General features: G+C 66.5%; 54 protein-coding genes (1 of these 54 cut by a window edge). 37 read left to right on the top strand and 17 right to left on the bottom strand.

Features of this window, described 5'->3' with window-relative positions:
• A protein-coding gene (gene hemW, locus BEI_RS18810; RefSeq protein ID WP_097790936.1) for a radical SAM family heme chaperone HemW crosses the window boundary here: on the bottom strand, positions 1-461 show its beginning. It extends 712 nt beyond the left edge of the window; the window shows 461 of its 1,173 coding nt (coding positions 1-461); its start codon is at positions 459-461; the stop codon falls past the left edge of the window.
• Positions 458-1,066 carry an RdgB/HAM1 family non-canonical purine NTP pyrophosphatase gene (rdgB, locus tag BEI_RS18805; RefSeq protein WP_097791161.1) on the bottom strand — a complete coding sequence of 203 codons (609 nt, stop codon included), beginning with the start codon at positions 1,064-1,066 and terminating at the stop codon, positions 458-460. The genes hemW and rdgB overlap by 4 nt, the downstream gene beginning before the upstream one ends.
• Before the next feature lie 378 nt (positions 1,067-1,444).
• Here rdgB and BEI_RS18800 point away from each other — a divergent pair, with 378 nt between their 5' ends.
• From BEI_RS18800 to BEI_RS18790, 3 genes are all read left to right on the top strand, one after another.
• Entirely contained in the window at positions 1,445-2,119 is a 675-nt protein-coding gene (locus BEI_RS18800; RefSeq protein ID WP_097790935.1) for a LuxR C-terminal-related transcriptional regulator, read from the top strand.
• Between the two features lie 120 nt (positions 2,120-2,239).
• On the top strand, positions 2,240-3,676 hold the full coding sequence (locus BEI_RS18795; protein ID WP_097790934.1) for a sigma-54 dependent transcriptional regulator: 1,437 nt from the start codon (positions 2,240-2,242) through the stop codon (positions 3,674-3,676).
• Between the two features lie 208 nt (positions 3,677-3,884).
• Entirely contained in the window at positions 3,885-4,943 is a 1,059-nt protein-coding gene (locus BEI_RS18790; protein WP_097790933.1) for a transporter, read from the top strand.
• A 62-nt stretch (positions 4,944-5,005) separates the two neighbouring features.
• Here BEI_RS18790 and BEI_RS19085 read toward each other — a convergent pair whose 3' ends face one another.
• The 9 genes from BEI_RS19085 to BEI_RS18745 all read right to left on the bottom strand — a co-directional run bounded on the left by BEI_RS19085 (position 5,006) and on the right by BEI_RS18745 (position 14,612).
• Complete coding sequence (locus BEI_RS19085; RefSeq protein ID WP_153045814.1) at positions 5,006-5,653, bottom strand: hypothetical protein; 648 nt, start codon at positions 5,651-5,653, stop codon at positions 5,006-5,008.
• A gap of 21 nt (positions 5,654-5,674) precedes the next feature.
• Positions 5,675-6,388, bottom strand: a complete 714-nt coding sequence (locus tag BEI_RS18780) for a C39 family peptidase (RefSeq protein ID WP_227644525.1) — start codon at positions 6,386-6,388, stop codon at positions 5,675-5,677.
• 78 nt (positions 6,389-6,466) lie between these two features.
• Positions 6,467-6,952 carry a hypothetical protein gene (locus tag BEI_RS18775; RefSeq protein ID WP_153045813.1) on the bottom strand — a complete coding sequence of 162 codons (486 nt, stop codon included), beginning with the start codon at positions 6,950-6,952 and terminating at the stop codon, positions 6,467-6,469.
• Between the two features lie 30 nt (positions 6,953-6,982).
• A complete protein-coding gene (locus BEI_RS18770; RefSeq protein WP_153045812.1) occupies positions 6,983-8,191 on the bottom strand; it encodes a hypothetical protein in 1,209 nt (402 codons plus the stop codon).
• A gap of 590 nt (positions 8,192-8,781) precedes the next feature.
• On the bottom strand, positions 8,782-10,023 hold the full coding sequence (locus BEI_RS18765) for a P-loop nucleotide/nucleoside kinase family protein (RefSeq protein WP_097790929.1): 1,242 nt from the start codon (positions 10,021-10,023) through the stop codon (positions 8,782-8,784).
• A gap of 32 nt (positions 10,024-10,055) precedes the next feature.
• Positions 10,056-11,345 (bottom strand): glutamate-1-semialdehyde 2,1-aminomutase, encoded by a 1,290-nt coding sequence (hemL, locus tag BEI_RS18760; protein ID WP_097790928.1) that lies wholly within the window; start codon positions 11,343-11,345, stop codon positions 10,056-10,058.
• 202 nt (positions 11,346-11,547) lie between these two features.
• A complete protein-coding gene (gene thiD, locus BEI_RS18755; protein ID WP_097791159.1) occupies positions 11,548-12,384 on the bottom strand; it encodes a bifunctional hydroxymethylpyrimidine kinase/phosphomethylpyrimidine kinase in 837 nt (278 codons plus the stop codon).
• Positions 12,385-12,392: 8 nt separating this feature from the next.
• A complete protein-coding gene (gene hemJ / locus BEI_RS18750; protein ID WP_097790927.1) occupies positions 12,393-12,824 on the bottom strand; it encodes a protoporphyrinogen oxidase HemJ in 432 nt (143 codons plus the stop codon).
• A 9-nt stretch (positions 12,825-12,833) separates the two neighbouring features.
• Complete coding sequence (locus BEI_RS18745) at positions 12,834-14,612, bottom strand: chloride channel protein (RefSeq protein ID WP_227644524.1); 1,779 nt, start codon at positions 14,610-14,612, stop codon at positions 12,834-12,836.
• A gap of 176 nt (positions 14,613-14,788) precedes the next feature.
• Between BEI_RS18745 and argC the strand changes: the two genes are divergently transcribed.
• From argC to BEI_RS18620, 25 genes are all read left to right on the top strand, one after another.
• Entirely contained in the window at positions 14,789-15,823 is a 1,035-nt protein-coding gene (gene argC / locus BEI_RS18740) for an N-acetyl-gamma-glutamyl-phosphate reductase (protein ID WP_097790925.1), read from the top strand.
• Positions 15,824-16,176: 353 nt separating this feature from the next.
• Positions 16,177-16,530: an iron-sulfur cluster insertion protein ErpA gene (erpA, locus tag BEI_RS18735; protein ID WP_097790924.1), complete on the top strand. Its 354-nt coding sequence runs from the start codon at positions 16,177-16,179 to the stop codon at positions 16,528-16,530.
• A gap of 115 nt (positions 16,531-16,645) precedes the next feature.
• Positions 16,646-17,413 (top strand): transporter substrate-binding domain-containing protein, encoded by a 768-nt coding sequence (locus BEI_RS18730; protein ID WP_097790923.1) that lies wholly within the window; start codon positions 16,646-16,648, stop codon positions 17,411-17,413.
• Between the two features lie 94 nt (positions 17,414-17,507).
• Positions 17,508-18,179 (top strand): amino acid ABC transporter permease, encoded by a 672-nt coding sequence (locus BEI_RS18725; protein WP_097790922.1) that lies wholly within the window; start codon positions 17,508-17,510, stop codon positions 18,177-18,179.
• Positions 18,180-18,191: 12 nt separating this feature from the next.
• On the top strand, positions 18,192-18,965 hold the full coding sequence (locus BEI_RS18720) for an amino acid ABC transporter ATP-binding protein (RefSeq protein WP_097790921.1): 774 nt from the start codon (positions 18,192-18,194) through the stop codon (positions 18,963-18,965).
• Positions 18,966-19,489: 524 nt separating this feature from the next.
• Entirely contained in the window at positions 19,490-21,385 is a 1,896-nt protein-coding gene (mnmG, locus tag BEI_RS18715) for a tRNA uridine-5-carboxymethylaminomethyl(34) synthesis enzyme MnmG (RefSeq protein WP_097790920.1), read from the top strand.
• The gene (gene rsmG, locus BEI_RS18710) at positions 21,382-22,038 is read left to right on the top strand and encodes a 16S rRNA (guanine(527)-N(7))-methyltransferase RsmG (protein WP_097790919.1); all 657 of its coding nucleotides are present in this window, start codon (positions 21,382-21,384) and stop codon (positions 22,036-22,038) included. The genes mnmG and rsmG overlap by 4 nt, the downstream gene beginning before the upstream one ends.
• 56 nt (positions 22,039-22,094) lie before the next feature.
• Complete coding sequence (locus BEI_RS18705) at positions 22,095-22,865, top strand: ParA family protein (protein ID WP_097790918.1); 771 nt, start codon at positions 22,095-22,097, stop codon at positions 22,863-22,865.
• A 40-nt stretch (positions 22,866-22,905) separates the two neighbouring features.
• Positions 22,906-23,829, top strand: coding sequence for a ParB/RepB/Spo0J family partition protein (locus tag BEI_RS18700; protein ID WP_097790917.1), 924 nt, complete (start codon positions 22,906-22,908; stop codon positions 23,827-23,829).
• A 214-nt stretch (positions 23,830-24,043) separates the two neighbouring features.
• Positions 24,044-24,430: a F0F1 ATP synthase subunit I gene (locus BEI_RS18695; RefSeq protein WP_097790916.1), complete on the top strand. Its 387-nt coding sequence runs from the start codon at positions 24,044-24,046 to the stop codon at positions 24,428-24,430.
• Positions 24,431-24,444: 14 nt separating this feature from the next.
• On the top strand, positions 24,445-25,308 hold the full coding sequence (atpB, locus tag BEI_RS18690) for a F0F1 ATP synthase subunit A (RefSeq protein WP_097790915.1): 864 nt from the start codon (positions 24,445-24,447) through the stop codon (positions 25,306-25,308).
• Between the two features lie 67 nt (positions 25,309-25,375).
• A complete protein-coding gene (atpE, locus tag BEI_RS18685; RefSeq protein ID WP_097790914.1) occupies positions 25,376-25,624 on the top strand; it encodes a F0F1 ATP synthase subunit C in 249 nt (82 codons plus the stop codon).
• Between the two features lie 64 nt (positions 25,625-25,688).
• Complete coding sequence (locus BEI_RS18680) at positions 25,689-26,159, top strand: F0F1 ATP synthase subunit B (RefSeq protein ID WP_097790913.1); 471 nt, start codon at positions 25,689-25,691, stop codon at positions 26,157-26,159.
• 11 nt (positions 26,160-26,170) lie between these two features.
• Entirely contained in the window at positions 26,171-26,710 is a 540-nt protein-coding gene (locus BEI_RS18675) for a F0F1 ATP synthase subunit delta (RefSeq protein WP_097790912.1), read from the top strand.
• A 16-nt stretch (positions 26,711-26,726) separates the two neighbouring features.
• Positions 26,727-28,271: a F0F1 ATP synthase subunit alpha gene (atpA, locus tag BEI_RS18670; protein ID WP_097790911.1), complete on the top strand. Its 1,545-nt coding sequence runs from the start codon at positions 26,727-26,729 to the stop codon at positions 28,269-28,271.
• Positions 28,272-28,345: 74 nt separating this feature from the next.
• Entirely contained in the window at positions 28,346-29,227 is an 882-nt protein-coding gene (gene atpG / locus BEI_RS18665; protein ID WP_097790910.1) for a F0F1 ATP synthase subunit gamma, read from the top strand.
• Between the two features lie 66 nt (positions 29,228-29,293).
• Entirely contained in the window at positions 29,294-30,670 is a 1,377-nt protein-coding gene (atpD, locus tag BEI_RS18660) for a F0F1 ATP synthase subunit beta (RefSeq protein WP_097790909.1), read from the top strand.
• A gap of 24 nt (positions 30,671-30,694) precedes the next feature.
• Positions 30,695-31,123 (top strand): F0F1 ATP synthase subunit epsilon, encoded by a 429-nt coding sequence (locus BEI_RS18655; RefSeq protein ID WP_097790908.1) that lies wholly within the window; start codon positions 30,695-30,697, stop codon positions 31,121-31,123.
• 93 nt (positions 31,124-31,216) lie between these two features.
• Positions 31,217-32,584, top strand: coding sequence for a magnesium transporter (gene mgtE / locus BEI_RS18650; RefSeq protein WP_097790907.1), 1,368 nt, complete (start codon positions 31,217-31,219; stop codon positions 32,582-32,584).
• Positions 32,585-32,666: 82 nt separating this feature from the next.
• Positions 32,667-33,464 (top strand): undecaprenyl-diphosphate phosphatase, encoded by a 798-nt coding sequence (locus BEI_RS18645; RefSeq protein WP_097790906.1) that lies wholly within the window; start codon positions 32,667-32,669, stop codon positions 33,462-33,464.
• A 311-nt stretch (positions 33,465-33,775) separates the two neighbouring features.
• Complete coding sequence (locus BEI_RS18640; RefSeq protein ID WP_097790905.1) at positions 33,776-34,906, top strand: FAD:protein FMN transferase; 1,131 nt, start codon at positions 33,776-33,778, stop codon at positions 34,904-34,906.
• A 35-nt stretch (positions 34,907-34,941) separates the two neighbouring features.
• Positions 34,942-36,309, top strand: a complete 1,368-nt coding sequence (glmU, locus tag BEI_RS18635) for a bifunctional UDP-N-acetylglucosamine diphosphorylase/glucosamine-1-phosphate N-acetyltransferase GlmU (protein ID WP_097790904.1) — start codon at positions 34,942-34,944, stop codon at positions 36,307-36,309.
• 10 nt (positions 36,310-36,319) lie between these two features.
• Positions 36,320-38,152 (top strand): glutamine--fructose-6-phosphate transaminase (isomerizing), encoded by a 1,833-nt coding sequence (gene glmS / locus BEI_RS18630; protein ID WP_097790903.1) that lies wholly within the window; start codon positions 36,320-36,322, stop codon positions 38,150-38,152.
• A gap of 68 nt (positions 38,153-38,220) precedes the next feature.
• The gene (locus BEI_RS18625; RefSeq protein ID WP_097790902.1) at positions 38,221-39,051 is read left to right on the top strand and encodes a DUF72 domain-containing protein; all 831 of its coding nucleotides are present in this window, start codon (positions 38,221-38,223) and stop codon (positions 39,049-39,051) included.
• Between the two features lie 322 nt (positions 39,052-39,373).
• Positions 39,374-40,720 (top strand): sodium-dependent transporter, encoded by a 1,347-nt coding sequence (locus tag BEI_RS18620; RefSeq protein WP_097790901.1) that lies wholly within the window; start codon positions 39,374-39,376, stop codon positions 40,718-40,720.
• Between the two features lie 60 nt (positions 40,721-40,780).
• Here the strand turns inward: BEI_RS18620 and BEI_RS18615 are convergent, their stop codons facing one another.
• On the bottom strand, positions 40,781-40,990 hold the full coding sequence (locus BEI_RS18615; RefSeq protein WP_097790900.1) for a PA3496 family putative envelope integrity protein: 210 nt from the start codon (positions 40,988-40,990) through the stop codon (positions 40,781-40,783).
• Positions 40,991-41,184: 194 nt separating this feature from the next.
• On the opposite strand from BEI_RS18615, the gene hexR reads away from it, so the two are divergent.
• The 3 genes from hexR (at position 41,185) to BEI_RS18600 (ending at position 45,650) form a co-directional block, all read left to right on the top strand.
• Positions 41,185-42,039, top strand: a complete 855-nt coding sequence (gene hexR, locus BEI_RS18610; RefSeq protein ID WP_097791158.1) for a transcriptional regulator HexR — start codon at positions 41,185-41,187, stop codon at positions 42,037-42,039.
• A 175-nt stretch (positions 42,040-42,214) separates the two neighbouring features.
• Positions 42,215-44,419, top strand: a complete 2,205-nt coding sequence (gene uvrD, locus BEI_RS18605) for a DNA helicase II (RefSeq protein WP_097790899.1) — start codon at positions 42,215-42,217, stop codon at positions 44,417-44,419.
• A 142-nt stretch (positions 44,420-44,561) separates the two neighbouring features.
• On the top strand, positions 44,562-45,650 hold the full coding sequence (locus BEI_RS18600; RefSeq protein WP_097790898.1) for a TRAP transporter substrate-binding protein: 1,089 nt from the start codon (positions 44,562-44,564) through the stop codon (positions 45,648-45,650).
• A gap of 32 nt (positions 45,651-45,682) precedes the next feature.
• On the opposite strand, the gene BEI_RS18595 is transcribed toward BEI_RS18600, so the two are convergent.
• Positions 45,683-46,090 carry an acyl-CoA thioesterase gene (locus tag BEI_RS18595; RefSeq protein WP_097790897.1) on the bottom strand — a complete coding sequence of 136 codons (408 nt, stop codon included), beginning with the start codon at positions 46,088-46,090 and terminating at the stop codon, positions 45,683-45,685.
• Between the two features lie 163 nt (positions 46,091-46,253).
• Between BEI_RS18595 and BEI_RS18590 the strand changes: the two genes are divergently transcribed.
• The 6 genes from BEI_RS18590 (at position 46,254) to cysZ (ending at position 52,473) form a co-directional block, all read left to right on the top strand.
• Complete coding sequence (locus BEI_RS18590) at positions 46,254-47,204, top strand: PstS family phosphate ABC transporter substrate-binding protein (RefSeq protein WP_097790896.1); 951 nt, start codon at positions 46,254-46,256, stop codon at positions 47,202-47,204.
• A 67-nt stretch (positions 47,205-47,271) separates the two neighbouring features.
• The gene (locus tag BEI_RS18585; protein WP_097790895.1) at positions 47,272-48,495 is read left to right on the top strand and encodes an ABC transporter permease subunit; all 1,224 of its coding nucleotides are present in this window, start codon (positions 47,272-47,274) and stop codon (positions 48,493-48,495) included.
• The gene (gene pstA / locus BEI_RS18580; RefSeq protein WP_097790894.1) at positions 48,492-50,048 is read left to right on the top strand and encodes a phosphate ABC transporter permease PstA; all 1,557 of its coding nucleotides are present in this window, start codon (positions 48,492-48,494) and stop codon (positions 50,046-50,048) included. The genes BEI_RS18585 and pstA overlap by 4 nt, the downstream gene beginning before the upstream one ends.
• Positions 50,049-50,077: 29 nt before the next feature.
• On the top strand, positions 50,078-50,890 hold the full coding sequence (gene pstB / locus BEI_RS18575) for a phosphate ABC transporter ATP-binding protein PstB (protein ID WP_097790893.1): 813 nt from the start codon (positions 50,078-50,080) through the stop codon (positions 50,888-50,890).
• 25 nt (positions 50,891-50,915) lie between these two features.
• Positions 50,916-51,641, top strand: a complete 726-nt coding sequence (gene phoU, locus BEI_RS18570; RefSeq protein ID WP_097790892.1) for a phosphate signaling complex protein PhoU — start codon at positions 50,916-50,918, stop codon at positions 51,639-51,641.
• A gap of 82 nt (positions 51,642-51,723) precedes the next feature.
• A complete protein-coding gene (cysZ, locus tag BEI_RS18565; RefSeq protein WP_097790891.1) occupies positions 51,724-52,473 on the top strand; it encodes a sulfate transporter CysZ in 750 nt (249 codons plus the stop codon).
• Between the two features lie 17 nt (positions 52,474-52,490).
• On the opposite strand, the gene phoR is transcribed toward cysZ, so the two are convergent.
• The 4 genes from phoR to BEI_RS18545 form a co-directional block, all read right to left on the bottom strand.
• Positions 52,491-53,810 carry a phosphate regulon sensor histidine kinase PhoR gene (gene phoR, locus BEI_RS18560; protein WP_097790890.1) on the bottom strand — a complete coding sequence of 440 codons (1,320 nt, stop codon included), beginning with the start codon at positions 53,808-53,810 and terminating at the stop codon, positions 52,491-52,493.
• A gap of 1 nt (position 53,811) precedes the next feature.
• Positions 53,812-54,501 carry a phosphate regulon transcriptional regulator PhoB gene (phoB, locus tag BEI_RS18555; protein ID WP_097790889.1) on the bottom strand — a complete coding sequence of 230 codons (690 nt, stop codon included), beginning with the start codon at positions 54,499-54,501 and terminating at the stop codon, positions 53,812-53,814.
• A gap of 95 nt (positions 54,502-54,596) precedes the next feature.
• Positions 54,597-55,490 (bottom strand): 4-hydroxybenzoate octaprenyltransferase, encoded by an 894-nt coding sequence (gene ubiA / locus BEI_RS18550; protein WP_097790888.1) that lies wholly within the window; start codon positions 55,488-55,490, stop codon positions 54,597-54,599.
• A gap of 37 nt (positions 55,491-55,527) precedes the next feature.
• Positions 55,528-56,004: a chorismate--pyruvate lyase family protein gene (locus BEI_RS18545; RefSeq protein WP_097791157.1), complete on the bottom strand. Its 477-nt coding sequence runs from the start codon at positions 56,002-56,004 to the stop codon at positions 55,528-55,530.
• Positions 56,005-56,075: the final 71 nt, after the last annotated feature.

Here is a 56,075-nt window from a genome sequence, read left to right as displayed (position 1 = left end):
TCGTTCACCGCGGCACGAGCATCGTCTCCCGAATGGATGCGCCCGAGCGCCTCGAGCTGCGCGTCCTGGAAGCTCTGCACCCCCAGGGAGAGACGGTTGATGCCCACCCGGCGGTAGCCGGCGAACCGACCACGCTCCAGGGTTCCCGGGTTCGCCTCGAGGGTGATCTCGATATCGGCGGCCATCGGCAGACGCTCGGCCACGGCGTCGAGTAGCCGCCCGTAGAAACCGGCCGACATCAGGCTCGGCGTCCCCCCGCCGATGAAGACGCTGACGAGCTCCCGGCCTCGCGCCAGGGGCAGATCGGCCTGCAGGTCCTCGATCAGTGCCGAGAGGTAGTCCTCCTCGGGCAACGCCCCCGAACGTCCGACTCCGTGGGAATTGAAATCGCAGTAGGGACACTTGCGCACGCACCAGGGGACATGCACGTAGAGGGACAGCGGGGGCAGCGAATGACTCATGACGATAGTGGACGAGCCTCCAGCTTGGCGACCAGCGCCCGCAGGGCCTGCCCACGGTGACTCAGGCGATTCTTCAGCTCGGCGGAAAGCTCGGCCGCCGACTGCCCCTGTTCGGGCACCCAGAACAAGGGGTCGTAGCCGAACCCGCCATCGCCCCGGGGTCGGGTCAGGATCTCCCCCTCCCAGCTGCGCTGCACGATGAGCGGGACGGGGTCCTCGGCATGCTGCAACAGCACCAGGACACACCAATAGCGGGCGGTACGCTGCCCCTCGGGGACGTCGGCCAGGGCCGAGAGCAGTCGAGCATTGTTCCGTTCATCACTCCTGGGCTCCCCGGCGAAGCGGGCCGAATGGATGCCGGGGCGCCCCTGGAGGGCATCCACGGCCAGGCCCGAGTCGTCCGCCAGCGCGGGCAGGCCACTGATTCGCGCGGCCTCCCGGGCCTTGAGCAGGGCATTCTCGACGAAGGTCAGCCCCGTCTCGTCGACCTCCGGCACCTCGAATGCCGACTGGGGGCGGACGGCGAGCCCCAGGGGAGACAGCAGTTGCTCGAGTTCTCGCAGCTTGCCGGCATTGCCGCTGGCCAGCACCAGTGGGGTCGTCATCGGATTCGCCTCGAAGGTCGTCATGCGTTGGCAGGCATTCTAAGGGCGACGCAGGGGGAGAGAAAGGCCGACCGGTACATGAGGAATTCCCTCCCAAGCATGGCCAGATGTCCTAGGCTGAAAAGCTGGCTGGCTGGAAAGGAAATATATGATGAGGATTCCATCAAATTTCTAGTATCCGAAGAATAATGAATCATATAAAGCCATGTTTATAAAGGAAGGAATGAAAGCTTGGGCTCAATCATTCTATGCAGGAACGGAGATATAACTAAAAGTTAGTAACAAAAGATTACACTACATCCGACACTTTGTAATGAAGAAGCGCCTGTGTCATGCAACGGGTTGGCCGTATCGCTTTGATATCATAGAGGTTGCATCATGGTCCCGGAAAAGCGTCTGATACTGCTGGTCACCGAATCCAATCCCCAGTCGCAGCTGTTCAGTGACTACCTTCATCAACAGCTCGAGTGTCCCGTCACCATCCTGGCACCAGGCGCCTCATGGAAACCCCGGGAGACGAATGGGGTCCTCGTGCTTCTCGATGCTGACCACATGGATGAGGCCACCATGCAGTCATGGCAGTCTCGCGCCGCCGAGCGTCCCAATACCTCACTGGCCGCCTTCAACCTGCGGGATGAGGATCATGCCGTGGAAACCCTGTCCTGCATGCACCTTCAAGGCATCTTCTATCGGAATGATTCCCTGCCCCTGATCTGCAAGGGACTCGGTACCCTGCTCGAGGGCCAGCTGTGGATGTCACGTTCGCTGATGGCCCGCATGCTGGAATTCTACCGGCGCCACCAGATCAATGCCTACCGCCCCGCCTGCGGCCTGACGCAGCGCGAGCTGGAGATCATCGGACTTCTGGGCTCGGGCGCTTCCAACATGGAAATCGCCGATCGGCTATTCGTCAGTGAACATACGGTGAAGTCTCACCTGTACAACATCTTCAAGAAGATCGACGTCCATAATCGATTGCAGGCGGTGAACTGGGCGAGGCAGAATCTCGGCGCCCCTCCCCCCATGACCGAGCGACGATCCAATGGTGCATGATACCTATCGATGAAAAAAATCATGCCCAACTCCCACTAGCAGGGTGCTAGCTTTTCAGCTGTGACACTGGTCGAACACTGTTTTCTTATTTTTTCATCATGTTTATATCAGGGACCAGACATGAAAGCGACACGCAACCTGATCGCTATTGGCCAGGAATCCGAGAACTTTCAGGGAATACTGCATCAGCTGGAGGAACATGAATGGAATGTCCACCGTGCCGCCACCATCCGGCAGGCCTGGAAAGCACTTCATGAAACCTCCTATCCTGTCGGCATTATCTACCTTGAAGACACCAGTGACGATCACTTGAGGGAAGTGGAAGGAATTATCAATGAGTTCATGACACGCTGGATCGCCATCGCCTCCCCGTCAGCATTGCATTCGTCCACGGTCTGCACGGCGATCAGCCGCCTTTTCAGCGGCATCCATATCTTGCCGATTGAAAATGGCAATTTATTGATATCATTAGAAAACCTCGCAGCACTTGCGAACCTGGACGCCAAACAAAACGTGTCTTCTCCCGAGACAGCCGAACCCCATGACTGTCGAATGGTCGGGTCGAGCTCGATCATGAAGTCGCTCTATCGGACCATCCACAAGGTCGCGGTGGTCGATGCGCCCGTGTTCATCCAGGGGGAATCGGGAACGGGAAAGGAGCTGACCGCCAGGGCGATCCACGAGGAATCATCGCGATCCGGCGAGGCATTCAATGCCGTGAACTGTGGTGCCCTTCCGGCCAACCTGATCCAGTCGGAATTGTTCGGCCATGAGAAGGGAGCCTTCACCGGGGCGAGCCAACGCAAGATCGGGATCATCGAAAGCACCCAGGGAGGCACCCTGTTCCTGGACGAGATCGGTGACCTGCCGCTGGACATGCAGGTCAACCTGCTGCGCTTTCTGGAGAACCACACCATTCAGCGCGTGGGGGGGTTGAAGGAGATCGAGGTCGATGTCCGGGTCCTGGCGGCGACGCATGTCGACCTCGAGCATGCGGTCGCCGAGGGGCGTTTCCGGGAAGATCTCTACCACAGGCTGAATGTCCTGCAGGTCAAGGTTCCCGCTCTCCGGGAACGCGGTGAAGATATCGAGACATTGGCCAAGTATTTCTTCAAGTGTTTCGCCAACGAGAAATCCATGCAGGTGAAGGGCTTCACGAAGGAGAGCCTGGCCATCATGCGGCTCTACGAGTGGCCAGGGAACATTCGCGAGCTCATCAATCGCGTCCGGCGCGCCATGGTGATGTGCGAGCACCCCCTGATCCGGCCCTCCGACCTGGGACTGGAGCGCCGTCACTCACCCTCCCGCTATGCCGAGAGTCTCGAAGAGGCCAGGGACATGGCCGAGCGCAGCGTCGTGCTGGCCGGCCTTTCTCGGAACTCCTTCAACGTCCAGCATGCGGCCCGGGAGCTAGGCATCTCCCGCGTAACGCTCTATCGCTTGATGGAAAAGCACCATATTCATCGGAATAGTGAAGAGGAAAGCCATCAGCATACGAGGGGACATGCAAAGGCACCCAATGTCGTCGACTTTTCCCCCCTCCACAAGAGCCGGTAGCAGGGACTTCTTGGCTTGTCCAGGCAAAGGGATGTTTTTTTATACCAAGAAAAAATAAGTCAATCCTGACTAAGGCATGAAGAGCCTTAGCCTGGAAGAATTCAAAATCACTAATAGCTGAATTTGTTCTATCCTGCATCTGTGACCCACTGGATCCTCAGGGGCAGATCACCAAGAGGCCTACCACCAAGGGATGAGGAACGATAACATGAGACTGGTCAAAACAGGTATCACGCTTGCCTTCAGCATTGTGCCGTTTTCTCTGTCCAGCCTGGCCATGGCTCAGTCTGGCACCGGAGACCCTGTCCAACCGGTGGGTCAGCGCCCTCCCCCCTCGGAGGAAGCGCCCGAGGTACGAGGCATCCCCGACATCGGGGGGGTACTGACGCCCAAGGGGCGGCTGGTCATCGAACCGGAATTCCAGTATTCCCATGCCAGCGTCAACCGACTCACCTTCCGGGGGATAGAGATCCTCGAGACCCTGCAGGTGGGCCTGTTGGCCGCCGAGGATATCGACCGGGATACCCTGACCGGATCCTTGACCGGCCGGTTGGGCGTCACGAACCGCCTGGAGCTTGAACTCAAGGTGCCGTACCTCTATCGCGATGATACCCGGGTCCTCGATGCCAACAATGACATTACCAGATCGGATACCGGCCAAGGGATCGGGGATATCGAGGCGGCTCTCCATTACCAGTTGAATAATCCTAGAGAGGGGAGCCCATTCTTCGTGGGCAACCTGCGCTACAAGTCGACGACGGGTGAAGGACCATTCGATATCGACAGAAATGCCGAAGGCACGCCTGAAGAACTCGCGACAGGTTCCGGCTTTCATTCGATCGAACCCAGCCTGACCATGCTGCTTCCTTCGGCACCGGCAGTATACTTCATGAACCTGGGGTACTTGTATAATTTCGATGATGACGTCAACGAAGCCATTGGCGATGACACGGTCGTGAATAGCGTCGATCCCGGCGATTCGGTAAGAATCAGCTTCGGTATGTCCTACTCCATCAACCCCAAGTCATCCTTCACCCTTGGCTACAAGAATGACTTCATTGGAGAGACGGAAACCACTATCACTCAAGACGGGTTGACGACCACACAGAATACCCAAAGCCTGAATGTTGGCTCAATGCTTCTGGGATGGGCTTATCAGTTTGATGACGATTCGGTGATCAATGCGAACCTGGAGTTTGGTATCACCGAGGATGCTCCGGATACGACCCTCACGCTGCGAGCTCCCATCGGACTGAATGTGTTCTGATAGTCGTCGATTGGAACAACACTCCAAAGGCTGCCAATTCGGCAGCCTTTTTTCCGCGACGTTCAGCGTGGAACTCCTTGCAAGGAGTTAAGGATCATCGTCCGTTGACGAGCGGCTCTGAGCTCTCCCAGGTTTCCGATATGCATACTGATATCGACCCTGTTATCTACACTCTGACCACTCGCATCCGTTGCCAGCGTACTGATGATGGCTTTGCGCGTGACTCTGTGCAAGGCAGCCAGCATGCCACCGCTCTCATAGTTGACGACCACGCCGGAAAAGTCTCCCAGGCCGGAAAGGTCGACATTCCCAGCAATATCCGAAGCACTGATGGCTTGGCCGGGTCCCACCAGAGTGACGACGCCTCCTGCACCAGGCCCTGAATAACCTCGGGAAATCACTTCCGGCCCTCGACCGGAAAAGGTGATCTCGGTTTCATAGCGCAAGCCATTGTTGATCAATGTCGTAAGCTTGGCGCCAAAGTTGATTTTCATGCCGGCCAGGTTGAATCCCCCACGAAGCTCCTCCATCCCGTCTCGCGGGATCTCGACGCCGCGATAGTAGATATCGTGGGTACCCGCCGACAAGATACCATCCACCGAATCAATATCACTGGACGCTGACCAGGCACTCGAAGCCAGCAACATCGCACATGCTGCCGCCAGCACTCCCTGATGCGGTTTTCGAGCCAAGCCATTCTTGATGCTCATGGTTGGTAACTCCTATGTAGATTACCGACCCAGTTCATTCCGTCCCGGTAGCGACAACAGGTATGAGCCGACTCCGCTTCGCTGAATCCCTTCCTCGAGGGGAGAGGCCGGACGAACCCGCCAGTCGCGGTCGTTGTTGAAATTGCTCTTGGCCATCTGCACCTCGTTGCGCACGCCAAGCACCGTATTGTTCCAGAGCGTCTCGAAGGTCTCTCTCGGTACCACGACGGTGCCGGCGGCCGGATCCCCCACCAGGACGTTCTGATTGTCCACTCCCTTCACGACCACGAAATGCTTGTAGCCTCCGGTGTTGATCAAGGTGATGGCCGGCACGCCGATCCGGATGAAGTCATCCAGGGATATCTCGAATCCATCCGAGCTCAGCCCTTGGGAATCCAGGTAGCGTTTCATGTCCAGCATGGAGAAACCGAACGTCTCGATCTGCTCCCTGTTTCCCGTCTCAATCATCTCCTCGAAGACCTCGGCCTCGGTTCTTGGCCGGTTGTAGTGATATGTCATCAAGGTTGCCACCGCCGCCGAGCCACAACTGAAATCGTATTGCTGACGCACCACGCCTTCCCAGCCGATTTCCGACAGGCTCTTGGTCTCGACCTGAAAGGTCCCGAAGGGATTGGCAATGATCACGGGACCGGCCTCGGCTGGCATGACAACGCCCCCACCCGTCAGGGTCAGAACCGCGACCGACAGGAGAGAGCGTTTGAACCACTTCATCATGGTCACTACCTCGGGTTGTCTGCATAGACTGCCGCTGCAGCACAGGACTTGGCACCTTCCAACGGTCACCTTGCCCACTCAGTTCGGGTTGGAAATATAGATGCTGATACCGATGGCGTTGTTGATGGCGTTGCCGTTTCCCGTTACGTTGCTGAAAATGCCGGTGCCGCTGTAATGGCCCAGGGCTCCCTTCTCGAAGGTGATGGCCCCCGACACCATATCGCCCGTCACATTTCCTGACCCAATGGTCGCGGCATCCATGTCCTGGATACTCTGCACGTTGACTCGATCCAGGAAGACATTTTCCTTGCCACGGGTGCTGTCGAGCTCCTCGACGGCCATGCTGTCCAGCATGGCGAAGCCTTGGGAAGTTTCCTGGCTGACCTCATCTGCAAAACCGAGGGTACTCAGGCTGGAGACTGCCACCAGGACGCCCAGGGCCCTCCAATCTCGGAGTCCTACTGTCATTGACCTCTTCATCGCCTTGCCTCCTGCGGATAACAATCCAGCTTGGTAAGGCAAGGAACCGGCGGAGAATAACTCCGCCAGTTCCTGGCTTAACAACCTATCTCCATTACTGGATTTAGGTTTCCCTTACAGGCCGTTGCCAACATTGCTGTTGTGAGCCGAGATGTTGGTGCCGGACAGCTGAGAGTTGTAGAAGCCGCTGGAGGCGTTCATGTTGGCGATGCCGCCATAGGCCCCGCCGGCCGCCACGGAGATGCTGGCCCCGCCGGTATACAGGGCAGCTCCTCCGCCGTTGCCGCCACTGGCACCATTGCCACCGTTGGCTCCGTTCGCCGCGGCATACCCAGCACCGGACTGAGCACCGCCGCCGCCGCCGCCATATCCGGCTGCACCGTCGCCAGCCACGGCACTGGCCCAGCCATTTCCGCCGTCGCCACCGGTACCGGTACCGGTACCGGTGCCTTGACCGGCACCTAGACCGGTTCCGTCCCCAGCGGTAGCGCTGGACCCGGCAAGGGAACCGGACTTGGCATCGGCTTCCTGGTCACCATCCAGGGCGGCACCGATGCCGGCACCCTGTCCGTTACCCAGGCCGAGCAATCCCAGGCCCACGCCGGTACCTACGCCGACGCCGGTGCCGGTGTTGTTGCCGTTGTCGTTGTTCCCAGCCAGGGCGGCGGAGCCGGACAGGGCAGCGGAGCCTGCATCGCCGCCTTTGCCTGCGCCGAGACCCACACCGGAGCCGAGGCCGACGCCGGCGGCGTCACCGCCCTTGCCGCCATCACCGATGACGAGGTTGGAACCACCCTTGCCGCCATCGCCTTCACCACCGGCACCACCGATGGCAGCGCTGACGTTGACGGCCACATTGGTGCCACCGTCTCCGCCATTGCCGCCCTCGGCGCCATTGCCACCACGGAGGAAGATGCCGCCCCCGATGACCACGGAGTTCATCTTCTGATGCGAGATGACGTTGATGTTGGTGTTGTAGGACTCGCTCATGGCCCAGGCATCGCCGCCGTCACCGGCAGGCCCACCGGCACCGCCATAGCCGGTGCCGATACCGGCCGCCGCGGCATGGCCGCCTTCGCCTTCACCCTTGCCGAAGATGCCATAATCGTTACCGGTGCCTTCGCCATTGGCCTCGGCATTGGCCGCACCCAGACCGTTGCCATCTCCACCGTTGCTATTGCCGCCGCTACCACCGACGGCCACGGCATCGGAGTCCACCCCCTGATACGAGAACTTCCCGTTGTTGTTCGGGTTGGCCTGGGCGGTGGAAATCGCCATGACCAGCGCCAGCAAGGAGGTACCTGCAATTGCATAAGCTTTCATGATGACTCTCCCCTTCGATTCGGCTGAATCCTTCTGCTCTCCTGCCAATCACCGGATCGCATGATCGATCGATGCCGGCGTTGGATATCGCGCCTGCTCAGCGAGAGGTCGATTCTTGATCCCTTGATGATCCCGCTCGCAGGCAATCAGACGGAGCATGTCTCGTGCCAGGTTTTCCCAACTCTTTGAAGGAAGGAAGAAAATTCATCAAGAGAGGCAAGGGAGGGGCTGGATCCATCGGTGAAGGAGGGGAGTCTCCCTGCCGAAGTGTCAGGCTGCTGAAACAAGGCCGCTGACACGGCGCCTGAAGGAGGTTATTTTTTCCTTTAATATCAAATAATTAACGTTAAGATACAGTCAGGAAACAAAGCTGTTGCAGACTTGGCACTTCCGACGACTTCCTGGCCAATATTCGCGAATTCAATGGGTTACGATGTATGAAAAAGGTAAATGCCGGATAGGCCGATGACAGGTTTTTGTAACACCGGCCAGGAAGGCAAGGGTGCGTCAGGGGAGTCGCTCGGGAGAGATGTACCGCTCATGGCCCGGCTAGACCGAGCCCTGAGCGAATGGTGGTGGGGAAGAAAGACTCAGCTCCAGTGAACATGTTCCTGGATCAGGCCGGCGAGGGTCTCGGCGGCGTTGTCCGCCGTGGTATCCAGGTGCACGAGATGCAGGCGCTCGTCGTCGGAGAAGGGCTCGAAGGCCGCCCGCTGACGCGACAGCACCGCCAGGCCGTCCTCCGCGGGCAGTGCCTGCCTGCGAGCCCGCTTGGTGATGCGACGCTGCAGGGTGGCCTCATCCGCCTCGAAGCTGACCAGCAACACCGGCAGGCCCCGGCTCTCGGCCTGGTGACGCAACAGGTTGCGCTGCTCCCGTGACAGGCAGGTGGCATCGATGCAGGCCGGGAAGCCGGCATCCAGCAGGAGACCGGCGCAACGGGCGAGTCGCCGATAGGTCAGGTCCGTGGCCTCCGCCGAGAACCTGTCCACAGGGGGAGCGCCGTCATCCACCTGGGGATAACCCGCCTCGAGGCGGCGTCGTTCGACGTCGGAAGCCAGGCGGACCGCCCCCAGGCGGGTTACCAGGTTGCGCGTGAACCGGCTCTTGCCGCTGCCGACCACCCCCACGCCGATCACCAGCGGCGGAAACCGGAACTCGGTATGGTGCTCCGCCAGTTCGAGATAGCGCCGCGAGGCACTCATGGTCTCCGCCAGCAGCGCCGGTCGCTCGTCATCACCGCCCGACTCCTCGAGGCGCCTCAAGGCACGGCGGGCGCCGGCCATGGCCTCGATGACCCGGTAGACCGACAGCAGGCGTGACGCCTCGTAGTCGCCGGTCTCGCGCAGGTAACCATCCAGGGCGCGCCGGGCCAGTCGTGGCTCGTCACGCACTTCCAGGCCCACCAGCAAGGAGGCCAGGTCCGCGGCCGGGTCCTGAATCACCCCGGCACCGAACCCTGCCAGGTCCCGATCGATGGCATTGGCCATCACGACCCGGCCCTCGACGACCAGTCGGCTCCCCTCATGGTCACAGGCCCAGCTATGGGCCAGGCGCTGCGCTCCCCGGGACTCGAGTACCGGCGCCAGCCGCTCGACGTTCTCGGTCAGCCAGCGGGAGAGCTCTCCCAGGCGTTGCCGGTCCTGTTCTCCCGTCATCAGCGATGTCAGCGCCCCGACCTCGGCCGATATCCTGTCGCGGACCGCCGCGAGCAGGCCGGTCCCGTCGGACTCCCCGTCACGATGATCGATATGCCAGTGCGCCAGCGCCTCGACCAGTCGATCGAGATCGAAGTCGCAGGCGGGCGCCTCTTGGGAGTGTCGCTGCTGCATCGCTTCTCTCCTTACCGGGACATCGATGCCGGTCAGTCCTCGCGCATCGCGGCGAAGACGGCCTCGGCCGCGTCCAGGGTCAGCTGGATGTCCTCCGGCGCATGGGCACTGGACATGAAGCCGGCCTCGAAGGCCGACGGGGCCAGGTAGACGCCGTGCTCGAGCATGCCTGCGAAGAAGCGCCGGAAGGCATCGCCGTCACAGGCCGTGGCCTGGGCGAAGTTGTCGACCCGGCTCTGACCGGTGAAGAAGACACCGAACATGCCGCCGGCCCGCTGGGTGATCATGTCGATGCCGGCGGCATCGGCGCGTTCCTGCAGCCCATGGCACAGGGTCTCGACCCGCTGGGCCAGGGCATCGTGGAAACCCGGCTCGCGCAGCTTGTTCAGCAGGGCGATGCCGGCCGCCATGGCCAGCGGATTCCCGGCCAGGGTGCCGGCCTGATAGACGGGGCCCAGCGGCGAGATGTTCTCCATGATGGAGCGTCGCCCACCGAAGGCACCCACCGGCATGCCGCCGCCGACGATCTTGCCCAGGCAGGTCAGGTCAGGCTCGATGCCGTAGTGGGCCTGGGCACCGCCCATGGCCACCCGGAAGCCGGTCATCACCTCGTCGAAGATCAACACGCTCTCATGACGGTCGCAGACGCGGCGCAACGTCTCGAGGAAGCCGGGCTGGGGGGGGATGCAGTTCATGTTGCCGGCCACCGGCTCGACGATGATGCACGCCACCTCGTCGCCGATCTCCTCGAAGCACTGCTCCACGGCATCCGCGTCGTTGTAGGGCAGGGTGACCGTATGCTCGGCCAGGGAAGCCGGCACCCCCGGGGAGCTGGGCTCGCCGTGGGTCAGGGCCCCCGAGCCCGCCTTCACCAGCAGCGAGTCGGAGTGGCCATGGTAGTTCCCCTCGAACTTGACGATCTTGTCGCGGCCCGTATAGCCGCGGGCCAGGCGGATCGCCGACATGGTGGCCTCGGTGCCGGAGTTGACCATGCGCACCAGTTCGATGCTCGGGATCATCTCGCAGATCAGGTCGGCCATGGTGGTCTCGATGGCGGTGGGCGTGCCGAAGGACAGCCCACTGTCGAGACGCTCCCGGACCGCCCCGAGGACATCGGGATCGGCATGACCGGTGATCATCGGTCCCCAGGAGCCCACGTAATCCACATAGCGCTTGCCCTCCACGTCGTAGAGGTAGGCGCCCTGGGCGCGCTCCATGAACACCGGCGGACGTTCCAGTCCCTTGAAGGCACGCACCGGTGAATTGACGCCACCGGGAATGTGTCGGCAAGCCCGTTCGAAGAGCTGGGCGGATGTGGTCATGTCAACCTCGTTTCCTGTTGAAGATAAGCGTCGTATCGGTCCGGAGCCGCGGCATGGCGGGCTCCGCCCTGTGGATAATTCTCTGGATAAGCATTTGACGAGCGGTGATCTCCCGGTGAACGTCGGGTAACGCCGCCGATGGCGTCGCGCTCCTGATACCTATTCTCGATGTTGCACTCCGCGATGACCAGCCCGCCGCTCGTCAGCTCCTGCTCTCCCCGTCGGCCGTGGCGACGGGGAGGCGCCAGAGGCGCCTCGGCAATCGCTGGTCCCGACCGGGTCGCCAGCCATGGGCCAGGGCCTCCCAGGTGAAGGCCTGGGCCTGCTCACAGGCCGACACCAGGGACTCGCCGAGCGCCAGCCGCGCCGCCAGGGCCGAGGCCAGGGTACAGCCGGAGCCGTGGTACTCACCGGCCAGCCGCGGCCAGCTCCACTGCCGGTCGCCATCCGGCACGTGCAGGGTATGCATCACTCGATCCGCCGGGACTCGCGCCTCCGGGGTGTCGGTGCCGGTGACCAGCACGGCCTGGCAGCCACGGTGCATCAGCGCCACCGCCCGCTCGGTGTCGTCCTGGCAATCATCCCCCGCCAGTCGGGCGAGTTCCCGGCGATTGGGCGTCAGAATATCCACAAGGGGAAGCAGGCGGCGGCGGACCGCCGCCTCCAGGGCGGGTGTGGACAAGTCGCTGCCCCCACCGGCCTTGAGCACCGGGTCGACCACCACGGGCACCCCGGGACGTCGACGCAGGATCTCCACCACCGCCTCCAGCGTCGCCTCGGAGGCCAGCAGGCCGACCTTGATCGCGGAGATCTCGATATCGGCCAGGGCATCCGCCATGTCGAGCAGGGTCTCCGGGGCCACCGGCTGGACGGACTGGACGTCCCGGCAATTCTGGATGGTGAGCGCGGTGGGCAGGGTCAGGGCCCAGCCGCCACAGGCGGCCACCGCCTCGGCGTCGGCCACGAGGCCGGCCCCGCCGGTGGGGTCGTGGCCGGCCATCACCAGGACCACCGGCAGATGGGGTTGCGTCTGGGGCATGGGCGTCATCAGAAGGGTTTCAGCACGGCGAGGAGAACGATCGCCAACAGGGCGATCACGGGCAGTTCGTTGAAGACCCGGAAGAAGCCATGGGGGCGTGTACAGCGCCCCCCGGCGAACTGCTTGAGATAGACCAGGCACACATGATGGTAGGCCACCAGCAGTGCCACCAGCGCCAGCTTGACGTGCAGCCACCCCTGGGTGAGCCAGCCGGGATTCAGCACCAGCAGCACGCCGCCCAGCCCCAGTACGGCGATCATCGAGGGCGTCATGATGCCGCGATACAGCTTGCGCTCCATGACGGTGAAGTAGTCGATGGCCTGGCGCTCGCCCCGGTCCCGGGCCATGGCGTGGTAGACATAGAGTCGCGGCAGGTAGAACAGGGCGGCGAACCAGGTCACCACGGCCACCAGGTGGAGGGCCTTGATCCAGGGGTACATATCGACTCCTCAGCCGGGGGGGGTATCGCTGTAGCGGTAGTAGCGCTCGATGGCATCCCGGGTGATGATACCGGAAATCCGCTTGTGCTTCGGCCGATGGCCGTGTTCCACGTAGAGGGCATCGGCGTGCTTGGTGTTGAGCCGGTCGAAGGCCTCGGAGAGGGTCGCCTGGAGGTGGATCGGCGCCAGGTCAAGACGCTGGCCGGGAATCTCCAGCAGGTCCAGTCGACCGTCCTTGCCGATCAGCTTGTCGTTCTCGTCGTGTTCCAGCATCCAGCGGGCCAGGTCGGCCGCCTTGAGGGCCAGGGCCGGCTTGGCGTCGCTGGAACGCTCGATCAGGATCCATACCGGCTTGGCCTCGAGCAGGGTGCCGGCCTGCTCGAGGGTCACCCTCCTGCGGGTGCGCACCAGGTCGCGCTCCATGACCGCGGGCACCGAGACCCGATTGAGTGCCTGCATCAGGGGCTGCTGGAGCGGATGCAGCCCATGGCGCGTGACGCTGACGAAGAAACCGTCACAGCCGCACAGCTGTCGCGAGGTCAGGCCGGCGACCACCACCGCCAGCATGCCGGGGAGGATCAGGTTGGGGTTGTGGGTCAGCTCCAGCAGGGCCATCAGGGCCGCCAGCGGCGCCTGGAGCACCGCCCCCATCATGGCGGCCATGCCCAGCATGGCATAGACGGCGGGACCGGCGGCGAGCTCGGGCATCAACTGGGCGCCGAGCAGGCCGCACAAGGCGCCGGCGGCGCCGCCCGACACCAGCACCGGCCCGATGATGCTCACCGGGATGCCGCAGGCCACGGCGAAGGCGGTGACCAGCAACTTGCCGAGGGCCACGGCGAGCAGCACGTCCAGGCTCAGCTCGCCGGCGATGGTCAGGCCCAGGGTGTCATAGCCCATCCCCTGGATCTGCGGATACCACCAGGCCAGGGCGCCCACCAGGCCGCCGGCCAGGGCGAAGCGCACCGCGAAGGGCAGGGGCCTGAGGCGATCCCCGGCCCGGGCCACCCTGACGAAGCCCCCGGCCAGCAAGCCGATGCCCAGGGCACTGACCACGATCCAGGGCAGGTTGAACAGCGATCCCAGCATGACGCCGCTCTCCTGGAAGGGCTGTTCGACCCCGAACACCGCCTGGGCCACCACCGCCCCCATGGTGGAGGCCAGGATCACCGGCATGAAGCCGGTGATGGTGTACTCCATCATCACCACTTCCATGGCGAAGATGACCCCGGCGATGGGCGTATTGAAGGAGGCCGAGATTCCCGCCGCGGTGCCGCAGGCCACCAGCACCCGCAGGCTGTTGTGGGGCAGGCGAAGGCTCTGGCCGAGGCCGCTGCAGGCCGCCGCGCCGAGGTGGATCGCCGGCCCCTCGCGACCCGCGGAGAGGCCACCCAGCACCGAAATCAGCCCCACCCACCACTGGGTGATCCAGTTGCGCAGGGGAAAGCGCCCCTGGTGATAGGTCAGCCGCTCGAGCACGTGCGCCACGCCGATCTGGCGCCCGGCCGGGGGGAGCCACCAGAGCCAGACACCGATCAGCGCCACCGCCAGCAGCGGCAGCAGGGCCCTCGCCCCCGGGGCGAGGCCCTCGAATGCCTCGGGATCGCCGCCGGGCAGGAAGACCATCGCGCCCAGCGCCAGCAGCAGGCGGAACAGCACCATCAATCCGCCGGTGATCAGCCCGGACACCAGGCCCAGCACGCAGAGCTGGGGCAGGGCATCCACGCTGGCCAGCTGGCGACGAAAACGATCGAGGCTGAAACAACGGGGTAGCGAGAGACGCGGCAAGGCAACCTTCCTGTTCGGTCCGACTCCCCCCGACCCTGGGTGGAAGCCTTCCCTCTTGTGTATCATATCCGGCAACAGAGGTCCCAGCGTCCACCATGAAGAGCAGGGCAATCGCAGCGGGGTCAGCCCCGATCGACAACGCTAACTGCGATCCCCCTACCAGTGAGGAGTCCATCGTGATCAAGGTCGGAATCGTCGGCGGCACCGGGTACACCGGCGTCGAACTGCTCAGGCTGCTGGCCCGCCATCCCGAGGTGCGCGTCGAGGCCATCACCTCGCGCAGCGAGGCCGGCCTGGGGGTCAGCGAACTCTATCCCAATCTGCGCGGCCACTACGACGACCTTCGCTTCAGCGAGCCGGACCCGGCCCGCCTGGCGGCCTGCGATGCGGTCTTCTTCGCCACGCCCCACGGCGTGGCCCACGCCCTGGCCGGAGACCTGCTCGACCGCGGCACCCGGGTCATCGACCTGTCGGCGGACTTCCGCCTGCGCGACGCGGCCGAATGGGAAGCCTGGTACGGCCAGCCCCACGGCGCCCCCGAACTGCTCGACGAGGCCGTCTACGGCCTGCCCGAGGTCCACCGCGAGCGCATCCGCCAGGCGCGCCTGATCGCGGTCCCGGGCTGCTACCCCACCGCCGTGCAGCTCGGCCTGCTGCCGCTGCTGGAGGCGGGGCTGGTCGACGCCGACCACGTCATCGCCGACTGCAAGTCGGGGGTCACCGGCGCCGGTCGGGGCGCCAAGGTGCCCTCCCTGCTGGCCGAGGCCAGCGAATCCATGAAGGCCTACGGGGCCTCGGGGCACCGCCACCTGCCCGAGATCCGTCAGGGCCTGGGCGATGCGGCCGGCGGCCCGGTGGGGCTGACCTTCGTGCCCCACCTGACCCCCATGATCCGCGGCATCCATGCCACCCTCTACGGCCGGCTCACCGGCGAGCCCGGCGACCTGCAGGCACGCTTCGAGGAGCGCTTCGCCGAGGAGCCCTTCGTCGACGTCATGCCGGCGGGGAGCCATCCCGAGACGCGCAGCGTCAAGGGCGCCAACGTCTGCCGCCTGGCCGTGCACCGGCCGGGCGACGGCGACACCGTGGTGGTGCTCTCGGTCATCGACAACCTGGTCAAGGGCGCCTCCGGGCAGGCCGTGCACAACCTCAACCTGATGTTCGGCCTCGACGAGCACGCCGGCCTCGACGCCCCGGCGATGATGCCCTGACATCTCCCCTCGCTCAGGGCCATCGAAGCGGGGGCTGGCGAGGGGCGCCGGGGACAGGACGAAGAGGGGGTCCTACGCCATGGGTGAGGAGCACTGCTCCGAACGGGTTGGCCATGGATGGCCAACCCAGGACCTGCAAGCAGAGCAGGAGGCGAGAGCGCCGCAGGGCGTCGGTAGCGCCCAGGGAAGGGTTTACAGCGCCCCCTCGGCGGTCCGGCGCTCCGGGACCTGTCCCCGGATCAGCCCCGAACGGGCGCGATAGCTCTGTCCCACCTCCAATAGTTGACCCTTTTGCTCGGGGTTGGGGATAATCGTCTCCTGCAAGACATTCACCGATTCCGGGGAGGTCACCCATGAGCGGTGCCGCTACCTTCGTTCCGACCCCTCTACTGCTGTCCGACAGCGCCAAGGCGCGGCTTCAGGCCTTGATCGAGGAGGAAGGCAATCCCGATCTCAAGCTTCGGGTCTACGTGACCGGCGGCGGCTGTTCCGGCTTCCAGTACGGCTTCGACTTCGCCGAGACGGTGGCCGAGGACGATACCCTGGTCGAGTTCGGCGAGGTCGCCCTGGTGGTCGACCCGCTCTCCTACCAGTACCTGGTGGGCTCCACCGTGGACTTCGAGGAAGGCCTGGCCGGCGCCCGTTTCCTGATCCAGAACCCCAATGCCACGACCACCTGCGGCTGCGGCGCCTCCTTCATGGTCTGATACCCGGCGTTGAATCGCCTCCCCCCGAGCCCCCCCGCAGAAACTTGACGCCTACCCGGCGACTCGCCATGGTTGATTAGGTAATGCAAAAACTAATCGAACCATGGAGAGTTTCATGAAAGGTCAACTCAAGGCGGCTTCGCTGGCCTCCTGTCTCGGCCTGGCCCTGGGCCTGTCCGCCACCGCCAGCGCCGACAACCACGTCCTCGACGTGGTCACCGACCCGAGCTTCGTGCCCTTCGAGATGATGGACCAGGACACCGGCGAGATGGTCGGTTTCGACATGGACATCATCGCCGAGGTAGCCGAACGCGCCGGGTTCGAGTACAACCTGCGCACCATGGACTTCAACGGCATCATCCCCGCCGTGCAGACCGGCAACGTCGACATCGCCATCGCCGGGATCACCATCACCGACGAGCGCGCCGAGATCGTCGATTTCTCCGATCCCTATTACGACAGCGGCCTGCGCCTGCTGGTCAACGCCGACGACGACAGCATCCAGAACGTGGAAGACCTGGAAGGCAAGTCCGTCGGCACCAAGATCGGCTCCACCAGCTACGACTTCCTCCAGGAGAACCTCGGGGACGCCGCCGACATCACGCCCTACCCCGGCTCCAGCGACATGTACATGGCCCTGCTGGGCGGCAGCGTCGACGCGGTCTTCTATGACGCCCCCAACGTCGGCTACTTCTCCCAGACTCGCGGCGAGGGCCGCACCCAGGTCGTCGGCCCGCTCTACGAGGGGCAGCAGTACGGCATCGTCTTCGTCAAGGGCAGCGAATGGGTCGAGCCCGTCAACGAGGCCCTGGCGTCCATGAAGGAGGACGGCACCTACGACGAGATCCACGCCAAGTGGTTCGGCAGCCCCAGCGGCGAATGATCCTCCAGGCGTCAACCGACGGGGTCGGGTCCCATGACCCGACCCCGTTGCGTTGCGATCCCCTTGTCCCTGTGCACCTTGACGGAGATCCCTCGTGGACGTCACATTCGATTTCGACTGGCAGGCGGCCTTCGCCTCCATTCCGCACCTGCTGACGGGTATTCCCTATACCCTGCTGATCTCCTTCGTCGGCCTGGCCATCGGCTTCATCATCGGCATCGTCTTCGGGCTGCTGCGCATCAGCCCGGTGAGCTGGCTGCGCCTGCCCGCCGTGGCCTATATCGAGATCTTCCGCGGCACCCCGGTCCTGGTTCAGGTGCTGTTCATCTTCTACGGCCTCCCCCAGCTGCTCGGCGGGCCCATCAACGCCCTGGTCGCGGGCATCGCGGCCATCGCGGTCAACTCCGGCGCCTACATCTCGGAGATCGTCCGCGGCGGCGTGCAGTCCATCGAGCGGGGCCAGCGCGAGGCGGGCCTGTCGCTGGGGCTGTCCCGGCGCCAGACCTTCCGCTACATCATCTGGCCCCAGGCCCTTCGGCGGATGATCCCGCCGCTCGGCAACCAGGGCATCATCAGCATCAAGGACACCTCGCTGTTCTCGGTCATCGGCGTCGGGGAGCTGGTGCGCCAGGGCCAGGTCTACATCGCCACCACCTTCAACGCCCTGGAGGTGTACCTGATGGTCGCCGCCCTCTACCTGGTGATCACCCTGTCGCTCTCCTTCGCGCTGCGCATGCTGGAGCGCAAGGGCCTGGTCGGACAATAAGGAAGGCATGACATGAACGACGAGACGTCCAAGTCCGGCGGCGAGCCCATCGTGCGCCTGGACAAGGTCAACAAGTACTTCGGTTCCCTGCATGTGTTGAAGGACATCGACCTGGAGGTCACGCCCGGGGAGGTGGTGGTGATCATCGGCGCCAGTGGCTCCGGCAAGTCGACGCTGATCCGCTGCATCAACGGCCTCGAGGAGTTCCAGCAGGGCGCGCTCGAGGTCGACGGGAACCCCCTCTTGCCCCACGGCAAGGCCACCAAGACGCTGCAGAAGATCCGCACCGAGGTCGGCATGGTCTTCCAGCAGTTCAATCTCTTTCCCCACCTGAGCGTGCTGGACAACGTGACCCTGGCGCCCATGAAGGTGCGCGGCCTGAGCCGCGAGGATGCCATCAAGATCGCCGAACGCCTGCTCGACCGGGTGGGTATCGGCGACCAGGCCCAGAAGTACCCCTCTCAGCTGTCGGGGGGCCAGCAACAGCGCGTGGCCCTGGCCCGTGCCCTGGCCATGGAACCGCGGCTGATGCTCTTCGACGAGCCCACCTCGGCGCTTGACCCGGAGATGATCGGTGAAGTGCTGGACGCCATGCGCGAGCTCGCCAACGAGGGCATGACCATGCTGGTCGTCACCCACGAGATGGGCTTCGCCCGCGAGGTCGCCGACCGCGTGATCTTCATCCACAAGGGCGAGATCGCCGAGGAGGGCCCGCCCGAGACGATCTTCGATTCCCCCCAGGCGGAACCCACCCGCCAGTTCCTCTCACGGGTGCTCAAGCACTGACGAGACGTCGTAACCCGCCTCGAGTAGGCCCTGTCGGAGACGACAGGGCCTTTTTTTCGCCTGTGGACAACCACACAGGCCGAAAGCGCTCGACGGCCGCCATGGCAGGGCTGGGGACGAATCCGGCGATTGTTCACAGCTCCGGTGACAAGACCGGGAGAGGGCCGTGGACAAGCGGTGATTCCGCGAGCCTGTGGGCAACCCGGGCCATCATCCACAGGCCCCGAACACGACGTCCGCAGGACGCCCGCCGCTTATCCTCGCAAAGGTCAACACTACAAGCTGTTGATAAGAAAAGGAAAGATCCATTTTTCCACAAAAAGTATCCACACCAGTAGTTACTACCACAACAGAACTTCTCTTTATCTATCTGATTATTTGATTAGGGAAGAAGGTCCCGAAGGCAGGCCCGCGAGGAGGGGTGTGGAAAACCCTGACGATTACCCACAAGGGCGTTATACTGGCTGGCTGATTTCTCCCCTGACCCGCAACACTCGGCGCGACGGCGCCGAACGAGGTGAATCTTGGAGTACCCCGATCGCTTCGACGTCATCGTCATCGGTGGCGGCCATGCCGGCACCGAGGCCGCCCTTGCCGCGGCCCGCATGGGTTCCCGCACCCTGCTGCTGACTCACAACATCGAGACCCTCGGCCAGATGTCCTGCAATCCCGCCATCGGCGGGATCGGCAAGAGTCACCTGGTCAAGGAAATCGATGCCCTGGGCGGCGCCATGGGACTGGCCACCGACCTGGGTGGCATCCAGTTCCGGGTGCTCAACGCCCGCAAGGGGCCCGCCGTACGGGCGACCCGAGCCCAGGCCGACCGCGTCCGCTACAAGGCAGCGATTCGCGGGATGCTGGAGAACCAGCCCAATCTGACGCTCTTCCAGCAGGCGGCCGGTGACCTGATCGTCGACGGGGATACCGTGAGAGGCGTCGTCACCGAGAGTGGCGTGCGCTTCCTCGGCGAGACGGTGGTGTTGTGCACAGGCACTTTCCTCGGCGGGGTTATCCACATCGGGTTGGACAACAGTCGCGGCGGACGCGCCGGCGACCCGCCTTCCAACGCCCTGGCCCAACGCCTGCGGGCCCTGCCGTTCCGCGTGGATCGCCTCAAGACCGGTACCCCGCCCCGGCTCGACGCCAAGAGCGTGGACTTCTCGGTGCTCGAGACCCAGCCCGGGGACTCACCGACGCCGGTGATGTCCTACCTCGGCGACCGCGACATGCACCCCCGGCAGGTCAGCTGTCACATCGCCCATACCAACGAGCGGACTCACGAGATCATCCACGCCAACCTGGATCGCTCGCCGATGTTCTCCGGGGTGATCGAGGGAGTCGGGCCGCGCTATTGCCCCTCGATCGAGGACAAGGTCCACCGCTTCGCCGACAAGGCGAGCCACCAGGTCTTCGTCGAGCCCGAGGGCCTGGATACCCACGAGCTGTATCCCAACGGCATCTCCACCTCGCTGCCCTTCGACGTCCAGCTGCAGGTGGTGCGCTCGATTCGTGGCCTGGAGAACGCCCACATCACCCGGCCGGGCTATGCCATCGAGTACGATTTCTTCGATCCCCGCGACCTCAGGCACTCGCTGGAGACGAAATTCATCCACAACCTGTTCTTCGCCGGCCAGATCAACGGCACGACCGGCTACGAGGAGGCCGGTGCCCAGGGCCTGCTCGCCGGGCTGAATGCGGCTCGGCGTGCCCAGGGACTCGACGCCTGGTGGCCGCGTCGCGACGAGGCCTACCTCGGCGTGCTGGTGGATGACCTGATTACCCTGGGGACCAGGGAGCCCTATCGGATGTTCACCTCCCGCGCGGAATATCGGCTGCTGCTGCGCGAGGACAATGCCGACCTGCGCCTGACCGAGGCGGGGCGGGCACTCGGCCTGGTGGACGAGCGCCGCTGGCGCGTCTTCAGCGAGAAGCGCGAGGCCATCGAGGCGGAGAGTGCCCGACTCAAGGCCAGCTGGGTCCAGCCGGGCAGCGACGCCGCGGCTCGAATCGAGGCCAAGACCGGCGGTTCCCTGGGCCGGGAGTACAACCTCATGGACCTGCTCAAGCGCCCGGAGCTCGGCTACGACGACGTGGCCGGGCTGGTCGGCGAGCCGGTGAGCGACGAGCGGGTCGCCGAGCAGGTGCAGATCCAGGCCAAGTACCAGGGCTACATCGATCGCCAGCAGGCCGAGATCGACAAGCTCAAGCGCCACGAGGCCACCCGGTTGCCCGAGGATCTCGACTACGCCCGGGTCGAGGGGCTGTCCAACGAGATCCGCCAGAAGCTCGCCGAGGCTCGCCCGGAGACCCTGGCCCAGGCGTCCCGGATCTCCGGGGTGACCCCGGCGGCGGTCTCGATCCTGCTGATCCATCTCAAGAAGCGTCGCCTGCTCGACGAGACCCGAGTGGCCAACGGATGACCGCAAACGACACGACCCTCGGGGCCCGGCTGGACCGGGGCCTGGACGAACTCGGCCTGGAGGTGGCCCCCTCGCGCCGCGATCGGTTGCTGGCCCTGGTGGGGCTGTTGCACAAGTGGAACCGCGCCTATAACCTCACCGCGGTACGCGATCCTCAGGAAATGGTCGCTCGGCACCTGCTCGACAGCGCCGCCGTGCACCCCTTCGTCCGCGGCCCGAGGCTGCTGGACGTGGGCGCGGGCCCCGGGTTGCCGGGGCTGGTCCTGGCGATCCTCGACCCGACGCTCGAGGTCACCCTGCTGGACAGCAACGGCAAGAAGGTGCGCTTCCAGCGTCAGGCGGTCATGGAGCTGGGCTTGCCCAACGTCACCCCGGTCCAGGCCCGGGTGGAGGCCTTCGACGCCCCTGCGGGCGGCTTCGATCAGGTGATCTCCCGTGCCTTCGCCAGCCTCGGGGATTTCGTCACCCTGAGCGCCTCGCTGCCGGCCGAAGACGGCCAGTGGCTGGCCATGAAGGGGCCGGCCGTGGAAGATGAGCTCGGCGGCCTGCCCGAGAAGGTCGCGGTGGTGGCCAGCCATGAGCTGCGGGTTCCCTTCGAGGCCGGCCACCGCCGCCTGGTGATCCTCGAGCGTGGCGGATCCGTGCCCGCCTGAGGCGGCCCGCCGTCGAGCCGCGAGTGCACTCAGTCTCCCAACGCAAGGAAGTCGCCGTGACCAAGATCATCGCCTTGACCAACCAGAAGGGGGGCGTGGGCAAGACCACCACCGCCGTGAACCTGGCCGCCAGCCTGGCCGCCCTGGACCGTCGCGTGCTGCTGGTCGACCTGGATCCCCAGGGCCACGCCACCATGGGCAGCGGTGTCGACAAGCACGAGCTCGATGGTAGCGTCCTGGACGTGGTGCTCGGCGAGCGCCGACCGTCCGAGGTGATCCTCGACTGTCCCGAGGCGGGCTATGCCCTGCTGCCGGGCAACGGCGACCTGACCGCCGCGGAGGTGGAACTGCTGGATCGTGACGAGGATCGCGAGCGCAGCCTGGCCAAGGCCCTGGAAGAGCTCGACGGCGAGTACGACGCGGTGCTGATCGACTGCCCGCCCTCGCTGAACATGCTTACCGTCAACGGCCTGACCGCCGCCCACGGCGTGCTGATCCCGCTGCAGTGCGAGTTCTATGCCCTGGAGGGCCTGTCGGCGCTGCTCGACACCGTCGAGCAGATCAAGGACAGCGTGAACCCGCGACTGGATATCCTCGGCATCCTGCGCACCATGTACGACTCGCGCAACAGCCTGACCCGCGACGTCAGCAAGCAGCTGCGCGACTACTTCGGCGACGCCCTGCTCAAGACCACCATCCCGCGCAACGTGCGGGTGGCCGAGGCGCCGAGCCACGGCCTGCCCGTGACCAAGTACGCCCGCTTCTCGCGGGGCAGCCAGGCCCATCGGGTGCTGGCCAAGGAACTGATCCGACGCCTGTCGTTGTAGTCCACGCCGCCCCGGCGTGACCAGTAGTGAGGGAAAGTCGATGACGCGCAAACAACGCGCCCTGGGACGTGGCCTGGATGCTCTGATCGGTGCCGGGGCCCGCCGCCGCGAAAGCCTGGACCTGCCCGAGGCCGGCGGCGAGCCGGAGGCCGCCGAGGTCAACGGCGCCACCCCCGAGCTCCGCCCCGACGAGCGCCTCGAGCGCCTGCCCCTCGGCCAGCTGAGCCGCGGGAAGTACCAGCCGCGCCGCGACATCCAGCCCGAGGCCCTGGAGGAACTGGCCGACTCGATCCGCGCCCAGGGGGTCATGCAGCCCATCGTGGTGCGTCCCATCGGCGAGCGGCGCTACGAGATCATCGCCGGCGAGCGCCGCTGGCGGGCGGCCCAGCTCGCCGAGCTGGACGTCATCCCGGCGGTGATCCGCGAGGTCTCCGACGAGGTGGCCCTGGCCCTGGCCCTGATCGAGAATATCCAGCGCGAGAACCTCAATCCCATCGAGGAGGCCATGGCGCTCAAGCGCCTGCTCGACGAGTTCGAGCTCACCCAGCAGCAGGCCGCCGACGCGGTGGGCCGCTCCCGCGCCCAGGTGGCCAACCTGCTGCGCCTGCTGGCCCTGGATCCGGAGGTCCAGACCCTGCTGGAGCGCGGGGACCTGGACATGGGGCACGCCCGGGCCCTGCTGGCGCTGTCCGGCGCCAAGCAGCGCCAGGCCGCCCATGAGGTGGTCAACAAGGACCTCACCGTCCGGGCCACCGAGGCCCTGGTCAAGCGACTCGCCCAGGGAGAGCCGAAGGCGGCGGACAAGCCGGCGACCAGTCCCGACGTGGCGCGCCTGGAGTCCCGCCTGGGCGAGCTGCTGGGCGCGCCGGTGAAGATCCAGCACGGTCGCGGGGGCAAGGGGCGGGTGACCATCCGCTACTCGAGCCTCGACGAGCTGGACGGCATCCTCGCGCATATCCGCTGAGGGGCGTTTCAATTAGCAAGCTAAGAGGGTTCCGCGAAGATTTCTCGACTTTTAGTCGTAAGCTGGCGCGATATCGTGCGACATCGCCCCGAGATCGGTTGAAGCCGTCGAGGGGCTTCCCTATAATCGCGCCGGACCCGCCGTTGGCATCCTGAGCGGCGCGGTCCAGGAGGCGAACGGGACGCCAGTCGTCGGCAGCATTCACGGAGACCCCATGGCAGCCAGGATCAAGCGTCCCAGTGTCCGGCGACTGCTGCTGGCGCAAAGCGCGGCAGTCTGTCTGGTCACCGCCTTCGGTGCCTGGTCGGGTGGCTACCCCGACGCCCTCTCGGCCCTGCTGGGAGGCCTGGTAGCCTTCCTGCCCAACGCCTATTTTGCCTGGCGAGTCTTCCGCTATCAGGGAGCTCGGTATTCCAGGAAGATCGTCAACAGCTTCTATCGCGCGGAGGCTGGGAAGTTCGGTTTGACGGCGGCTCTGTTCACGCTGGTGTTCGTCACAGTGCCCCCCTCAAACCCCGCTTTCTTCTTTGGCGCTTACGTGGTGACGCTGTTCGTCCACTGGCTGGGGCCCTGGCTGCTGCGGCGACCGTCACACACCTGAAATCGAGGCAGATCATGGCAGGCAACAACCCGACTCCCACGGAGTACATCCAGCACCATCTGCAGAACCTGACCTTCGGCAACCATCCGGAGCACGGCTGGACCATCGCCCACTCGGCCGAGGAGGCCTCCGAGATGGGCTTCTGGGCCATTCACCTCGACACCCTGGGCTGGTCCATCGGGCTGGGGCTGCTGTTCGTGCTGCTGTTCCGCAAGGTGGCCGTCAAGGCGACCACCGGCGTGCCCGGCGGGCTGCAGAACTTCGTCGAGCTCATGGTCGAGTTCGTCGACAACTCCGTGAAGGACACCTTCCACGGCAAGAGCCAGCTGATCGCGCCGTTGTCGCTGACCATCTTCTGCTGGGTCTTCCTGATGAACCTCATGGACCTGGTCCCGGTCGACTTCCTCCCGATGCTGGCCCAGAAGGTCGGCGCCATGTTCGGCGCGGATCCGGCTCACGTCTACTTCAAGGTGGTGCCGACCACCGACGTCAACGCCACCCTGGGCATGGCGCTGTCGGTGTTCGCCCTGATCATCTTCTACACCATCCGCGAGAAGGGCTTCTCCGGCTTCATCGGCGAACTGACCCTGCACCCGTTCAGCTCCCCCAACAAGCTGGTCCAGGGTCTGTTCGTGCCGGTCAACTTCCTGCTCGAGGCGGTGACCCTGCTGGCCAAGCCGATCTCGCTCGCCCTGCGTCTGTTCGGCAACCTCTATGCCGGCGAGCTGATCTTCATCCTGATCGCCATGATCGGGCTCTGGCAGCTGCCGCTGCACTTCACCTGGGCGGTGTTCCACATCCTGGTCATCACCCTGCAGGCCTTCATCTTCATGATGCTGACCATCGTCTATCTGAGCATGGCGGTGGAGAAGCACTGACGCTTCACCCTTAACCTCAACCACTCAACCCTTAACCACTAACCTCGAAACTAACTGGAGAACCACCATGGAAGCACAAGTTCTGGGTCTGACCGCCGTCGCCGTGTCCCTGCTGATCGGTCTGGGCGCCCTGGGTACCGCCATCGGCTTCGGCCTGCTGGGCGGCAAGTTCCTGGAAGGCGCCGCGCGTCAGCCGGAAATGATCCCGATGCTGCAGGTCAAGATGTTCATCGTCGCCGGCCTGCTGGACGCCGTGACCATGATCGGTGTGGGTATCGCGCTGTTCTTCACCTTCGCTAACCCGTTTGTCGGTTAACTCGTCGCGGTCGCAAGACCCGTCGAGCCCCTAACCCCAAACACGTGACGCGAGAGGTGCTGGCGTGAACCTGAACCTTACCCTGATCGGCCAGGCTATCGCCTTTGCGTTCTTCGTCTGGTTCTGCATGAGGTTTGTATGGCCGCCGGTCATGCAGGCCCTGCGGGATCGTCAGAAGAAGATCGCCGATGGCCTGGACGCTGCCAGCCGTGCTTCACGCGATCTCGAACTGGCCGAACAGCAGGCCAACGAGACGCTGCGTGAGAGCAAGGAGCAGGCGGCCGAAATCCTGGAGCAGGCCCACAAGCGGTCCAACCAGATGATCGACGAGGCACGTGAGCAGGCTCGCCAGGAAGGCGAGCGCATGATCACCCAGGCCAAGTCCGAGATTGAGCAGGAAATGAACCGCGCGAAGGATGAGCTGCGCGAGCAGGTCTCGCGGCTCGCCGTGGTGGCTGCGGAGCGGATCCTGGAGTCCTCCATCGACGAGAAGCGGCACGCAGAGCTCGTTGACAAACTCGCCGAAGAGCTTTGAGGAGGTGACCCATGGCGGAACTGTCTACCGTCGCTCGCCCCTACGCCAAGGCGGCCTTCGAACGCGCAGTGGAAAGCCAGGCGCTCGATGACTGGTCCGGCATGCTCACCACCGTGGCGCGTGTCGTCGAGAACGACGACATGCGCCGTCGAGTGCTGGGCAACCCGCGGCTGTCCAGCGCGCAGCGGGCGGACACCCTGATCGAGATCTGCGGCGATGCCGTCAACGACGACGTCCGCAACTTCGTGCGCCTCGTCGGCGAGAAGGGCCGCCTGCTGGCCCTGCCGGCCATCGCCGAGCAGTTCGAGCTGCTCAAGGCCCAGCAGGAGAAGCGCATGGACGTCGATATCGTCTCCGCCTTCCCGCTGGACGACGCGCAGCAGGAAAAGCTCGCGAGTGCGCTGGCCAAGCGTCTGAACCGCGAAATCTCCATTACCACTCAGGTGGATGCAAGCCTCCTGGGGGGCGTGATCCTGCGCGCCGGCGACACCGTCATCGACGGGTCGGTGCGTGGTCGACTGAACCGCCTCCACGAGGCCCTTTCCGCCTGAGTCTGAGGGACATGGCATGCAGCAACTGAATCCTTCCGAGATCAGCGACATCATCAAGCAGCGCATCGAGAAGCTGGATGTCGCATCCGAAGCCCGCAACCAGGGCACCGTCGTCAGCGTGTCTGACGGTATCGTGCAGATCCACGGTCTCGCCGACGCGATGTTCGGCGAAATGATCGAGTTCCCCGGCGGCATCTACGGCATGACGCTGAACCTCGAGCGCGACAACGTCGGCGCCGTGGTGCTGGGCGACTACCTGCAGCTCGAAGAGGGCATGACCGCCCAGTGCACCGGCCGCATCCTCGAGGTGCCGGTGGGTCCCGAGCTGCGCGGCCGCGTGGTCGACGCCCTGGGCAACCCGATCGACGGCAAGGGCGACATCAACGCCAAGCTGACCGACGCGGTGGAGAAGGTCGCCCCCGGCGTCATCACCCGTCAGTCCGTCGACCAGCCGATCCAGACCGGCTTCAAGTCCATCGACTCCATGGTGCCGATCGGCCGTGGCCAGCGCGAGCTGATCATCGGCGACCGCCAGATCGGTAAGTCCGCGATCGCCATCGACGCGATCATCAACCAGAAGGGCACCGGCGTCACCTGCGTCTACGTGGCCATCGGCCAGAAGCAGTCGACCATTGCCAACGTGGTGCGCAAGCTCGAGGAGCATGGCGCCATGGAACACACCATCGTGGTCGCCGCCGGCGCCGCCGATCCGGCCCCGATGCAGTTCCTCGCCGCCTACTCCGGCTGCACCATGGGCGAATACTTCCGCGACCGCGGTGAAGATGCCCTGATCGTCTACGACGATCTCTCCAAGCAGGCCGTGGCCTATCGTCAGGTCTCCCTGCTGCTGCGCCGTCCGCCGGGGCGCGAAGCCTTCCCGGGCGACGTCTTCTACCTCCACTCCCGCCTGCTCGAGCGCGCCGCCCGGGTGAACGCCGACTACGTCGAGAAGTTCACCGACGGCGAGGTCAAGGGCAAGACCGGCTCGCTGACCGCGCTGCCGATCATCGAGACCCAGGGCGGCGACGTCTCGGCCTTCGTTCCGACCAACGTGATCTCCATCACCGACGGTCAGATCTTCCTCGAGACCGACCTGTTCAACTCGGGCATCCGTCCGGCCATCAACGCCGGCCTCTCGGTGTCCCGTGTCGGCGGCTCGGCTCAGACCAAGATCATCAAGAAGCTCGGCGGCAGCGTGCGCCTGGCCCTGGCCCAGTACCGCGAGCTGGCGGCCTTCGCCCAGTTCGCCTCCGACCTGGACGAGGCCACCCGCAAGCAGCTGGAGCACGGTCAGCGCGTCACCGAGCTGATGAAGCAGAACCAGTACTCACCGATGTCCGTGGCCGAGATGGCGATCTCGCTGTTCGCCGCCAACGAGGGCTACCTCGAGGACGTCGACGTCAAGAAGGTGCTGGACTTCGAGCGTGCCCTGCAGGACTTCATGAAGTCCGAGTACGCCGAGCTGCTCGACAAGATCAACCAGACCGGCGACTACAACGACGAGATCAAGGACGGCCTGAAGGCGGGTCTCGACAAGTTCAAGGCCACTCAGAGCTGGTAACCCCGCCGGCCCGCCTCCTTCTCCGGGGGCGGGCCCTGGAGCTTTCTGAGGGCCACGAACAAAGGTAGATCGCTATGGCAGCTGCAAAAGAGATACGCACCCAGATCGGGAGCATCAAGAACACGCAGAAGATCACCAGTGCCATGGAGATGGTCGCTGCGTCGAAGATGCGCAAGGCGCAGGACCGGATGAAGGCCAGCCAGCCCTACGCCAAGCAGATCCGCAAGGTCGTGGGCCACATCGCCGATGCCAACCCGGAGTACAAGCATCCGTGGATGGAGGAGCGCGAGGTCAAGCGGGTCGGCTACATCGTCGTCTCCAGTGACCGCGGTCTGTGCGGTGGCCTGAACGTCAACATGTTCAAGGCCGTCGTCAAGGAGGCCCAGGCCTGGCGCGACAACGGCGCCGAGCTGGACTTCTGTGCCCTGGGCAGCAAGGCCACCGGCTTCTTCCGCAAGTACGGCGGCAGCCTGGTCGCGGCCAAGAGCGGCCTGGGCGAGGCCCCCGAGGCCGACGACCTGATCGGCAGCGTGAAGGTGATGCTGGATGCCTACGACGAGGGCAAGCTGGACCGCCTGTACGTGGTGTTCAACGAGTTCGTGAACACCATGACCCAGAAGCCGGTGGTCCGCCAGCTGCTGCCCCTGTCTCCCGAGATGGGCGCCGAGGCGCAGAACGAAGAAGACAAGCGTCCCCAGAGCTGGGACTACCTGTATGAGCCGGATGCCAAGGAGCTGTTGGATAGCCTGCTCGTGCGTTTCGTCGAGGCGCAGGTCTATCAGGCGGTGGTCGAGAACGTGGCCTGCGAGCAGGCCGCGCGGATGATCGCCATGAAGAGCGCCACCGACAATGCCGGCAATCTGATCGACGACCTGGAGCTGGTGTACAACAAGGCCCGTCAGGCGGCCATCACCCAGGAAATCTCCGAGATCGTCGGTGGCGCCGCCGCCGTATAACGCCGAGGAAGGGAGCGCCCCTTCCGGCAACCGGGTTTCATTTGCAGGTATTTGAGAGGAACCAAGATGAGCGGACGTATCGTACAAATCATCGGCGCGGTGATTGACGTAGAGTTTCCGCGGGACGACGTGCCCAAGGTCTACGACGCGCTGAAGGTCTCCGCCCAGGAGACCGTTCTCGAGGTCCAGCAGCAGCTGGGCGACGGCGTGGTGCGGACCATCGCCATGGGCTCCACCGAGGGGCTGAAGCGTGGCATGGACGTCACCAACACCGGCGACGCCATCTCCGTGCCGGTCGGCAAGGAGACCCTGGGTCGCATCATGAACGTCCTCGGCGAGCCGATCGACGAGGCCGGCGAGATCGGCGAAGAAGAGCGCATGCCGATCCACCGCAAGGCACCGGGCTACGCCGACCAGGCGGCCACCAGCGAGCTGCTGGAGACCGGCATCAAGGTCATCGACCTGGTGTGCCCCTTCGCCAAGGGCGGCAAGGTCGGCCTGTTCGGCGGTGCCGGCGTCGGCAAGACCGTGAACATGATGGAGCTGATCCGCAACATCGCCACCGAGCACAGCGGCTACTCCGTGTTCGCGGGGGTCGGCGAGCGGACCCGTGAGGGCAACGACTTCTACCACGAGATGCAGGAGTCCAACGTCCTCGACAAGGTGTCCCTGGTCTACGGCCAGATGAACGAGCCGCCCGGGAACCGTCTGCGCGTGGCCCTGACCGGCCTGACCATCGCCGAGAAGTTCCGCGATGAAGGCCGCGACGTCCTGCTGTTCGTCGACAACATCTATCGTTACACCCTGGCCGGCACCGAGGTGTCCGCGCTGCTGGGCCGCATGCCCTCCGCGGTGGGCTACCAGCCGACCCTGGCCGAGGAGATGGGTGTCCTGCAGGAGCGCATCACCTCCACCAAGACCGGCTCCATCACCTCCGTGCAGGCGGTATACGTGCCCGCGGACGACCTGACCGACCCGTCCCCGGCCACCACCTTCTCGCACCTGGACGCCACCGTGGTACTGGCGCGCTCCATCGCCGAGCTGGGTATCTACCCGGCCATCGACCCCCTGGATTCCACCTCCCGTCAGCTGGATCCGCTGGTCATCGGCGACGAGCACTACAACGTCGCCCGCGGCGTGCAGGGCGTGCTGCAGCGCTACAAGGAGCTCAAGGACATCATCGCCATCCTGGGCATGGACGAGCTGTCCGACGAGGACAAGCAGACCGTGGCCCGGGCGCGTAAGATCCAGCGCTTCCTGTCGCAGCCGTTCTTCGTCGCCGAGGTGTTCACCGGTTCCCCCGGCAAGTACGTGTCGCTGAAGGAAACCATTCGTGGCTTCCAGGGCATTCTCAACGGCGAGTACGACGAGCTGCCGGAGCAGGCCTTCTACATGGTCGGCACCATCGACGAGGCCGTCGAGAAAGCCAACCAGATGAAGTAATCCCTCCACCTGGGAGACGTCATCATGACGAAAACCTTCAAGTGCGAGATCGTCAGCGCCGAGGCGTCGATCTTCTCCGGCGATGCCGAGCAGGTCGTGGCGGCCGGTCGCATGGGGGATCTCGGGGTGCTGGCCGGCCATACGCCGCTGCTCACCGAGTTGGCCCCCGGTCCGGTGCGCATCGTCCGGGGTGGAGGTGAAGAGGATCACTTCTATGTCTCGGGCGGCTTCCTCGAGGTCCAGCCCGAGGTGGTCACCGTGCTCGCCGACACCGCCGTGCGCGCCGACGACCTGGACGAGGCCGCCGCCGAGGAGGCTCGCCAGCAGGCGCTCAAGGCCATGCAGGACAAGTCCGCGGAGATGGACTACACCCGCGCCACGGCCGAGCTGGCCGAGGCCATGGCCCAGCTGCGGACCATCCAGCAGCTGCGCCGCAAGGTGGGCCGGAGCTGACGCCCGCGTCCATCGCGTGTGACGATCGCGCCCCCCGGCCTCGTGTCGGGGGGCGCTTTCGTTTCCGGTGTCGGCATCGGGAGGACGAGGTTCATGCCACTGAATGACGCCCTGAAGCGCCACAAGACCGAACTGCTCGACGCCCTGAAGGCGGACGACCGAGCATGCCTGGAAAGCCGGCTCCCGGAGCTGCGATCGGCGGACATCGCGGAGATTCTCCAGGACCTGCTGGAGGACGAGGACCTGCTGCGCGGTCGCGCCCTGCTGGAGCGGCTGCCCCTGGAGCGGCGCGCCAGCGTGCTCGGCCACCTCCATGGCGAGGAGCAGCTCGCCATCACCGAGGCCCTGGGCGACGACGCCCTGCTGGCGGTGCTCGAGGAGATGGGGGCCGACGAGCGCACCGACTTCTACAAGCTGCTCGACGATGACCGCCGCGAGGCGCTGCTGCGGCGCATGGCCCGGCAGGAGCGCGAGGAGCTCAAGCGCCTGGCCAGCTACGAGGAGGGCACCGCCGGGGCCCTGATGACCTCGGACTACGTGGCGATACCCGCCGGGATGACGGTGTCCCGGGCGCTGATGCGGGTCCGCCAGACCGCGCCGGACGCCGAGACCGTCTATCAGCTCTACGTCGTCGATACCGAGGGCCGGCTGGCCGGCACCCTCTCGCTGCGTCAGTTGATGGTGGCGCGCCCCGGGGCCCGGGTCGACGACCTGATGATCCATGACGTCATCCATACGAGCGTGGACACGCCCCAGGAGGAGGTCGCCCGGGTGGTGGCCCGCTACGACCTGCTGGCGCTGCCGGTGATCGACGAGGCCCGTCGGCTGGTGGGCATCGTCACCCACGACGATGCCCTGGACGTGATGGAGTCCGAGGCCACCGAGGATATCCACAAGGGGATGTCCATCGGGGCCCTGGAGGACGGGGTTGGCCGGGTGCCCCTGTGGAGCCTCTATCGCAAGCGAGTCACCTGGCTGGTGCTGCTGGTGTTCGGCAATCTCTTCTCCGGCGCGGGCCTGGCCCATTTCGAGGACACCATCGCCGCCCAGGTGGCGCTGGTGTTCTTCCTGCCGCTGCTGATCGGCAGCGGCGGCAATGCCGGCGCCCAGGCCGCCACCCTGATGGTGCGCGGCATGGCCACCGGCGACGTCGGGGTGCGCGACTGGGGCAAGCTGCTGGGTCGGGAATTGCTGGTGGCCGGCTCGCTGGGGCTGACCATGGCGCTGGCCGTGGCGCCCATCGGGGTCATCCGCGCCGGCGAGGCGGTGGCCATGGTGGTGGCGCTGAGCATGATCGCCATCGTCCTCTTCGGCAGCCTGCTGGGTATGTGCCTGCCCTTCGTGCTCGATCGCCTGGGCTGGGACCCGGCCACCGCCTCGGCGCCGCTGGTGACCACCCTGATCGATGCCTCCGGGGTACTGATCTACCTGAGCATCGCCACCCTGATCCTCGCTGGCTGAGGCGGCGGACAGGCGGGCCCGGAACCTGTATCCTCTCCCATCGGCCGTCATCGCCGCCCCGACCGCTCGACCGAGACGCTCCATGGATTGGTTACAGATCGTCCTACTCTCCATCGTCCAGGGATTGACCGAGTTCCTGCCGATCTCCAGCTCCGCCCATCTGATCCTGGTGCCGGTGCTGACCGACTGGCCCGACCAGGGCCTGGCCTTCGATGTGGCCCTGCACCTGGGCAGCCTGATCGCGGTGGTGCTCTACTTCCGTCGGGAGCTCGCCGCCATGACGGCCAGTTGGGGCCGTAGCGTCGCGGGCCGGGGCACCGACGAGGATGCCCGCCTGGCCTGGTGGGTGATCCTCGCGACCATCCCGGTGGGCCTGGTGGGGCTGGCCTTCAAGGATGCCATCGAGGTGGTGATGCGCTCGCCGCTGGTGCTGGCCGGCGGCCTGATCGGCTTCGGCCTGCTGCTGGGCTATGCCGACTGGCGGCATCGCGGCACCCGCAGCGAATACCGGATGCACTGGCGGGATGCCCTGGGCATCGGCCTGGCTCAGGCCCTGGCGCTGATTCCCGGAACCTCCCGCTCCGGGATCACCATGACGGCGGCGCTGTTGCTGGGGCTCTCCCGGGAAGCCTCGGCGCGCTTCTCCTTCCTGCTGTCGATCCCGGTGATCGTGCTGGCTGGGGGGCTGGAGACCCTGGAGCTGCTGGAGGCATCGACCCCGGTGGCCTGGGCCGACCTGGCGATGGGCACCCTGCTGTCGGGAATCAGCGCCTACCTGTGTATCCATTTCTTCCTGGTGTTCATCCGGCGGATCGGCATGCAGCCCTTCGTGGTCTATCGGCTGATCCTGGGAGTTGCCCTGATCTGGCTATTCGGCTGAGGAAGCACTGATTTATTGCTGCGCTCGACGACCCACAAGGATGTGGGAAGTGCGTTGGTTCGTCGGGAACGAACCTAGCGATCCTGGCCGTCGGCGGTGCCGAGGTGTCGGACCATCGGAATCCTCATGTAGCAGGCTACATTCCGGTTGACTCGGAACCTTCGGTTCCTCTCCCCTTCGGGGCCATCCTCCGGATTTTTGTCGCTTCGCTCGGTTCTGCGCTCCGGCGACAACCAAACTAGGCGTTCCCGCCTCTCGTCGCTCGCGACATAAATCAGCGCATCCTTCGGTCTTTTGTTGTTGGAGCCCTTATGTCACTCCTTAACTATCGCCTTGCCTTCCTGACGCTGCTGCTGGTCGTCCTGCTGGCCGGCTGTTCGGAGCGCACGCTGGAGACGCCGGTCACCCTCGAGGGCGACATCTTCGGCACCTATTACCAGGTGACCCTGGCCGAGCCGATCACCGCCGAGCGACGCGATGCGCTCGAGGACGGCATCCTCGCCGAACTGGAGGCCGTCGATGCCGCCATGTCGACCTATCGCGACGACGCCGAACTGGTGGCCTTCAACCGGGCCCCGGTCGGGGAGTGGCAGACCCTGTCCAAGCCGCTGATCGAGGTGCTGGCCATCGCCCGGTCGGTCGCCGAGGCCAGCGACGGGGCCTTCGACGTCACCGTGGGGGGGCTGGTCAACCTGTGGAGCTTCGGCCCCGAGGCGCGCCCGCGGGAAGTGCCCGAGGAGGCGCTGATCGAGGCGCGGCTCGCCGAGGTGGGCATGGAGACCCTGGAACTGGAGGTGGACGAGCGGCGGGCGCGGCGGCTGCGCGATGTCTTCGTCGACCTGTCCGGCGTGGCCAAGGGCCATGCCACCGACCGGGTGGCGGCCTATCTGGCGCAGCAGGGGCTGGAGGACTACCTGGTCAATATCGGCGGCGAGCTCAAGGTCGCGGGGTTCCGCGACGGCGAGGCCGAGCCCTGGCGCATCGGCGTCGAGGTGCCTCAGGACGGCCGGCCCCAGGCCCGGCACGTGCTGCCCCTGGAGGATGCCTCGGTGGCCACCTCCGGCGACTATCGCAACTACTTCGAGGCGGACGGTCGCCGCTACTCCCATACCATCGATCCGCGCACCGGGCGCCCCATCCGCCATCGCCTGGCCTCGGTGACCGTGGTCCATCCCTCCAACGCCCGTGCCGACGCCTGGGCCACGGCCATGTCGGTGCTCGGCGAGGACGAGGGCATGGCCGTGGCACGCCAGCAGGGCCTCGCCATCCTGATGCTGGTGCGTGAGGGCGATGACTGGGTGAGCCTGGCCAGTCCGGCCTTCGCCGAGCGTTTCGGGCGCGAGACGCTGCAGGCCATGGGCGTCGAGGTGGTCGACGGGGCACGGCTTGTCGACCGGGCAGGCGGGGACATGGATGCCGACACCCCGAACGCACTAGAATGAGCCGAATTCCCCCGATAGATGGACAAGGAGTCACGATGAGCCTCGACGTGGTGATACTGGCGGCCGGGCAGGGCACCCGGATGCGTTCGACGCGGCCCAAGGTGCTGCACCGGCTGGCCGGCAAGCCCATGGTTCGCCACGTGATCGATACCGCCGCCGGACTGGAGGCCGAGCGAACCCACGTGGTGGTGGGACACGGCGCCGAGCAGGTCCGCGAGGCGCTGGCCGACTGCCGGGTGCGCTTCGCCCTCCAGGCGGAGCAGAAGGGCACCGGTCATGCCGTGGCCCAGACCCTGGATGCCCTGGGCGAGGGCAAGGTGCTGGTCCTCTACGGCGACGTGCCCCTGATCCGTCGCGAGACCCTGCGAGACCTGCTCGACCGGGTCGACGAGCGGCACCTGGGCCTGCTTACCGTGACCCTGGAGGACCCTACCGGCTATGGCCGCATCCTCCGCGACGAGGCCGGCGAAGCGGTGGCCATCGTCGAGCACAAGGATGCCTCCGAGGCCGAACGCGCCGTGCGCGAATGCAACACCGGCATCATGGCCATGACCGCCCGCCAGCTGCGTCGCTGGCTGCCGCGTCTCTCCGCCGACAACGCCCAGGGCGAGTACTACCTGACCGACGTCATCGCCATGGCCGCCGCCGAGGGCGTGAGGATCGCCACCGCCCAGCCGACCCGGCCGCTGGAGGTCGAGGGCGTCAACAACCGGGCTCAGATGGCCCGCCTGGAGCGCGCCCACCAGCGCGATATCGCCGAGGCGCTGATGGCCAAGGGCGTGGCCCTGCTGGATCCCGAGCGCCTCGATGTGCGCGGCACCCTGACCTGCGGCCACGACGTGGAGATCGACGTGGGCTGTGTCTTCGAAGGCGACGTCGAGCTGGGCGAAGGGGTGCGCATCGGTCCCCATTGCGTGATTCGCGACAGCCACATCGGCGCCGAGACGGTGATCGAGCCCCACAGCGTGATCGAGGGAGCCGTGGTCGCCGGCCACAACCGCATCGGCCCCTTCGCCCGGCTGCGGCCCGGTTCCCGCCTGGCGGTGGGCGCCAAGGTGGGCAACTTCGTCGAGACCAAGAACGCCGAGGTGGGCGAGGGCAGCAAGATCAACCACCTGAGCTACGTGGGCGACGCCCGCCTGGGGCGCGACGTCAACGTGGGGGCCGGCACCATCACCTGCAACTACGATGGGGCCAACAAGCATCGCACCGAGATCGGCGACGGCGCCTTCATCGGCTCCAACACCGCCCTGGTGGCGCCGATCAGCGTGGGCAAGGGCGCCACCGTGGGCGCGGGGTCCACCCTGACCCGGGACGTGGCGGACAATGCCCTGGCGGTGAGCCGGGCCCGCCTGATCAGCAAGGAAGACTGGCAGCGACCCGTCAAGAAGAACGACCTCTAAGGAGCAAGCTATGTGTGGCATCGTCGGCGCCGTCGCCCAACGCAACGTCCAGGGCATCCTCCTCGAGGGGCTCAAGCGGCTGGAATACCGCGGCTACGACTCCGCGGGGCTCGCCGTCCTCGGCCGGGATGGCCGCCTCTCGCGCCGCCGCGCCCTGGGCAAGGTGGCGGCCCTGGAGGCCAGGCTCGCCGAGTTTCCCCTGGCCGGGCACAGCGGCATCGCCCATACCCGCTGGGCCACCCATGGCCGGCCCAGCGAGGAGAACGCCCACCCCCACCAGTCCGGCGACCGCCTGGCGGTGGTGCACAACGGCATCATCGAGAATCACGAGATCCTGCGGGGCGAGCTCGAGGCCGCGGGTTACGGCTTCGCCTCCGAGACCGATACCGAGGTGATCGCCCACCTGATCGAGCGGGAGGCCCGGGAGGGTGACCTGCTGCAAGCGGTCCGGCGAGTGCTGGCGCGCCTCGACGGCGCCTATGCCCTGGGGGTGATCCACGCCGACGAGCCGGACGTGGTGATCGGGGCCCGCAAGGGCAGCCCCCTGGTGGTGGGGGTGGGCATCGAGGAGGCCTTCCTGGCCTCCGACCCGCTGGCGCTGTTGCAGGTCACCGATCGCTTCATCTACCTGGAGGAAGGCGACGTGGTGCGGCTTTCCCCCGGCGGGCGAGTCGAGGTGTTGGATGCCGCCGGGACGGCGGTGGAGCGCCCGGTGCAGACCTTCGAGCACGGTGACGGGGCCGCCAGCAAGGGCGACTACCGTCACTTCATGCTCAAGGAGATCCACGAGCAACCGGCGGTCATCGCCGCGGCCCTGGAAGGGCGGCTGGGCGAGCGCAGCGTGCTGGTCGAGAGCTTCGGACCCGACGCCGAGGCGTTGTTCGCCCGGGTCAAGCAGATCCACCTGGTGGCCTGCGGCACCAGCTATCATGCCGGCATGGTGGCCCGCTACTGGCTGGAGCGCTACGCCGGCGTCCCCGTCCAGGTGGAGGTGGCCTCGGAGTATCGCTACCGTCGGGTGGTGGTCCCCGAGGACACCCTCTTCGTCACCCTTTCCCAGTCGGGGGAGACCGCCGACACCCTGGCGGCGCTGCGTTTCGCCAAGGAACTCGGCTACCTGGGGAGCCTGGCGATCTGCAACGTGCCGGGCAGTTCGCTGGTGCGCGAGTCCGACCTGACGCTGATGACCCAGGCTGGGCCGGAGATCGGCGTGGCCTCCACCAAGGCGTTCACTACCCAGCTGGTCGCCCTGACGCTGCTGACCCTGGCGCTCGGCCGCGTCCGCGGCCAGGACGCCGACGAGCAGGCCACCCTGGTCGAGGCCTTGCGTCGCCTCCCCGGGCAGGTGGCCAGGGTGCTGGCGCTGGACCCGGCTATCGAGGCGCTTTCCGCCGCCTTCGCCGAGAAGTACCACGCCCTCTTCCTGGGCCGTGGCGCCCACTTCCCGGTGGCCCTGGAGGGGGCCCTCAAGCTCAAGGAGATCTCCTACATCCACGCCGAGGCCTATCCGGCCGGGGAGCTCAAGCATGGCCCCCTGGCGCTGGTGGACGGCGAGATGCCGGTGATCGCGGTGGCGCCGAACGACGAGCTGCTCGAGAAGCTCAAGTCCAACCTCCAGGAGGTCAGGGCCCGGGGCGGCGAACTCTTCGTCTTCGCCGACGAGCAGGTCGCCCTGGCGGATGGCGAGGGGGTCCGGGTACTGCGCCTGCCCCATGTCGAGGACGCCCTGGCGCCCATCCTCTACACGGTGCCGCTCCAGCTGCTGGCCTACCATGTTGCCGTCCTCAAGGGCACCGACGTGGATCAGCCCCGTAACCTGGCCAAGTCCGTGACCGTGGAGTGAGGCCCGTCCCTGCGTCCGGCGATGCATCGTCGGGAGGCCCCCCGCCGCGCCTGTACCTGGGGCTGCCCATGTGGGCCAACCCCGACTGGCGCGGCGGCCTCTATCCGCCCCACGGCGGCCAGGCGGGGCAGCTGGGCGACTATGCCCGGGTCTTCTCCGCGGTGGAAGGCAACACCACCTTCTACAGCGGCGCCCCCCGGCCCGAGACGGTGGCGGCCTGGGCGCGCCAGGCACCGCCGGGCTTTCGTTTCTGCTTCAAGCTCCCCGCCTCGCTCACCCACGACAGGCGTCTGGCCGGCATCGAGGCCGATCTCGAGGCCTTCCTGGCGGCCCTCGAGCCGCTGGAGGATCGGCTGGGGCCACTGATGGTCCAGTTGCCCCGGGACTTCGGGGCCGAGGCCCTGCCTCGTCTCGAGGCGCTGCTGACCCGCTGGCCTCGGGGTCTGCCCTGCGCCGTGGAAGTGCGTCACAGCGATTTTTTCCACAAGGGTGAGGTCGAGAGAGGGCTCAACAGGTTGTTGATAACTCATGGCGCGAACCGGGTCCTGCTCGATGTCCGCCCGCTGTACTCCACGCCTGCCGGCGACCATGCGGGCATGCGGCAGGCCCAGGCCGAGAAGCCGAAACGCCCGCTACACGTGATTTCCACGGGAGATTTTCCGGTCATCCGCTTCATCGGCCATGTTGACGAGGCGACCAATCTCGGCTATTTCCGGCCCTGGATCGAGCGTCTCGCTCTGTGGATAAAACAGGGGAAAACCCCTTTCCTCTTTGTGCATACGGCGGATAACCGCCGTGCTCCCGAGTTGGCGCGTCGGCTCTATGGCGCGGTCGCCGAGCGCGCCGGCCTCCCCGGCTTGCCCCCTTTCCCCGGCGAGCGGCAGGTGTCGTTGTTCTGATCGCTGTCATGGCCGGGCCAAGGTTTTCGCGCCATGGCTGGCCACCAAGCGTATGATCGGATATTTTTACGGCTCGATCGTCACTTGCCATGGAATATTGTGGAAATCTGCGCCTATCCCGCGTGATTCCCGTCATATTCCCCCAGAGGTTCCCGCCGCCAGGCGGCGGGAGCGTTGCCTCGGCAGCGATCCTGCTTGGCATGCGTTATGCCCTTGAATGCGGTTTCCCGCGATCCGGGACGCCGCGGACGTGGCGACTACAACCACAACCCCGTCATCGCATCCGATCGATCGGTGGCGACACGTATCTTCAGGGTGAAATATGTCCATCAAGCAACACCAACACGCGCACTGGTCCTCACGGCTGGCCTTCATCCTCGCGGCGACGGGCTCCGCGGTCGGCCTGGGCAATATCTGGAAGTTTCCCTACATGGTGGGCGAGAGCGGGGGCGCGGCCTTCGTGCTGGTCTACCTGTTGTGCATCGCGCTGATCGGCCTGCCGATCCTGGTGGCGGAATGGCTCATCGGCCGCCGCGGCCAGAACAACCCCGCCAACGCCATGGCCGACCTGGCCAAGGCGGCGGGCAAGCCCAAGGCCTGGATGCTGGTCGGCGTCAGCGGCATCCTCGGCGCCTTCCTGATCCTGTCCTTCTACAGCGTCATCGGCGGCTGGTCGCTGTATTACACTCTGAACTCGGTCACCGGCGCCTTCAGCGGGCAGGATGCCGACGGCATCGGTGAGCTGTTCAACGCCATGCTGGCGAGTCCCGGCCTGCTGCTGGCCGGTCACTCGGTGTTCATGCTGCTGGTCATCGGGATCGTGGCCCGCGGCGTCACCAAGGGCCTCGAGGGCGCCGTGCGCACCCTGATGCCGGCGCTGGGTATCCTGATGGTGGTGCTGGTCGGCTACGGGATGACTACCGGCCACTTCGGCGAGGCCCTGGCCTACCTGTTCAACCCGAACTGGAGCGCCCTGTCCGGCGAGACCGTGCTGGCGGCCCTGGGCCATGCCTTCTTCACCCTGTCCCTGGGCATGGGCATCATGATGGCCTATGGCTCCTACCTGGGCGAGGAGGTCAACCTGCTCAAGACCGCCCGCACCGTGGTGATCATGGACACCGTGATCGCCCTGGGCGCCGGCCTGGCGATCTTCCCGATCGTCTTCGCCAACGGTCTCGACCTGGCGTCCGGCCCGGGGCTGATCTTCGTGACCCTGCCGCTGGCCTTCGGCAACATGGGGGCGGGCATCGTCCTGGGGCTGATGTTCTTCCTGCTGCTGACCTTCGCCGCCCTGACCTCGGCCATCTCGCTGCTGGAGCCGGTGGTGGAGTTCGTCGAGGAGCGCACCCCGCTGTCTCGGGTGGCGTCCACCCTGGTGGCGGGGATCGCCGCCTGGGCGCTGGGCATCGCGGCGCTGCTGTCGTTCAACCTGTGGAGCGACCCGGTGCTGTTCGGCCTGAACGTCTTCGACCTGCTGGACAAGCTGACCAGCAAGTTCATGCTGCCGCTGACCGGTCTGGGGGTGATCCTGTTCACCGCCTGGCAGCTGGATCGCCATGCGGTGGCCAAGGAGCTGGGTCTCTCCGGCGCCGGCGAGACCCTCTGGCACGCCGTGACCCGCTTCATCGCGCCCATCGGCGTGGCCGTGGTGTTCATCTCCAGCCTGTAAGCCAGGCCGGCCACCTTGCCCTTGCGAGCCCCGCCCCGTGCGGGGCTCGTCGCGTCTGGCCTAGTGCATCTCGTCGTCGTCGTCCTCCGGCAGGTCGGCGATGTCCTGGCTGAGGCGCTTGAATTCCTCGTGAAGCTCGATGCCGCGGCGGGCGCGCAGGTTGCGCTGCGCCGCGGTACGGGTGCGTTGTTCGTGTTCGGCGACTTCCATGCTCATGAAGATGTCGAGAAGTTCGCTCTTGACGGAGGTTAACCGTTCGACATTGCGCATGATCGACTCTCCTGTCTGCAGTGAAGGTGCCGGCATCGATGACGCTGCGCGACACTGCAATTCTTACTATACCCCACTTGACAGAATGATGAATATCGGGGCGCCAACGCCTCGGCGGGCCCGGAGTGCCCATACCGTCCGCGTTTGGGGCATACTGTTCAGGAAGAATCCCGATGTTCCACAAGGAGTGCCCCGTGAGCCTTGGCCTGTTCGATGAAATGAGACGCCGCATGGAGCACTTCCGCCGCTCCGAGCAGAAGGTGGCGCGTTTCGTGCTGCGCAATCCAGAGGAAGTTATCCACATGCGCATCGTCGACCTGGCCACCGAGGCCAAGGTCAGCGAGCCCACGGTGGTGCGCTTCTGCCGGGCCCTGGGCTGCAACGGCTTCCAGGACTTCAAGCTCAAGCTGGCACAGATGCTGGCCACCGGCAGCCAGTTCGCCCAGTTCTCGATGAACGACAGCGACTCGGTGGCGGAATTCTCCCAGAGCATCTTCGATTCCACGGTCGGCACCCTGCTGTCGGTCCGCGACCGCCTGGACAACGAAGCGTTGAGCCGGGCCATCAACGCCCTGGCCATGGCCAATCGCGTGGAGTTCTACGGGTTCGGCGCCTCGGGGGCGGTGGCCTTCGATGCCCAGCACAAGTTCTTCCGCCTGCAGATCTCCACCGCGGCCTATGCCGATCCCCACATGCAGAACATGTCCGCGGTGACCCTCAAGGAGGGCGACGTGGTGGTGGCGATCTCCCAGACCGGCCGCACCCGTGCCCTGGTGGCCAGCGTGCGCCTGGCGCGGGAGGCCGGCGCCACGGTGATCGGCCTGTGTCCCAGCGGTTCGCCGCTGGCGGAGGAGGTGACCCTGCCGCTGTACATCGACGTCCACGAGGACACCGAGATCTACACCCCGATGAGCTCGCGGATCGCCCATCTGGTGCTCATCGACGTGCTGGCGGTGGGGGTGGCCAAGACCCGGGGGCCCAAGCTGGCCGAGCAGCTCAAGGCGGTGAAGAAGAGCCTCAATCCGCTGCGTTTCCCGGAGCCGGAGTAGCCCTGAGCCGGGCTTCGCCCGGAGCTGGAAGCCTTAAGCTTGAAGCTGGAAGAAAACCCTTGACCCAATAGGGCAGAGGAGCAGGTTGTTTTCCAGCTTCCAGCTCGCCCCGCGTCCGCGCGGGCGGATATGGTAAGCTGTTCGCCCATTTTCCGAGCAGCGATGCCTTCCCGCTATGGACGACGTCACGGCGATTCTCGACCACATGAATCCGGCCCAGCGCGAGGCCGTGAGCGCCCCTCAGGGCAACATGCTGGTGCTGGCCGGTGCCGGCTCGGGCAAGACCCGGGTGCTGGTGCATCGTATCGCCTGGCTGATGCAGGCCGAGGGCCTGTCGCCCTATGCGGTGCTGGCGGTGACCTTCACCAACAAGGCGGCCCGGGAGATGCGCACCCGCCTGGAGGCCCTGCTGGGCATCTCGCTGCGCCATGTCTGGGTCGGCACCTTCCATTCCATCGCCCATCGCCTGCTGCGTACCCACTGGCAGGACGCCCGTCTGCCCCAGCACTTCCAGATCATCGACAGCGATGATCAGCTCAGGCTGGTCAAGCGCTTGCTGAAGGATCACGGCGTCGACGACGAGCGCTTCCCGCCGCGCCAGGTGCAGTCCTTCATCTCGGGCTGCAAGGAGGAGGGCCTGCGGCCCCACCAGGTGGATGCCCACGGCGACGCCTACCTGAGCCAGATGGTCGACCTCTACGAGCGCTACCAGCTGACCTGCGAGCGCGGCGGCCTGGTGGACTTCGGCGAGCTGCTGCTGCGGAGCCTCGAGCTGCTGCGTGACAACCCGCCGCTGCTGGCCCATTACCAGGAGCGCTTCGGCCATGTGCTGGTCGACGAGTTCCAGGACACCAACACCCTGCAGTACGCCTGGTTGAAGCTGCTCACCGGCATGAAGACGCCGATGACCGTGGTCGGCGACGACGACCAGTCGATCTACGGCTGGCGCGGCGCTCGGGTCGAGAACATTCGCCGCTTCGAGCAGGAGTTCCCGTCCACCAGGACGGTGCGCCTGGAGCAGAACTATCGCTCCACCAGCGCCATCCTCGATGCCGCCAATGCCCTGATCCGCCACAACGCCGAGCGCATGGGCAAGGAGCTGTGGACCGCCGGCGACCGGGGCGAGCCGATCTCCGTCTACAGCGGCTTCAACGACCTGGACGAGGCGCGCTTCATCGTCGATACCATCCGCGAGAAGGTCGAGGAGGGCACCAACCGGCGCGAGATCGCCATCCTCTACCGGTCCAACGCCCAGTCCCGGGTCATCGAGGAGACCCTGATCCGCCAGGGGGTGCCCTATCGCATCTACGGCGGCCAGCGTTTCTACGAGCGCCTGGAGATCAAGAACGCCCTGGCCTACCTGCGACTGCTGCTCAACCGTGACGACGATGCCTCCCTGGAGCGGGTGATCAATGTCCCGGCCCGGGGCATCGGGACCCGCACCGTCGAGGTACTGCGCGAGCGGGCGCGGCATGCCGGGATCTCCCTCTGGCAGGCGCTGCACGACGCCCAGCTGGACGGCATGCTCAAGGGGCGGGCCGTCGGCTCGGTGAAGGCCTTCGCCGACCTGATCGAGCGCCTCGATGACGAGACCTCGGGGCTGGCGCTCCACGAGATCATCGACCATGTCATCGAGCGCTCCGGCCTGGTCGAGCACCATCGCAACGAGAAGGGCGAGAAGGGCCAGGCCCGGGTCGAGAACCTCGAGGAGCTGGTCACCGCGGCCAAGGCCTTCACCCAGGGCGAGGCCCTGGCGCCGGTGGAGGCCGGTGAGGGCATGGCCGCCCTGGAGGGCTTCCTCGCCGAGGCGGCGCTCAACGCCGGCGAGCACGAGGCCGACGAGTTCGAGGACAGCGTGCAGCTGATGACCCTCCACTCGGCCAAGGGCCTGGAGTTTCCCGTGGTCTTCGTCGCCGGCGTCGAGGAGGGACTCTTCCCCCACCGGATGTCCCTGGAAGAGCCGGGGCGTCTCGAGGAGGAGCGCCGGCTGTGCTACGTGGGCCTGACCCGGGCGATGAAGAAGCTGTATCTGACCCATGCGGAGCTGCGCCGCCTGCACGGCAAGGAGACCTTCCAGCGCCCGTCGCGCTTCCTGCGCGAATTGCCCGAGGAATTCCTCGAGGAGGTGCGGCTACGCGGCCAGGTATCGCGCCCGGTCACCGCCTCGCGCCCCGTTCCCGGCCTCCGCCAGGAAGGCGTCAACGGCGGCGACGAGCTGCCGTCGCTCAGCCTGGGCCAGCGGGTTCGCCATCCGGTGTTCGGCGAGGGCGTGATCCTCAATGCCGAGGGCGAAGGCGAGCGGGCGCGGGTCCAGGTCAGTTTCGAGGGCGAGGGCGACAAGTGGCTGGTGCTGGGCTTCGCCAAGCTGACCCCCTTGTGAGCGACGAATACCGCCGGGATTCCGGCGGGTTATGCCACCTTGGTGCGCTTGCCGGTCAAATCGTCCTTCCCGCATACTGCCTGACCGGACACCGGTGCCGACCGGCACCCTGCACAATAATCACCAAGGAGCCGCCCTCGTCATGGAGCGTCGCAACTTCCTCAAGACCCTGGGTGCCGGCACCGCCGGCGCCATCGCCGCCCCCTTCGTCAACACCGCCTCCGCCCAGGAGACCATCACCTGGAACATGGTGACGTCCTGGCCGAAGAACTTCCCGGCCCTGGGGACCGGGGCCAACGACTTCGCCGAGCGCATCGAGCGCATGTCCGGCGGGCGCATGCGCGTCCGGGTCCACGGCGCCGGCGAGCTGGTGCCGGCCCTGGAGGTGTTCGATGCGGTGGCCTCCGGGACCGCCGAGATGGGGCATTCCGCCTCCTACTACTGGCGGGGCAAGGTCGCCGCGGCCCAGTACTTCACCGCCGTGCCCTTCGGCATGACCACTACCGAGACCAACGCCTGGCTCTACTACGGCGGCGGTCAGGCGCTGTGGGACGAGCTCTATGCCGAGCACAACCTCAAGCCCTTCGCGGTGGGCAATACCGGTACCCAGATGGGCGGTTGGTTCAAGAAGGAGATCGGCTCGCTCGCGGACATGCAGGGACTCAAGCTGCGCCTTCCGGGCCTGGCCGGCGAGGCGATGAACGGGATCGGCGTGACCACCCTGACCATCCCGGGCAGCGAGATCTTCACCGCCATGCAGACGGGGGTGCTCGACGCCGCCGACTGGGTCGGGCCCTACAACGACCTGGCCTTCGGTCTGCACCAGGTCGCCGACTACTACTACACCTCGGCGTGGAACGAGCCCAGCGCCATCCTCGAGGGCACCGTGAACCTGGATGCCTGGAAGGCGCTGCCGGACGACCTCAAGGCGGTGGTGAGCGAGGCGGCCCGAGCCTCCAACCTGGCGATGATCAGCGAGTTCGCCTACCGCAACGCCGAGGCCCTGCAGACCCTGGTCGACGAGCACGGCGTGAAGCTGCGCTCCTTCCCGGACGACGTCATGAGCGCGCTGCACGAGTCCTCGCGGACCGTCCTCCAGAACCAGGCGGACAACGACGAGGCCTCGCGTCGCATCTACACGGCCTATCGGGACTTCCAGCAGAAGGTCCGCTCCTTCACCGACGTGGGGGAGTTCGCCTACCTCAAGGCCCGGGATCGCCTGAGGGGATGAGGCACGATCGCCCCGGTTGCCGGGGCGATCGCTCAGCCGCCCTGCCGCGCCGCCCGGATCCGGCCGTTCTCGTCCAGCGCGACCATGACGAAGCGGCCCTCCGTGACCTTGTGCAGCTCCTGGGGATCACGCTCCTGGGGAGCGCGGCTCCAGACTTCCACGTCGACCTTGATCGAGCTGTGGCCGATCTCGCGGACGTCGGTGAAGATGTTGACCGTCGAGCCGACCCGTACCGGGCACAGGAAGTCCATGGCCTCGATGGCCACGGTGGCGGTGCGGCCCCGGGCGACCCGCCCGGCGGCCAGCTCCGCGGCCTGGTCCATATGGGACACCAGCCAGCCGGCGGGGATATCGCCGTGAAAATTGGTATCCTGGCGACTGGCCACCAGCTTCAGGGTCAATTGGCCGCGGGGTGACGGGATATCGTCGAGTTCGCTCATGGAATCAGCTTGCCTGGCTTGTTGTTGTGGGGTGGCGGCGAGTGTGCCGAAACGGGCCCCTTGAATCGGCGAGCCATGATAAACGGCAAGGGCCCGTTCCCACCAGTTTTGCGACATCATGCCACGTTATGGCGCCCCTCGGGCGCGTCTGGAGAGAGACCGCATGAGACTGGCCCTTCCCCGGCGGCTACTGATCGGCCTGTGGTCCCTGGCCATGGGCTGTGCCGCCCTGGCGGCCGAGCCCCCCGCCGGCACCCTGGACACCGTCGGCTCCGACACCATGGCGGGTCTGATGCTGCGCTGGGGAGAGCGTCTCGCCCGGGAGCATCCCGGGGTAGGCGTGCAGCTCCAGGCCAGCGGCTCGGCCAGCGCGCCACCGGCGCTGACCGCGGGTACCGCCCTGGTGGGGCCCATGTCCCGGCCCATGACCGAGGCCGAGCGCGAGGCCTTCGAGGCACGCTACGGCTACCCTCCCCGGGAGGTGCTGGTGGCCCGGGATGCGCTGGTGGTGGTGGTGCATCGGCACAACGCCCTGCCGAGCCTGTCCCGGTCCGAGCTCGACGCCATCTTCTCGGAGACCAACCGTTGCGGGGCCGAGGCGGGCATCCGGCGCTGGCAGCCGCTGGGGCTCCAGGTGCCCCGCGGCCGCATCGTGCTGCATGGGCGCAATGCCGTGTCCGGCACCCATGGCCTCTTCCGACGCGAGGCCCTGTGCGGCGGCAGCTTCCGTCCCGAGGTCAACGAGCATCCGGGATCGGCCGCCGTGGTGGCGGCGGTGGCCGCCGATCCCCGCGCCATCGGCTACGCCGGGCTCAACCATTTGACGTCCAGCGTGCGTGCCGTGCCGTTGCGTGACGAGCGAGGACGGCGACAGGCACCCGACCCGGCCGCCGTGCGGCGCGGTGACTACCCTTTCGCCAGGGACCTGCGCCTTTACCTCAACCTGGCGCCCGGTGACTCCCTGCCCCCCGCCGAGCGCGCCTTCGTCGAACTGGTGCTGTCGGAGGCGGGACAGGCCATCGTCGAGGAGCTCGGCTTCGTGTCCCTGCCGCCCGATGTCGTGACCCGTCAGCGTCGCCGGCTGGGCCTGGGGCTGGGGCGCGACGACGGATAGGCTGTCACCCCGCTGTCATGACAATGTCGTACTTTTGCGCTAATCCACCCACGCGACCCGGGCCGCCATGAGCCAACCTTCCGCCGTCACGCCGCTGAGACATCGCCTGCGCCAGGGCCGCGACCGACTGGCCACGCTGCTGATCACCGCCGGGGGGATCGGCGTGATCGCGGCGGTGATGGCCATCGGAGTCTTCCTGGTCGTGGAGGTCGTGCCGCTGTTCTGGTCGGCCGCCGGCGGTGCGGAGGTCAGTCTCGGCGTGCTCTGGCTGCCCCAGGAATATCCGGGGCTCGAGGCCCCCGTCCATCGCTGGCAACCCACCCTGCCGGCCAGCGATCCGGGGCCTCGCTTCGGCATGGCGCCGCTGGCGTCGCGCACCCTGGAGGCCGCCGCCTGGTCGCTGGTCATCGCCGTCCCCCTGGCCCTGGGGGCGGCGGCCCACTCGGCGCTGTTCATGTCGCGCCGACTGAGGGCCCATCTCAAGCCGACGCTGGAGCTGATGGAGGCTCTGCCCGGCGTGGTCATCGGCTTCGTCGCCGGCCTGGTGCTGGCTCCCTGGCTGGAGCGGCATCTGGGGTTCGGTCTGACCCTGGTGATGCTGCTGCCCCCCGGCCTGCTGCTGGCCGGCGGCCTGTGGGGACGGTTGCCCGCCAGGCTCCGGCAGTATCTGCCGTTGGGCTGGGCGGCCTTGTGGTTGTTGCCCTGGATGGGAATGCTCTGGGCGCTGGCGCTGTGGCTCGCGCCCTGGCTGGAGGCCTGGTGGTTCGACGGGGATCTGCGCGCCTGGCTGGAGACCAGCCTGGGCCTGGACTATGCCAACCGCAACGCGCTCATCGTCGGCATGGCCATGGGCTTCGCGGTCATGCCGAGCATCTATGCCCTGGCCGAGGATGCCCTGTCGGGCGTGCCCAAGAGCCTCGCCGACGGCGCCCAGGCCCTCGGTGCCTCGCGCTGGCAGACGCTGTGGCGGGTGGTGCTGCCCGCCGCCAGCCCCGGCGTCCTCTCGGCGGTGATGATCGGTGCGGGCCGTGCCGTGGGCGAGACCATGATCGTGCTGATGGCGAGCGGCAACACGGCCCTGATGACGGCGAGTCCCTTCGACGGGCTCCGCTCCCTGGCCGCCAGCATCGCCATCGAGCTCCCCGAGGCCGCCCCGGGGGGCACCCATTATCGCCTGCTGCTGCTGGCCGCACTGCTGCTCTTCGCCTTCACCTTCCTGGTCAACACCCTGGCCGAGGTCGTGCGTACCCGCCTGCGGCGCCGCTACCGGCGCCTGGGAGGGGCGCCGTGAGCCGGTGGTGGCAAGGACGGGCCCGTCTCCCCAGGGGAGAAGGCCCCTGGGCCTGGCTGGCCGCCGGCAGCGTGACGCTGTCGGTCGCGCTGCTGGCACTGCTGCTGGGATTGCTGGCGATCCGCGGCCTGGGGCACTTCTGGCCGGGCGATATCGCCCTGGTCACCCTGGAGGACGGCCGTCAGCTGGCCGGTCGCGAGGTCAAGGAGGTGCCGCTGCCCGATGGCGAGGGCCGGGAGCGACTCTATCGCACCGGCAATCGCGAGCTGGATGGCGACATCTGGGCCTGGGTGCCCGTGGCCGCGATCGAGACGGTGAGCCATCCCCGTGAGCTGGTATCGCTGGAGCGCCGGCACTGGGGGGAGCTGGTGGGGCGGCTCGTGGCCTGGGTTCCCGAGCAGGGCCCTCGGCTCGAGGGCGAGGCGGCCTGGTCGGCCCTGCAGTCGCGCCTGGGGACCCTGGAACGGCAGCGCGAGGCCCTCGAACGCTGGCGCGAGCAGACCCTGTCGCCCCTGGTCCGGCGGCTCGAGTCGGGGGAGGCGGATGCGGCGGCGACCGATGCCCTGCAGGCCCTGCAGGCACGGCTGCGAGAGCGACGGGCGGCGATGGCCGGCGATCGGCTGATCCTCGCGACCGCCGATGGGCGGCGTCTCGTGCAGCCCGTCGAGGAGGTGCTGAGGGCCACCCGGCCCAATGCCATGGGCGTGCTCGCCAAGCTGGGGGCCTGGGGCCGAGGAGCCTGGCGGTTCCTGTCCGAGGGCCCACGGGCCGCCAACACCGCCGGGGGCGTCTGGCCGGCGATCTTCGGCACCGTGCTGCTGGTCATGGTGATGTCGCTGCTGGTCACGCCCTTCGGCGTGCTGGCGGCGGTCTACCTCAATGAGGTGGCCCACCAGGGCCGGCTGACCCGGCTGGTCCGGATCGGGGTGCGCAACCTCGCCGGGGTGCCGTCCATCGTCTACGGCGTCTTCGGTCTCGGCGTCTTCGTCTACGGCATCGGCGGGCGCCTGGACGCCTGGTTCTTCGCGGACACCCTGCCCTCGCCGACCTTCGGCACGGGGGGGCTGTTGTGGGCCTCGCTGACCCTGGCACTGCTGACGCTGCCGGTGGTGATCGTGGCCACCGAGGAGGGGCTGGCGCGCATCCCCGACCGCCAGCGGGAGGGCGCCCTGGCCCTGGGGGCGACCCGACTGGAGATGCTGAGCCGGGTGGTGCTGCCGATGGCCACCCCGGCCATGCTGACCGGGATGATCCTGGCCGTGGCCCGGGCGGCGGGGGAGGTGGCGCCGCTGATGCTGGTGGGAGTGGCCAAGCTGGCGCCCCAGGTGCCGGTGGACGGCGACTTCCCCTTCCTGCATCTTGAGAGGAAGTTCATGCATTTGGGGTACCATATCTTCGACGCGGCCTTCCATGGCGGCGATGTGCAGGCGGCGATGCCGCTCATCTACGCCACGGCCCTGCTGCTGGTGCTGGTGATCCTGTTGCTTAACCTGACTGCAATATTTCTGCGTCATCATCTGAGGTCGCGCCACGGGACCCTCTCGCAGTGTTGAGGCGAGGCCGTCGCGCCAAGGGGTAATCGATGCCGGTCATGCGGGAGCCGGCTCCCTCTCGGGGAGCCTTCGTCGACTTCGCGCCCGAGGCCACCAGCCTGGAGGTCTCGGGCTTCGGGCTGCGCTACGGCGACAAGCCGGCCTTGCGCAACCTGACGCTGCGGGTGCCGCGGCATCGGGTCACGGCCTTCATCGGGCCATCCGGCTGCGGCAAGTCGACCCTGCTGCGGGCCCTCAACCGCCTGCACGACCTCAACGAGGAGGTGCAGTGGGAAGGCAGGATCCGCCTCGAGGGACAGGACATCCATGCCCCGGAGGTGTCGGTCGCCGAGCTGCGCCGACGGGTGGGCATGGTCTTCCAGGCGCCCAACCCCTTCCCGATGTCGATCTACGACAACGTGGCCTTCGGGCTGCGCCTGCAGGGCGGCATGCGCAAGCGACGCCTCGACGACACCGTCGAGTGGGCGCTGCGTTCGGCGGCCCTGTGGGACGAGGTGAAGGACCGGCTCCAGGCCTCCGCCTGGTCGCTGTCCGGCGGCCAGCAGCAACGCCTGGTGATCGCCCGGACCCTGGCGGTGGGGCCCGAGGTGCTGCTGCTCGACGAGCCGGCTTCGGCGCTGGATCCCATCTCGACGCTCAAGGTCGAGGAGTTGATCCGCAACCTGAAGTCGAGCCTGACCCTGGTGCTGGTCACTCACAACATGCAACAGGCGGCTCGGGTCTCCGACTACACCGCCTTCCTGCAGGACGGCGAGCTGGTGGAGTACGCTCCCACCGACACCCTCTTCACCAACCCGCGCCTCAGGCGCACCGAGAATTACATCACCGGACGCATGGCTTGACGCCCTGGGTCCCGAGGAGAGCCTCATGGACATCACCAGCGATATCCACAGCCAGCATATCTCGCGGCAGTTCAATCATGAGCTCGAGGAGCTCAAGACCCACCTGATGGCCATGGGCGGCCTGGTCGAGAAGCAGGTGCAGGACGCGGTGCGTGCCCTGCTCGACGGCGACTCCTCCCTGGCCGAGCGGGTGGTCGAGAACGATCGCGCCGTCAACGACATGCAGATCAAGATCGACGACGAATGCACGCGGGTCCTGGCCCGTCGCCAGCCCGCCGCCTCCGACCTGCGCCTGGTCCTGGCGGTGATCCGCGCCGCCTCCGACCTGGAGCGCATCGGTGACGAGGCCAGCAAGATCGCCCGGAATGCCCTGGAACTGGTGGAAAACCACGACGGGACCCGGGGCTTCGTCGAGGTGCGCATCATCAGCGAACACGTGCGCAAGATGGTGCGGGACGCCCTGACCTCCTTCGCCCGCTTCGACACCGAGCTGGCGCTCAAGGTGGTCCAGGAGGACGAGCAGGTCGACAACGAGTACCAGAGCGCCATGCGCTCGCTGATGACCTTCATGATGGAGGATGCCCGGGCCATCTCCCCGGTGCTCGGCATCATGTGGATCCTGCGCGCCCTGGAGCGCATCGGTGATCACGCCAACAACCTGGCCGAATACGTGGTCTACCTGGTCAAGGGGCTCGACATCCGTCACCAGGATCCGGATGATCTCGGCGACGAGGTGCTCGGCGACGGCTAAGCCCGTTCGCCTGGCCCTTCCTGTGCCGGCCGTCGCCCCGCGGGCGACGGCCGGCGTCGTCGTGATGGAGGAAAAGACACTCATGCTGGATGCCTTCACGGCGCTGAGCCGGGGGACCCGACTGGTCTATGCCCCGGGACTGCGGCGCTACGTGTTCCTGCCGATCCTGACCAACCTGGTGGTCTATGCGGTCATGCTGGCCTATGTCCTCAGCCACTTCGGCGGCTGGCTGGAAGGCTGGATGGGGATGGTACCGGCCTGGCTCGACTGGCTGTCCTGGCTGATCTGGCCGCTGTTCCTGATCAGCCTGGTGGTGATCGTGTTCTTCAGCTTCACCCTGGTGACCCACCTGATCGCCGCGCCCTTCTACGGCTTCCTGGCCGAGAAGGTCGAACGCGAGGTCACCGGCCAGCCCCCGCTGGACGATCGCGGCTTCCTGCGGGCCGCCGTCGATGCCCTGGGGCGCGAGCTGGTCAAGCTGGCCTACATCCTGCCGCGCATGGCGGTGCTGTTCGTGATCAGCTGGGTGCCGGTGCTCAACCTCATCGCCCCCGTGCTCTGGGCGCTGTTCTCGGCCTGGACCCTGGCGATCACCTACCTCGACTACCCGATGGACAACAACAAGGTGTCCTTCGCCGACATGCGCCGGCGCCTCGGCGCGCGACGCTGGGCGACGCTGAGCTACGGCGGCTGGGTCACCCTGATCACCTGGCTGCCCCTGGCCAACCTCTTCCTGCTGCCCGGGGCGGTGGCCGGCGCGGTGCTGATGTGGGATCGGCATTACCGGCATCTCGCCCCCTCGGCCGGCTCCCCGGTACCGCCGGTTCGCTGAGGCGCCGACGCCTCGAGTCAGGCACGGCGGCAGTCGACCTGGGGGCGGTCGTCGACCAGGCGGCCGGCCGGGAAGACGCAGCGGAAGGTGGCGCCCTCGCCGGGCCTGGAGTCGATCTCCAGGCGGGCGTCGTGGCGCAGCAGCACGTGCTTGACGATGGCCAGCCCCAGCCCGGTGCCCCCGGTGGCGGTGCTGCGGCCCTTGTCGACGCGGTAGAAGCGTTCGGTGAGTCTCGGGATATGCAGGGGGTCGATCCCTTCGCCGTCGTCCTCCACGTCCAGGCAGGCGCCGTCCCGGCAGGGGCGCCAGCGCAGCACGATATGGCAGTCCTCGCCGGCATAGCGCACCGCGTTGAAGGCCAGGTTGGAGACGGCGCTGTGGAGTTCCTTCTCCGAACCGAGCAGGCCCCTTGTCTCCGTGACCTCCACCTCGATCCGGTGGTGTCCCCCCGAGAGGGCCTCGGCGTCCCGACGCACCGTCTCGAGCAGGCTGGCCGGATCGAGGCGGGCGTCGTCCTGGCCGCCCTGGTCGTTCTCCAGGCGTGACAGCAGCAGCAGGTCGTTGACCAGGTTCTGCATCCGGGTGGTCTGGCTCTGCATCTGCTGCAGGCCGCGGGCCAGGCGCGGCGGCAGCTGCTCGGCCATGTCGCCGTAGGTCTCGAGATAGCCCGCCAGCACGGTGAGGGGGGTGCGCAGCTCGTGGGAGACGTTGGCGACGAAGTCCCGGCGCATCTCCTCGAGGCGATGAAGTCGCGTGATGTCCCGGGCCATCACCAGGCGCTCGTCATCGCCGTACAGGGTGATCTGGAACTGCAGGATCATCCGCTCGTCGATGGGCGAGGGCAGCGTCAGGGGCTCGCGGTAGTCCCGGGCGTGAAAGTAGTCGACGAAGCGCGGGTCCCGCAGCAGGTTGGTGATGTGCTGGCCGCGATCATGGGCGGGCTGCAGGCCCAGCATGCGCTCGGCGGCGCTGTTCCACCATTCCATGTCGCCGTGCCGGTCGAGCATGACGACGCTGTCGCGCATCGCCTCGGAGGATTCCTGGATGCGTCTCAGGGTGTCGCGCAGCCGGCGCTGGGTGATGCGCTGAGCCTTCTGGTAACGGTAGAGGCGATCGAAGAGTTCGCCCCAGAGTCCCGAGGCGGAGGGGGGCTCGTCATGGGGATGGTGGGTCAGCCATTCCTGCAGGGCGTGCAGCCGGCGCAGCTGATAGGCGAGGTAGAGGCCCAGGGCCGCCGCCACCCCGAGGCCGATGGCGTCGAAGGGCCAGCCGACCAGCAGGCCGATGGCGACCAGTGCCGCCAGCCTCCAGAGCTCTCGTCGCCACAGCCGGTTCACGTCAGCCCTTGGCGGAGAAGCGGTAGCCGGTGCCGCGTACGGTCTGGATCAGCTGCTGGTGGGGCTCGCCCAGGGCCTTGCGCAGGCGGCGGATGTGCACGTCCACGGTGCGTTCCTCCACATAGACGTTGCCGCCCCAGACCTGGTCGAGGAGTTGGCCACGGGTGTAGGCCCGTTCCTGGTGCGTCATGAAGAACTGCAGCAGCCGGTACTCGGTGGGGCCGATCTCCAGGGACTTGCCGTCGACGCTGACCCGGTGGCTGACCGGGTCGAGTACCAGGCCCTCGACCTCCACCGGTTCCTCCACGCCCCGGGGGGTGGCACGTCGCAGCACCGCCTTGAGGCGAGCCACCAGCTCCCGGGGGGAAAAGGGCTTGGTGATGTAGTCGTCGGCCCCGGATTCCAGCCCCTGGATCTTGTTGTCCTCCTCGCCCTTGGCGGTGAGCATGATGATCGGCAGCTCGGCGGTGCTTTCGTCGCGCTTGAGGCGGCGGGCGAGCTCGATGCCGCTGGTGCCGGGCATCATCCAGTCCAGCAGGACCAGGTCGGGCTGGTGGTCGACCACCATGGCGTGGGCGGTCTGGGCATTGTCCGCCTCGAGGACGCGATAGTCGGCCATCTCCAGCGCCACGGCGATCATCTCGCGGATCGGCGCCTCATCATCGACGATCAGAACGGTCTTGGCGGTCATCCCGGGGCCTCATGGTCAAGGTCAATGACAGGTTGGTGACGATGACAGCATGTCCTTGTGACAATACCGTGACAGTCGTCGCCTGTCGCCCTCGCTCAGCTCCCCGGGCCGGGCCAGAGGGCCAGGGCCACGCCGGCGAATACCAGCAGCCCCGACCAGTGGTTGTTGAGGAAGGCCCGGAAGCAGCGCTCGCGTTCCCGCCCGCGGATCAGCCGATGCTGGTGGACGAAGGTGGCCGCCATGGCCGCGAGCCCGAGCCAGAAGAAGCCGCCGAGGCCCAGGTGCTGGCCGGCCCAGCCCAGCAGCCCCAGGGTGACGAGCTGCAGCAGGCCGATCATCAGGCGGTCGGCGCGGCCGAAGAGCACGGCGGTGGACTTGATGCCGATCCGGAGGTCGTCGTCCCGGTCGACCATGGCGTATTCGGTGTCGTAGGCCACGGTCCAGGCGAGGTTGGCGGCGAACAGCAGCCAGGCTTCCATCGGCACCCGGCCGAGCACGGCGCCGAAGGCCATGGGGATCGCCCAGGAGAAGGCCGCGCCCAGCACCACCTGGGGCAGATGGGTGTAGCGCTTCATGAAGGGATACACCGCGGCCAGCACCACCCCGACCAGGGAAAGCATCACGGTGAAAAGGTTGGTGAAGCACACCAGCACGAAGGCCGCCGTCACCAGCACGCCGAACAGCACCTGGGCCTCCCCCTCGGCGATGCGGCCCGTGGCCAGGGGGCGGTCCCGGGTACGCTTGACGTGTCCGTCGAAGTGGCGATCGGCGTAGTCGTTGATCACGCAGCCCGCGGCCCGCATCAGGTAGACCCCGGCGACGAAGATCAGCAGCAGATGGCGCTCCGGCAGGCCCTCCGCGGCCACCCACAGGGCCCAGAGGGTGGGCCACATCAGCAGCCAGGTGCCGATGGGCCGGTCGAGGCGGGTCAGGTGCAGGAAGTCGGGCAGCCGGGCCAGCCCCTTGGGGCGCATCAGCGTACGTTCCATCTGGGTCTCTCGGTTGGTCGAAAGGAGTAGGGCAAGGCTAACGTGGCGGGAGGGCCAGGTCATCCATCATGGCCTCCAGGAAGAACTCCTGCACCAGCACCGCGAAGCGGCCATGACGGAACACCGAGCGTCGTCCCCAGGGGCCGGGCGCGGCCCGGAAGGGCGCGGGGTCGGCGCTGACCTCGATGGGGCCGCGCTCCAGGTCCGGCTGGCGGAACAGCCAGCTGCCCAGCGAGCGTTCGCCGAGGCGGTCGAGGCGCTGGCCTCGCAGGCGGTTCAAGGGCGCCACCGAGCGGGCCACCACCCAGGTGCGGTCGTCGAGATGCAGGGCGACCTCTCGCAACCAGGCCAGGCGTGTCGGGCTGAGCCCGAGGGCCTGGGCCTCGTCTCGCCGCGGGCGGCCCAGTCGCTGGTCGAGCAGGCGCACCCGGAAGCGGCGGGGGTACCCGGCCTCGGTCAACCGCGCGGTGAGGGAGTCGCGGGAGGCGACCCAGCGCCACCACTCGGGACTCATGGCCGGACGGGCCGCCGCCAGGGGTCGCCATCGGGGGACGATAGCCGGGCCGTTGCTCAAGGGTCACTCCG

Source organism: Halomonas beimenensis, from assembly GCF_002549795.1.
Lineage (GTDB): Bacteria > Pseudomonadota > Gammaproteobacteria > Pseudomonadales > Halomonadaceae > Halomonas > Halomonas beimenensis.
This window is presented reverse-complemented; position numbering and strand designations above follow the sequence as displayed.

Excerpts from the sequence above, each read along its gene's own strand:
- rdgB (WP_097791161.1), bottom strand. The coding sequence starts at position 1,066 with ATGACGACCCCACTGGTGCTGGCCAGCGGCAATGCCGGCAAGCTGCGA.
- BEI_RS18800 (WP_097790935.1), top strand. The coding sequence starts at position 1,445 with ATGGTCCCGGAAAAGCGTCTGATACTGCTGGTCACCGAATCCAATCCC.
- BEI_RS18795 (WP_097790934.1), top strand. The coding sequence starts at position 2,240 with ATGAAAGCGACACGCAACCTGATCGCTATTGGCCAGGAATCCGAGAAC.
- BEI_RS18790 (WP_097790933.1), top strand. The coding sequence starts at position 3,885 with ATGAGACTGGTCAAAACAGGTATCACGCTTGCCTTCAGCATTGTGCCG.
- BEI_RS19085 (WP_153045814.1), bottom strand. The coding sequence starts at position 5,653 with ATGAGCATCAAGAATGGCTTGGCTCGAAAACCGCATCAGGGAGTGCTG.
- BEI_RS18780 (WP_227644525.1), bottom strand. The coding sequence starts at position 6,388 with ATGATGAAGTGGTTCAAACGCTCTCTCCTGTCGGTCGCGGTTCTGACC.
- BEI_RS18770 (WP_153045812.1), bottom strand. The coding sequence starts at position 8,191 with ATGAAAGCTTATGCAATTGCAGGTACCTCCTTGCTGGCGCTGGTCATG.
- BEI_RS18765 (WP_097790929.1), bottom strand. The coding sequence starts at position 10,023 with ATGCAGCAGCGACACTCCCAAGAGGCGCCCGCCTGCGACTTCGATCTC.
- hemL (WP_097790928.1), bottom strand. The coding sequence starts at position 11,345 with ATGACCACATCCGCCCAGCTCTTCGAACGGGCTTGCCGACACATTCCC.
- thiD (WP_097791159.1), bottom strand. The coding sequence starts at position 12,384 with ATGCCCCAGACGCAACCCCATCTGCCGGTGGTCCTGGTGATGGCCGGC.
- hemJ (WP_097790927.1), bottom strand. The coding sequence starts at position 12,824 with ATGTACCCCTGGATCAAGGCCCTCCACCTGGTGGCCGTGGTGACCTGG.
- erpA (WP_097790924.1), top strand. The coding sequence starts at position 16,177 with ATGAGCGGTGCCGCTACCTTCGTTCCGACCCCTCTACTGCTGTCCGAC.
- BEI_RS18730 (WP_097790923.1), top strand. The coding sequence starts at position 16,646 with ATGAAAGGTCAACTCAAGGCGGCTTCGCTGGCCTCCTGTCTCGGCCTG.
- BEI_RS18720 (WP_097790921.1), top strand. The coding sequence starts at position 18,192 with ATGAACGACGAGACGTCCAAGTCCGGCGGCGAGCCCATCGTGCGCCTG.
- rsmG (WP_097790919.1), top strand. The coding sequence starts at position 21,382 with ATGACCGCAAACGACACGACCCTCGGGGCCCGGCTGGACCGGGGCCTG.
- BEI_RS18700 (WP_097790917.1), top strand. The coding sequence starts at position 22,906 with ATGACGCGCAAACAACGCGCCCTGGGACGTGGCCTGGATGCTCTGATC.
- BEI_RS18695 (WP_097790916.1), top strand. The coding sequence starts at position 24,044 with ATGGCAGCCAGGATCAAGCGTCCCAGTGTCCGGCGACTGCTGCTGGCG.
- atpB (WP_097790915.1), top strand. The coding sequence starts at position 24,445 with ATGGCAGGCAACAACCCGACTCCCACGGAGTACATCCAGCACCATCTG.
- atpE (WP_097790914.1), top strand. The coding sequence starts at position 25,376 with ATGGAAGCACAAGTTCTGGGTCTGACCGCCGTCGCCGTGTCCCTGCTG.
- BEI_RS18675 (WP_097790912.1), top strand. The coding sequence starts at position 26,171 with ATGGCGGAACTGTCTACCGTCGCTCGCCCCTACGCCAAGGCGGCCTTC.
- atpA (WP_097790911.1), top strand. The coding sequence starts at position 26,727 with ATGCAGCAACTGAATCCTTCCGAGATCAGCGACATCATCAAGCAGCGC.
- atpG (WP_097790910.1), top strand. The coding sequence starts at position 28,346 with ATGGCAGCTGCAAAAGAGATACGCACCCAGATCGGGAGCATCAAGAAC.
- atpD (WP_097790909.1), top strand. The coding sequence starts at position 29,294 with ATGAGCGGACGTATCGTACAAATCATCGGCGCGGTGATTGACGTAGAG.
- BEI_RS18655 (WP_097790908.1), top strand. The coding sequence starts at position 30,695 with ATGACGAAAACCTTCAAGTGCGAGATCGTCAGCGCCGAGGCGTCGATC.
- mgtE (WP_097790907.1), top strand. The coding sequence starts at position 31,217 with ATGCCACTGAATGACGCCCTGAAGCGCCACAAGACCGAACTGCTCGAC.
- BEI_RS18645 (WP_097790906.1), top strand. The coding sequence starts at position 32,667 with ATGGATTGGTTACAGATCGTCCTACTCTCCATCGTCCAGGGATTGACC.
- BEI_RS18640 (WP_097790905.1), top strand. The coding sequence starts at position 33,776 with ATGTCACTCCTTAACTATCGCCTTGCCTTCCTGACGCTGCTGCTGGTC.
- glmU (WP_097790904.1), top strand. The coding sequence starts at position 34,942 with ATGAGCCTCGACGTGGTGATACTGGCGGCCGGGCAGGGCACCCGGATG.
- glmS (WP_097790903.1), top strand. The coding sequence starts at position 36,320 with ATGTGTGGCATCGTCGGCGCCGTCGCCCAACGCAACGTCCAGGGCATC.
- BEI_RS18625 (WP_097790902.1), top strand. The coding sequence starts at position 38,221 with ATGTGGGCCAACCCCGACTGGCGCGGCGGCCTCTATCCGCCCCACGGC.
- BEI_RS18620 (WP_097790901.1), top strand. The coding sequence starts at position 39,374 with ATGTCCATCAAGCAACACCAACACGCGCACTGGTCCTCACGGCTGGCC.
- BEI_RS18615 (WP_097790900.1), bottom strand. The coding sequence starts at position 40,990 with ATGCGCAATGTCGAACGGTTAACCTCCGTCAAGAGCGAACTTCTCGAC.
- uvrD (WP_097790899.1), top strand. The coding sequence starts at position 42,215 with ATGGACGACGTCACGGCGATTCTCGACCACATGAATCCGGCCCAGCGC.
- BEI_RS18600 (WP_097790898.1), top strand. The coding sequence starts at position 44,562 with ATGGAGCGTCGCAACTTCCTCAAGACCCTGGGTGCCGGCACCGCCGGC.
- BEI_RS18595 (WP_097790897.1), bottom strand. The coding sequence starts at position 46,090 with ATGAGCGAACTCGACGATATCCCGTCACCCCGCGGCCAATTGACCCTG.
- BEI_RS18590 (WP_097790896.1), top strand. The coding sequence starts at position 46,254 with ATGAGACTGGCCCTTCCCCGGCGGCTACTGATCGGCCTGTGGTCCCTG.
- BEI_RS18585 (WP_097790895.1), top strand. The coding sequence starts at position 47,272 with ATGAGCCAACCTTCCGCCGTCACGCCGCTGAGACATCGCCTGCGCCAG.
- pstB (WP_097790893.1), top strand. The coding sequence starts at position 50,078 with ATGCCGGTCATGCGGGAGCCGGCTCCCTCTCGGGGAGCCTTCGTCGAC.
- phoU (WP_097790892.1), top strand. The coding sequence starts at position 50,916 with ATGGACATCACCAGCGATATCCACAGCCAGCATATCTCGCGGCAGTTC.
- cysZ (WP_097790891.1), top strand. The coding sequence starts at position 51,724 with ATGCTGGATGCCTTCACGGCGCTGAGCCGGGGGACCCGACTGGTCTAT.
- phoB (WP_097790889.1), bottom strand. The coding sequence starts at position 54,501 with ATGACCGCCAAGACCGTTCTGATCGTCGATGATGAGGCGCCGATCCGC.
- ubiA (WP_097790888.1), bottom strand. The coding sequence starts at position 55,490 with ATGGAACGTACGCTGATGCGCCCCAAGGGGCTGGCCCGGCTGCCCGAC.
- BEI_RS18545 (WP_097791157.1), bottom strand. The coding sequence starts at position 56,004 with ATGAGTCCCGAGTGGTGGCGCTGGGTCGCCTCCCGCGACTCCCTCACC.